This window comes from Sulfurimonas sp. NWX79 (assembly GCF_039667035.1).
Taxonomy (GTDB): domain Bacteria; phylum Campylobacterota; class Campylobacteria; order Campylobacterales; family Sulfurimonadaceae; genus Sulfurimonas; species Sulfurimonas indica.
The window spans coordinates 1-57,149 of record NZ_JALCZL010000007.1 but is presented as its reverse complement, the minus strand read 5'-3'; the positions used below and the strand labels follow the sequence as shown (position 1 = coordinate 57,149).

General features: G+C 36.9%; 62 protein-coding genes (1 of these 62 running past the window's edge). 22 read left to right on the top strand and 40 right to left on the bottom strand.

Going from position 1 to position 57,149, the window contains the following annotated elements:
- The 4 genes from MNY27_RS04760 to MNY27_RS04745 form a co-directional block, all read right to left on the bottom strand.
- Window positions 1-348, bottom strand: the start of a protein-coding gene (locus MNY27_RS04760) for an efflux RND transporter periplasmic adaptor subunit (protein ID WP_152183130.1). 738 nt of this gene lie to the left of the window's left edge; only the first 348 of its 1,086 coding nucleotides appear in the window; the start codon lies at window positions 346-348; the stop codon falls past the left edge of the window.
- Window positions 338-1,507, bottom strand: coding sequence for a TolC family protein (locus tag MNY27_RS04755; protein ID WP_152183129.1), 1,170 nt, complete (start codon window positions 1,505-1,507; stop codon window positions 338-340). The genes MNY27_RS04760 and MNY27_RS04755 overlap by 11 nt, the downstream gene beginning before the upstream one ends.
- Window positions 1,508-1,576: 69 nt before the next feature.
- Window positions 1,577-1,891, bottom strand: a complete 315-nt coding sequence (locus MNY27_RS04750) for a hypothetical protein (RefSeq protein ID WP_152183128.1) — start codon at window positions 1,889-1,891, stop codon at window positions 1,577-1,579.
- A gap of 13 nt (window positions 1,892-1,904) precedes the next feature.
- Window positions 1,905-2,975: an SO_0444 family Cu/Zn efflux transporter gene (locus MNY27_RS04745; RefSeq protein WP_152183127.1), complete on the bottom strand. Its 1,071-nt coding sequence runs from the start codon at window positions 2,973-2,975 to the stop codon at window positions 1,905-1,907.
- A gap of 69 nt (window positions 2,976-3,044) precedes the next feature.
- Between MNY27_RS04745 and MNY27_RS04740 the strand changes: the two genes are divergently transcribed.
- The 6 genes from MNY27_RS04740 to rpsU all read left to right on the top strand — a co-directional run bounded on the left by MNY27_RS04740 (window position 3,045) and on the right by rpsU (window position 5,274).
- Complete coding sequence (locus MNY27_RS04740; RefSeq protein WP_152183126.1) at window positions 3,045-3,347, top strand: metalloregulator ArsR/SmtB family transcription factor; 303 nt, start codon at window positions 3,045-3,047, stop codon at window positions 3,345-3,347.
- A gap of 3 nt (window positions 3,348-3,350) precedes the next feature.
- Window positions 3,351-3,950, top strand: coding sequence for a cyclic nucleotide-binding domain-containing protein (locus MNY27_RS04735; RefSeq protein WP_152183125.1), 600 nt, complete (start codon window positions 3,351-3,353; stop codon window positions 3,948-3,950).
- Complete coding sequence (locus tag MNY27_RS04730; RefSeq protein ID WP_152183124.1) at window positions 3,931-4,557, top strand: Crp/Fnr family transcriptional regulator; 627 nt, start codon at window positions 3,931-3,933, stop codon at window positions 4,555-4,557. Before MNY27_RS04735 ends, MNY27_RS04730 begins: the two co-directional genes overlap by 20 nt.
- A 70-nt stretch (window positions 4,558-4,627) precedes the next feature.
- Entirely contained in the window at window positions 4,628-4,819 is a 192-nt protein-coding gene (locus MNY27_RS04725) for a DUF2892 domain-containing protein (protein WP_152183123.1), read from the top strand.
- Between the two features lie 9 nt (window positions 4,820-4,828).
- Complete coding sequence (locus MNY27_RS04720) at window positions 4,829-5,017, top strand: hypothetical protein (RefSeq protein WP_152183122.1); 189 nt, start codon at window positions 4,829-4,831, stop codon at window positions 5,015-5,017.
- Window positions 5,018-5,061: 44 nt separating this feature from the next.
- Entirely contained in the window at window positions 5,062-5,274 is a 213-nt protein-coding gene (gene rpsU, locus MNY27_RS04715) for a 30S ribosomal protein S21 (RefSeq protein ID WP_152183121.1), read from the top strand.
- 107 nt (window positions 5,275-5,381) lie between these two features.
- On the opposite strand, the gene MNY27_RS04710 is transcribed toward rpsU, so the two are convergent.
- From MNY27_RS04710 to MNY27_RS04685, 6 genes are all read right to left on the bottom strand, one after another.
- Window positions 5,382-6,608 carry a DUF481 domain-containing protein gene (locus MNY27_RS04710; protein ID WP_188109414.1) on the bottom strand — a complete coding sequence of 409 codons (1,227 nt, stop codon included), beginning with the start codon at window positions 6,606-6,608 and terminating at the stop codon, window positions 5,382-5,384.
- On the bottom strand, window positions 6,595-7,662 hold the full coding sequence (gene dgt, locus MNY27_RS04705; protein ID WP_152183119.1) for a dGTP triphosphohydrolase: 1,068 nt from the start codon (window positions 7,660-7,662) through the stop codon (window positions 6,595-6,597). The genes MNY27_RS04710 and dgt overlap by 14 nt, the downstream gene beginning before the upstream one ends.
- Complete coding sequence (locus MNY27_RS04700) at window positions 7,662-8,192, bottom strand: alkylphosphonate utilization protein (protein ID WP_152183118.1); 531 nt, start codon at window positions 8,190-8,192, stop codon at window positions 7,662-7,664. Before MNY27_RS04700 ends, dgt begins: the two co-directional genes overlap by 1 nt.
- Window positions 8,193-8,343: 151 nt before the next feature.
- Window positions 8,344-8,571, bottom strand: a complete 228-nt coding sequence (locus MNY27_RS04695) for a hypothetical protein (protein ID WP_152183117.1) — start codon at window positions 8,569-8,571, stop codon at window positions 8,344-8,346.
- Window positions 8,572-8,579: 8 nt separating this feature from the next.
- Window positions 8,580-9,413, bottom strand: a complete 834-nt coding sequence (locus tag MNY27_RS04690) for an FAD-dependent thymidylate synthase (protein WP_152183116.1) — start codon at window positions 9,411-9,413, stop codon at window positions 8,580-8,582.
- Between the two features lie 48 nt (window positions 9,414-9,461).
- Window positions 9,462-10,100 carry a protein-L-isoaspartate(D-aspartate) O-methyltransferase gene (locus tag MNY27_RS04685; RefSeq protein WP_152183115.1) on the bottom strand — a complete coding sequence of 213 codons (639 nt, stop codon included), beginning with the start codon at window positions 10,098-10,100 and terminating at the stop codon, window positions 9,462-9,464.
- Window positions 10,101-10,478: 378 nt separating this feature from the next.
- Here MNY27_RS04685 and MNY27_RS04680 point away from each other — a divergent pair, with 378 nt between their 5' ends.
- On the top strand, window positions 10,479-11,855 hold the full coding sequence (locus tag MNY27_RS04680) for a DUF3373 family protein (RefSeq protein WP_346391927.1): 1,377 nt from the start codon (window positions 10,479-10,481) through the stop codon (window positions 11,853-11,855).
- 35 nt (window positions 11,856-11,890) lie between these two features.
- On the opposite strand, the gene MNY27_RS04675 is transcribed toward MNY27_RS04680, so the two are convergent.
- Window positions 11,891-12,634 (bottom strand): carbon-nitrogen hydrolase family protein, encoded by a 744-nt coding sequence (locus MNY27_RS04675; protein ID WP_346391926.1) that lies wholly within the window; start codon window positions 12,632-12,634, stop codon window positions 11,891-11,893.
- Window positions 12,621-13,643, bottom strand: a complete 1,023-nt coding sequence (locus MNY27_RS04670) for a ribonucleotide-diphosphate reductase subunit beta (protein WP_152183113.1) — start codon at window positions 13,641-13,643, stop codon at window positions 12,621-12,623. The genes MNY27_RS04675 and MNY27_RS04670 overlap by 14 nt, the downstream gene beginning before the upstream one ends.
- A 73-nt stretch (window positions 13,644-13,716) precedes the next feature.
- On the opposite strand from MNY27_RS04670, the gene MNY27_RS04665 reads away from it, so the two are divergent.
- Entirely contained in the window at window positions 13,717-14,733 is a 1,017-nt protein-coding gene (locus MNY27_RS04665) for a hydrolase (RefSeq protein ID WP_346391925.1), read from the top strand.
- Here MNY27_RS04665 and MNY27_RS04660 read toward each other — a convergent pair.
- Window positions 14,669-14,932, bottom strand: coding sequence for a hypothetical protein (locus tag MNY27_RS04660; RefSeq protein ID WP_152183111.1), 264 nt, complete (start codon window positions 14,930-14,932; stop codon window positions 14,669-14,671). The two genes, MNY27_RS04665 and MNY27_RS04660, sit on opposite strands and share 65 nt — an antisense overlap.
- Window positions 14,933-15,057: 125 nt before the next feature.
- Entirely contained in the window at window positions 15,058-16,866 is a 1,809-nt protein-coding gene (gene typA / locus MNY27_RS04655; RefSeq protein ID WP_152183110.1) for a translational GTPase TypA, read from the bottom strand.
- 152 nt (window positions 16,867-17,018) lie between these two features.
- Here typA and MNY27_RS04650 point away from each other — a divergent pair, with 152 nt between their 5' ends.
- The gene (locus MNY27_RS04650) at window positions 17,019-18,263 is read left to right on the top strand and encodes a CCA tRNA nucleotidyltransferase (protein WP_152183109.1); all 1,245 of its coding nucleotides are present in this window, start codon (window positions 17,019-17,021) and stop codon (window positions 18,261-18,263) included.
- On the opposite strand, the gene MNY27_RS04645 is transcribed toward MNY27_RS04650, so the two are convergent.
- The 6 genes from MNY27_RS04645 to dnaA form a co-directional block, all read right to left on the bottom strand.
- Window positions 18,237-18,725 carry a hypothetical protein gene (locus tag MNY27_RS04645; protein ID WP_152183108.1) on the bottom strand — a complete coding sequence of 163 codons (489 nt, stop codon included), beginning with the start codon at window positions 18,723-18,725 and terminating at the stop codon, window positions 18,237-18,239. The genes MNY27_RS04650 and MNY27_RS04645 overlap by 27 nt on opposite strands.
- A 10-nt stretch (window positions 18,726-18,735) precedes the next feature.
- On the bottom strand, window positions 18,736-19,122 hold the full coding sequence (gene queF / locus MNY27_RS04640; protein ID WP_152183107.1) for a preQ(1) synthase: 387 nt from the start codon (window positions 19,120-19,122) through the stop codon (window positions 18,736-18,738).
- Window positions 19,123-19,134: 12 nt separating this feature from the next.
- Window positions 19,135-20,517, bottom strand: coding sequence for a GGDEF domain-containing protein (locus MNY27_RS04635; protein WP_188109413.1), 1,383 nt, complete (start codon window positions 20,515-20,517; stop codon window positions 19,135-19,137).
- Window positions 20,518-22,839: a DNA topoisomerase (ATP-hydrolyzing) subunit B gene (gene gyrB, locus MNY27_RS04630; protein WP_152183106.1), complete on the bottom strand. Its 2,322-nt coding sequence runs from the start codon at window positions 22,837-22,839 to the stop codon at window positions 20,518-20,520.
- Between the two features lie 111 nt (window positions 22,840-22,950).
- On the bottom strand, window positions 22,951-24,018 hold the full coding sequence (gene dnaN, locus MNY27_RS04625) for a DNA polymerase III subunit beta (RefSeq protein ID WP_152183105.1): 1,068 nt from the start codon (window positions 24,016-24,018) through the stop codon (window positions 22,951-22,953).
- A gap of 183 nt (window positions 24,019-24,201) precedes the next feature.
- Window positions 24,202-25,509 carry a chromosomal replication initiator protein DnaA gene (gene dnaA, locus MNY27_RS04620; protein ID WP_152183104.1) on the bottom strand — a complete coding sequence of 436 codons (1,308 nt, stop codon included), beginning with the start codon at window positions 25,507-25,509 and terminating at the stop codon, window positions 24,202-24,204.
- A 120-nt stretch (window positions 25,510-25,629) separates the two neighbouring features.
- Between dnaA and ruvC the strand changes: the two genes are divergently transcribed.
- Window positions 25,630-26,106: a crossover junction endodeoxyribonuclease RuvC gene (gene ruvC, locus MNY27_RS04615; RefSeq protein ID WP_152183103.1), complete on the top strand. Its 477-nt coding sequence runs from the start codon at window positions 25,630-25,632 to the stop codon at window positions 26,104-26,106.
- 115 nt (window positions 26,107-26,221) lie between these two features.
- Window positions 26,222-26,533 (top strand): pyrimidine/purine nucleoside phosphorylase, encoded by a 312-nt coding sequence (locus MNY27_RS04610; protein ID WP_152183102.1) that lies wholly within the window; start codon window positions 26,222-26,224, stop codon window positions 26,531-26,533.
- 4 nt (window positions 26,534-26,537) lie between these two features.
- On the opposite strand, the gene trxC is transcribed toward MNY27_RS04610, so the two are convergent.
- The 8 genes from trxC to purB all read right to left on the bottom strand — a co-directional run bounded on the left by trxC (window position 26,538) and on the right by purB (window position 33,851).
- Window positions 26,538-26,963 (bottom strand): thioredoxin TrxC, encoded by a 426-nt coding sequence (gene trxC / locus MNY27_RS04605; protein ID WP_152183101.1) that lies wholly within the window; start codon window positions 26,961-26,963, stop codon window positions 26,538-26,540.
- A gap of 48 nt (window positions 26,964-27,011) precedes the next feature.
- Entirely contained in the window at window positions 27,012-28,217 is a 1,206-nt protein-coding gene (locus MNY27_RS04600; protein ID WP_152183100.1) for an ATP-binding protein, read from the bottom strand.
- On the bottom strand, window positions 28,172-28,771 hold the full coding sequence (locus MNY27_RS04595) for a chemotaxis protein CheX (protein ID WP_152183099.1): 600 nt from the start codon (window positions 28,769-28,771) through the stop codon (window positions 28,172-28,174). The genes MNY27_RS04600 and MNY27_RS04595 overlap by 46 nt, the downstream gene beginning before the upstream one ends.
- Before the next feature lies 1 nt (window position 28,772).
- On the bottom strand, window positions 28,773-29,126 hold the full coding sequence (locus MNY27_RS04590) for a response regulator (RefSeq protein ID WP_346391924.1): 354 nt from the start codon (window positions 29,124-29,126) through the stop codon (window positions 28,773-28,775).
- 1 nt (window position 29,127) lies between these two features.
- Window positions 29,128-29,514, bottom strand: coding sequence for a flagellar assembly protein FliW (gene fliW / locus MNY27_RS04585; protein WP_152183097.1), 387 nt, complete (start codon window positions 29,512-29,514; stop codon window positions 29,128-29,130).
- A gap of 11 nt (window positions 29,515-29,525) precedes the next feature.
- A complete protein-coding gene (locus MNY27_RS04580; RefSeq protein WP_152183096.1) occupies window positions 29,526-29,891 on the bottom strand; it encodes a hypothetical protein in 366 nt (121 codons plus the stop codon).
- Window position 29,892: 1 nt separating this feature from the next.
- Window positions 29,893-32,259 (bottom strand): ribonucleoside-diphosphate reductase subunit alpha, encoded by a 2,367-nt coding sequence (locus MNY27_RS04575; RefSeq protein ID WP_152183095.1) that lies wholly within the window; start codon window positions 32,257-32,259, stop codon window positions 29,893-29,895.
- Between the two features lie 263 nt (window positions 32,260-32,522).
- Entirely contained in the window at window positions 32,523-33,851 is a 1,329-nt protein-coding gene (gene purB, locus MNY27_RS04570) for an adenylosuccinate lyase (RefSeq protein ID WP_152183094.1), read from the bottom strand.
- Between the two features lie 110 nt (window positions 33,852-33,961).
- On the opposite strand from purB, the gene MNY27_RS04565 reads away from it, so the two are divergent.
- A complete protein-coding gene (locus MNY27_RS04565; protein ID WP_152183093.1) occupies window positions 33,962-34,879 on the top strand; it encodes an RluA family pseudouridine synthase in 918 nt (305 codons plus the stop codon).
- A gap of 412 nt (window positions 34,880-35,291) precedes the next feature.
- On the opposite strand, the gene MNY27_RS04560 is transcribed toward MNY27_RS04565, so the two are convergent.
- From MNY27_RS04560 to hisF, 4 genes are all read right to left on the bottom strand, one after another.
- The gene (locus tag MNY27_RS04560) at window positions 35,292-35,528 is read right to left on the bottom strand and encodes a hypothetical protein (protein WP_152183092.1); all 237 of its coding nucleotides are present in this window, start codon (window positions 35,526-35,528) and stop codon (window positions 35,292-35,294) included.
- Window positions 35,529-35,788: 260 nt separating this feature from the next.
- Window positions 35,789-36,862: a 23S rRNA (adenine(2503)-C(2))-methyltransferase RlmN gene (gene rlmN, locus MNY27_RS04555; RefSeq protein WP_152183091.1), complete on the bottom strand. Its 1,074-nt coding sequence runs from the start codon at window positions 36,860-36,862 to the stop codon at window positions 35,789-35,791.
- Window positions 36,859-37,401, bottom strand: coding sequence for a purine-nucleoside phosphorylase (locus tag MNY27_RS04550; protein WP_346391923.1), 543 nt, complete (start codon window positions 37,399-37,401; stop codon window positions 36,859-36,861). Before MNY27_RS04550 ends, rlmN begins: the two co-directional genes overlap by 4 nt.
- Before the next feature lie 3 nt (window positions 37,402-37,404).
- Window positions 37,405-38,169, bottom strand: a complete 765-nt coding sequence (gene hisF / locus MNY27_RS04545; RefSeq protein WP_152183089.1) for an imidazole glycerol phosphate synthase subunit HisF — start codon at window positions 38,167-38,169, stop codon at window positions 37,405-37,407.
- Between the two features lie 326 nt (window positions 38,170-38,495).
- On the opposite strand from hisF, the gene MNY27_RS04540 reads away from it, so the two are divergent.
- The 5 genes from MNY27_RS04540 (at window position 38,496) to fliI (ending at window position 43,772) form a co-directional block, all read left to right on the top strand.
- The gene (locus MNY27_RS04540) at window positions 38,496-38,972 is read left to right on the top strand and encodes a CZB domain-containing protein (protein ID WP_346391922.1); all 477 of its coding nucleotides are present in this window, start codon (window positions 38,496-38,498) and stop codon (window positions 38,970-38,972) included.
- A gap of 65 nt (window positions 38,973-39,037) precedes the next feature.
- A complete protein-coding gene (rsmA, locus tag MNY27_RS04535) occupies window positions 39,038-39,811 on the top strand; it encodes a 16S rRNA (adenine(1518)-N(6)/adenine(1519)-N(6))-dimethyltransferase RsmA (protein ID WP_152183087.1) in 774 nt (257 codons plus the stop codon).
- A 15-nt stretch (window positions 39,812-39,826) separates the two neighbouring features.
- Window positions 39,827-41,770, top strand: coding sequence for a ribonuclease J (locus MNY27_RS04530; protein ID WP_152183086.1), 1,944 nt, complete (start codon window positions 39,827-39,829; stop codon window positions 41,768-41,770).
- A gap of 100 nt (window positions 41,771-41,870) precedes the next feature.
- Window positions 41,871-42,452 carry a GTP cyclohydrolase I FolE gene (gene folE, locus MNY27_RS04525; protein ID WP_152183085.1) on the top strand — a complete coding sequence of 194 codons (582 nt, stop codon included), beginning with the start codon at window positions 41,871-41,873 and terminating at the stop codon, window positions 42,450-42,452.
- Window positions 42,453-43,772: a flagellar protein export ATPase FliI gene (gene fliI / locus MNY27_RS04520; protein ID WP_152183084.1), complete on the top strand. Its 1,320-nt coding sequence runs from the start codon at window positions 42,453-42,455 to the stop codon at window positions 43,770-43,772.
- Here fliI and MNY27_RS04515 read toward each other — a convergent pair.
- The 3 genes from MNY27_RS04515 to MNY27_RS04505 are packed head-to-tail and all read right to left on the bottom strand — an operon-like array spanning window position 43,762 to window position 49,079.
- The gene (locus MNY27_RS04515) at window positions 43,762-45,885 is read right to left on the bottom strand and encodes a hypothetical protein (protein ID WP_152183083.1); all 2,124 of its coding nucleotides are present in this window, start codon (window positions 45,883-45,885) and stop codon (window positions 43,762-43,764) included. The genes fliI and MNY27_RS04515 overlap by 11 nt on opposite strands.
- The gene (recJ, locus tag MNY27_RS04510) at window positions 45,872-47,470 is read right to left on the bottom strand and encodes a single-stranded-DNA-specific exonuclease RecJ (protein ID WP_152183082.1); all 1,599 of its coding nucleotides are present in this window, start codon (window positions 47,468-47,470) and stop codon (window positions 45,872-45,874) included. Before recJ ends, MNY27_RS04515 begins: the two co-directional genes overlap by 14 nt.
- The gene (locus MNY27_RS04505) at window positions 47,460-49,079 is read right to left on the bottom strand and encodes a CTP synthase (protein ID WP_152183081.1); all 1,620 of its coding nucleotides are present in this window, start codon (window positions 49,077-49,079) and stop codon (window positions 47,460-47,462) included. The genes recJ and MNY27_RS04505 overlap by 11 nt, the downstream gene beginning before the upstream one ends.
- A gap of 76 nt (window positions 49,080-49,155) precedes the next feature.
- Here MNY27_RS04505 and MNY27_RS04500 point away from each other — a divergent pair, with 76 nt between their 5' ends.
- A complete protein-coding gene (locus MNY27_RS04500) occupies window positions 49,156-50,778 on the top strand; it encodes a cation:proton antiporter (RefSeq protein ID WP_152183080.1) in 1,623 nt (540 codons plus the stop codon).
- 8 nt (window positions 50,779-50,786) lie between these two features.
- Here the strand turns inward: MNY27_RS04500 and pyrE are convergent, their stop codons facing one another.
- From pyrE to secG, 3 genes are read right to left on the bottom strand one after another with little or no spacing between them, the layout of a single operon-like run.
- Entirely contained in the window at window positions 50,787-51,395 is a 609-nt protein-coding gene (gene pyrE, locus MNY27_RS04495; RefSeq protein WP_152183079.1) for an orotate phosphoribosyltransferase, read from the bottom strand.
- A gap of 4 nt (window positions 51,396-51,399) precedes the next feature.
- Complete coding sequence (gene frr, locus MNY27_RS04490) at window positions 51,400-51,957, bottom strand: ribosome recycling factor (protein ID WP_152183078.1); 558 nt, start codon at window positions 51,955-51,957, stop codon at window positions 51,400-51,402.
- A gap of 13 nt (window positions 51,958-51,970) precedes the next feature.
- A complete protein-coding gene (gene secG, locus MNY27_RS04485; protein WP_152183077.1) occupies window positions 51,971-52,303 on the bottom strand; it encodes a preprotein translocase subunit SecG in 333 nt (110 codons plus the stop codon).
- A gap of 107 nt (window positions 52,304-52,410) precedes the next feature.
- On the opposite strand from secG, the gene MNY27_RS04480 reads away from it, so the two are divergent.
- The 4 genes from MNY27_RS04480 to MNY27_RS04465 are packed head-to-tail and all read left to right on the top strand — an operon-like array spanning window position 52,411 to window position 55,597.
- Window positions 52,411-53,346, top strand: a complete 936-nt coding sequence (locus MNY27_RS04480) for a metal ABC transporter substrate-binding protein (protein WP_152183076.1) — start codon at window positions 52,411-52,413, stop codon at window positions 53,344-53,346.
- Window positions 53,337-54,107 (top strand): metal ABC transporter ATP-binding protein, encoded by a 771-nt coding sequence (locus tag MNY27_RS04475; protein WP_152183075.1) that lies wholly within the window; start codon window positions 53,337-53,339, stop codon window positions 54,105-54,107. The genes MNY27_RS04480 and MNY27_RS04475 overlap by 10 nt, the downstream gene beginning before the upstream one ends.
- Window positions 54,108-54,116: 9 nt before the next feature.
- On the top strand, window positions 54,117-54,914 hold the full coding sequence (locus MNY27_RS04470; protein WP_152183074.1) for a metal ABC transporter permease: 798 nt from the start codon (window positions 54,117-54,119) through the stop codon (window positions 54,912-54,914).
- Window positions 54,911-55,597 carry a methyltransferase domain-containing protein gene (locus tag MNY27_RS04465; RefSeq protein ID WP_152183073.1) on the top strand — a complete coding sequence of 229 codons (687 nt, stop codon included), beginning with the start codon at window positions 54,911-54,913 and terminating at the stop codon, window positions 55,595-55,597. The genes MNY27_RS04470 and MNY27_RS04465 overlap by 4 nt, the downstream gene beginning before the upstream one ends.
- Here MNY27_RS04465 and MNY27_RS04460 read toward each other — a convergent pair.
- Window positions 55,584-55,994 (bottom strand): thiamine-phosphate pyrophosphorylase, encoded by a 411-nt coding sequence (locus MNY27_RS04460; RefSeq protein ID WP_188109412.1) that lies wholly within the window; start codon window positions 55,992-55,994, stop codon window positions 55,584-55,586. The two genes, MNY27_RS04465 and MNY27_RS04460, sit on opposite strands and share 14 nt — an antisense overlap.
- Window positions 55,984-56,682, bottom strand: coding sequence for a Bax inhibitor-1/YccA family protein (locus tag MNY27_RS04455; RefSeq protein WP_152183071.1), 699 nt, complete (start codon window positions 56,680-56,682; stop codon window positions 55,984-55,986). Before MNY27_RS04455 ends, MNY27_RS04460 begins: the two co-directional genes overlap by 11 nt.
- Window positions 56,683-57,149 lie beyond the last annotated feature (467 nt).

Here is a 57,149-nt window from a genome sequence, read left to right as displayed (position 1 = left end):
TTTTTCATAAAGCTTTTTAACGGACTCATAATTTTTTTCAGCTGATGCATACTGTTTTTTAAGTGCAATGTACTCTGCGCTCATCCGAGAGAGTTCAATAGACTCAATTAAAGCAATTTTGTCCCCTTTTTTCACATCTTCTGCCGGCTTGACAAAGTACTTCTCAAGATGTCCGCTGACAAGGGAGGTGATGGATTGCTGTGCGTTGGAGAGCTGGATTACTTTGGCATTGAGTGCGAGTGATTTTTTAAAGCTGTGCAGTGTTGCTTTTTGCGTTGGAAGGACTGCCTCATTTGCAAAGAGTACAGCACCAAATGTTAGTAAAACTGTTAGTATCTTATTTTTCATTATATGCTCCTGCATTATAGTTGTAATTGACTATGTTTGTATCTATTTGACTCTGCAATAAAATCGCTTTTTCTTTCGTCTCTATCATCTGAGATTTAAGGTTTTGCAGTTCAATAAGTTTGATATTTGCTATTTTGTACCCATCTTCATACATCGCAAGCATCTCTTTTTGCGCATTGTAAAGCTCTGTTGTTCTGCTTTTAAGTTTCTGAAGTTGTTGTAACTCTTGTTCCATTCGTTTTAGGGCAATAAAGAGCAGTCGTTTTTGGTTTTGTAAAAGGAGGCTGTTTTGTTTTGCTTGAACTCTTGCAAGCGCTTTTTCCTCTTTTTTTGTATTGAAAACAGCTAAGGGAATATCTAAACCAAGTCGTGTGATTTTTTGATCCGGCTCTTTTTCATACTCCATATAGAGATTCACCCACTCTATTTTATTGCCTTGCAGTTTTGCATCTGCCAATGCTTTTTGCTTCTGCGCTTCTTGGTAAGAGAGTTCGGCAGAGTTCTGAAATGAATCAGTTCGCAAAAGTTTAAACTCATACCTACTCTCCAAACTTGGCTCTTCTTCCACACCACTGAGTGCTAGCAGGTCATAATAGGCAGTAACTCTTTGCAGTGCTTTTTGTGCATAGCTATTATCTGCACGTTTTGTATCAAGTTTTGCCAAGAGATATTTTACCTTTGCACTACTGCCTGCTTGGTAGCGCTCTTTTGCAATTGACTCGATCTTTTTTGCAATACCCAGCTCCTCACGTGAGAGCTCTTCTAAGGCAACTGCTTGCTTATAGTCAATATAAAGCAAAGAGAGTCTTTGGATAAAACGTGCACGTTGCAGTGTGAAAAACTCTCTACTCTCTTGTTTCGTAGCAGAAGCTAACATCTCTCTGTCATCACCAACACCCCAAAGGCGCAAAGGTTGTGCTAGGGCTACTCTATAGCCGCCATCACTGCTTAACCCATCAGCTTCAAACCTTGAAGCCTCTAAAGAGAGTATCGGATTTTTATATCGTTGCAGCAGGCTAGCCTCTTCTTGTGCACGCTCAATCGTTAGTCTATTTGCTTGCAGGTAGGGTGATTGTTTTAGTGCTGTTTCTAAAAAATCTTCAAAAGTTTGTGCCTGCAGGCTTATAATCAGTAATAGGGTTATCCATAATTTTTTCATTTATTTCCTTTTTTTGCATACGAAATGCTTTATGCTGTTCATTTTTTACAGAACTATAGGTTGAGAAAATTATGAATTGATAGGTGGTTTTAAGAAGTTATCGTATGAGCTGTACTCATAGATTTTATTACGAGATAGAGGTTTTTGAGAAAAATTTTGATAGCAAAGCTCTATCTGTAACTCCGGAATGATGAATGAAATATGAAAGAAGTGATCTATATGACAGATATCTCCCTCTGAGAACTCCTCTGTTTGGTCACTCATATCATGAACATACTCACTTACTTGACATGCATGTGTATCAAGCGCTTCTATAACAAAAGCGTGTAGAACTGAAAAGCTCATAGAAAACAGCAGTAAAAGTATAAGGAGTTTTTTCTTCATGATTTATTATACCCTAGCTAGAGCAACAACTCCCGTCGCTACACTCTTTCTTTGTAAAAAAAGAGGCTTTGATGACATAATAGAGAATAAAACCCCATAACACTACGGTTGAAGACCACGCAAAGACTCCTGCTTCTTCATCCATATGAACAAGCTCTTTTACATCAACTCCTGCAAAAAGCCCGTCAAGCCCCAATCCAAAAAGAATGGAACCAACGATGATAGTCCCAAGATAGATAATCAGCGTACGAGAGCCTAACATCTTTTTAACAACCCCAATCGTTACTGTATTGGTCGCAGGTCCCGCACTTAAAAAGACAAAAGCAGCTCCCGGGCTCACCCCTGCAAGCATTAGTCCTGCTGCAATAGGAAGTGATGCCGTTGCACAGACATACATTGGCACTGCAATCATAATCACAATGATATACGAAAGCCAGCTGTAGGCAAGTAAAACATCACTCAAGTTCTCAGGAATGACAACAGTAATGAGCGCACCAAACATAAGTCCTAGCAAAAGAGGTGAAGCAATATCTTCTAAAAGCGTACCAAAGGCATAGATAAGTGCTGATTTTATCTTGGACTCTTTTTGTTCACTTTCACAAGAGCTCAAACAACAACTTTCACTCTCACAACTCGAGGCCTTTTCTTCCTCCTGCGTGAGATCTTGCACATTTTGTCCATAAAAATTTGCCAAAACTCCGGCAATAATAGAGATGATCATAGAGGTTACAACTCTGTAAAGTGTAAAAATCCAGCCAAAGATACCATAAGTTGCCAAGATGGAGTCTACTCCTGTAATAGGTGTAGAGATAAGAAAAGAGAGCGTTGCTCCATTGCTTGCCCCACTCTTTTTCATCCCTGCCGCTAAAGGAATCACACCACACGAACAGACCGGCAGAGGAATTCCAAAGAGTGTTGCTTTTATAACCGACCACAGAGAATCTTTCCCCAGATGATTTTTTACAATACTCTGGGGCACAAAAACATGGAGTATTCCGGCAAACAGAAGTCCAAACAAAATATAGGGTGCCATGGCATTGCTTAAATCAAACAGCGCTGTTAAAAAATTTGTGATTACATCCATGCTCTCTCTTTTCTATGCTATAATTCATATAACATAATTGTTATATAATAAAACTTCGAAAGAGATTAGATGGAAGAGTTAGTTCAAATAGGTAAAATAGTCTCGGATATCAATAGAGTAAAAATTTTAGGTCTGATGCACAGAGAGACAGAGCTCTGTGTCTGTGAGATATGCGATACACTCAAACTCTCACAGCCTTTGGTTTCACGTCATCTCAAGCAGATGCGTGAGGCTGGTATTGTCAAAACCAAACAGAGCGGGAAGTGGATGCTCTACTCCCTGCGTGAGAGCAGAATAATAAACTGCTTTTTAGATACAATTCAAGATGAAATTAAAACTTTACCAACAATTATTACATGTACCAAGGAGTAGCAGATGAGCTTAGAGAAATTCTCTTTTTATAAAAAACTAGAACCCCAAGCCATTGAATTTTTACAGCAACATTTAGAAGCTATCAAAGTGCCAAAAGACACCCTTTTATTTGCAGAGGGAGATGTTTGTGATTCGATTTTATTCTTAACATCGGGTGAGGTACAACTACTACAGGAGAAAGGACAAAAAGAACTCTACAGGCTCTATCCAGGTGATCAGTGCATCGTCAATACTGCTTCAATGCTCAGCCAGACACCGGCAATAGCAAGTGCAGTAACACAAACAGAAATAGAAGGGTATATCTTGGATATGTACAGTGTCAAAACCCTTGCACAAAACTCAGAACCTTATCTCTCCTACCTTTTTGAGATCTACTCGCTTAATGTAACAGGACTTGCAAACCTTAATTTTTCAGCACTTCATGATCTTGATGGCAAAATTATCGGACTTATTAGAAGTACAAAAGACAAAAGTATAAAAAATGATGTGAGTGCACTTGCAACGTCATTCAATGTATCAAAAGAGAGTGTTGAGATGATTTTAAAAAGTCTCCAAAACGATGAAATAATCACTATAGACGCAGATGAAATCAAACTCTTGTAATCTAGAAAATTTTTCATTTTATGAAAAGCTTGATACAGATATTTTAAACTTTTTAGATGCATGTCTAAAGCCTGTAAATCTAAAAAAAGGAGCAACACTCTTTTTTCAGGGTGATATTTGTGACTCTATTTTGTTTTTAACCCAGGGAGAAGTCCGTCTCTATATCTCATCAGAATCTGCCGATGAAATCACACTCTATCACTTAAAACCGGCAGAACAGTGTATTGTCAATACTGCTTCAGCACTGAGCCAAACAGAAGCCATTGCTTCTGCTGTTGCAGTCACAGACATACAAGGCTATATACTGCCGACAAAACATGTAAAAAAACTTGCGCAGCTAAGCAGTGCCTATCAGGACTATCTTTTCTCTATCTATACATTGAGAATGGAAAGTCTTGCTCGGCTTGTTAATGACATTAAGTTTAAAACACTTGATGAAAGAATTATGGATTGGCTCAACAGTAAACATACAAAAGAGATACAAACAACCCACGAAACCATCGCAAATGAACTTGGCAGCTCACGTGAAGTTATCTCGAAGGTTTTAAAAAGTCTTGAAAAGAGCGGAATCATTAAACTCTCTCGTGGTTCTATAATGCTTCTGTAACCTATGTTACAGACATGTTAATCGCTTTTAGCCTACAATACACCTGTAAATCAAATTAAAGGATACCGACATGTGTATTAATGTAGGAAAAGCTGATAGAATTATAAGAACAATCATAGGTGTAGGCTTAGTTGCCTATGGGGTCATGACACAAAGTTATATAGTTGCAGGTATAGGGATTATTCCAATTGCGACTGCTACTATTGGATTTTGCCCATTTTATCCTTTTTTCAAATTGAATACAGGGTGTAAGAAAGATTAAGGAATTTTAATGTGCCTGCTCATAACAGTTGTCATTCTACTTGCAGGATATAATTTCTACGACCATGGCCTGCTCACACAGGCCTATATGAGTTTTGGCTTTGCGCTTATCCCTTTTAGTTTCTTTGTTTATCGTCTTATCAAAAATCGTAAATGTATCTTTGGAAACAGTAAAGATTGCAATAAAAAAGATATTTAGCTATACTTCCATTCTAAATTTAAACAGAAAGTGGGTGATGTGATATGCCAGGTATTGTACTACGCCAAGATGATAATTTTGATGCAGCTTACAGACGTTTCAAGAAGCAGACTGACCGTAACTTAATCGTTACAGAAGCTCGTGCTCGCCGTTTCCACGAAACTGAAACTGAAAAGCGTAAGAAATTCAAAATTGCATCTCGTAAGAAAATGCTTAAACGTCTTTATATGATGAGACGTTACGAATCACGCCTGTAAACGAAAAGCCTTCGGGCTTTCGTTTTCTCTCTTGACACTTCAATCTTCAAAAAACATTTCAACATTACAACTATACTCTCAATAGGGGTACAATTAATAAAGAAAATCTAAAACTCTATACCAAGACCGATAAGGAGCTGATAGTCGTTCTTTTTCGGTATAACACCACTCACATCAGACTGTGGAGCATGTACATAGTCCCAAATTCCTGTTATATCAATATCAAGCCAACTTAAAAGTTTATTTTCAAACTTCAAAATCATATGGTGTTTGTAAATACCTGATTCTTTATTTGAGAGTGTTAGTTTGTAGTTATAGGTAAAGTCGGTAATGGATGTGAGCTGCTGCTCATATTTTGTACTGATTTCCAGTGCCGGAGAGTAATTTTCACTTTTTTTACCATCCTCGACCGTATAAAAGCGTGTATAGACAACAGCAGGACCACCTGAAAAATTCCAAAAGATATCTTTTGTGTCCACGACTGTATATCCAAGCCCCATACCTACTGTGATTTGCTCTCTGATATTTTTATATTTATCTGTGTAAAATTCACTAAAAACAGGTGTCCAGAAAAAATAACGTGTTATATATCTGTCATATTTCTCATTGACACGATGATCATTTGCTATCTCTTCATTATCTTTAAAAGAGATACGACCAAGATAATCAAGAGAGAGGCTAGAGACGGCTGTACGACGTTTTAAGTTTGCCTGTGCTGCATAATCAAACTGATCAGTATTACCGCTTCGTAGGTCAAAATTAAGTGTAATTTTTCCTGACCAGTAGTTTTTTTCCAGCTCGGCATCAGGAGCAAAAGAGACGATATCAGATTTTTTAAACTCATACTTCTCTTCCCCTTGAATGATGGTAACCTTATCTCCATTAAGACGTAATATACCTGTAATAGAGGCAAGGTTCTCTACGTTTACACTGATAAGTTGATAGCTTTTAATCATTATAATATCATCAAAGTCAAAGGTATGAAGCCCTATCTCATCACTGTCAAACTCTAGTTTATCATCATAAAGTGCTTTTATCTTACCGCAAAACCATTCACCTGATTTCGTTCGTATCCAGTCTCTCTTTATAGGTGTTGGAGAGAGCTCTTCCCATCGAACTTTTCTATGGAGTTTTTTCTGCTGTTCTTTTTTATCTATCTTTTTTGCAATTTGTCTGACCTCATCTTCTGAAAGACCCGAAGTGTCTTCTATCTCTATCAGCTCATTAGAATTTACAACAGTGGTGTTGGTATCCTCTGTTGTCTCAGCTGCCAAAAGAACAACATTTAAAAGTAATAAAGAGAAGAACAGTCGTAACAAGCTATAACTTCCCATACATTTCGTTATGAAAATTGAGTGCATATCTGTCACTCATACTTGCGATATAATCTGCAACAACACGATGCTTTGGACGAATATCTAACTGTTTATAATAAAAAGAAGGGAGCATCTTTTCTTCTTCCATCAGACCTTTATAGAGACCTTTTACAGCCTGTTTACCGGCATACATACGTCTAACAATATTTTTATGCTGGTACATTTTATGAAAGAGTAGTTTTTTGAGCTTTTTGATTTGTGTCTCTAAGGCCTTGTCAAAACCAATGGGCATCTCCTCTTTATCATCCACTCGCTCTTTGGAGTAGTCCAAAAGTGAATAAACGAGATGATTGATAAGGTGTGAACTAAAACGATAACGAAACATCTCATCATTTGCATCTGTTACACCTTCAGCTTCAACTTTTTGCAGTATCTCTACAGCCAACTCACTCTCACGCAGATCTTCAAATGTTATAAGTCCGGAGTGCACACCATCATCTATATCATGACTCATATAAGCTATCTCATCAGCACGGTCAACCACCATCGCTTCATATGTAGGATGTTTCTGTAAGTCAAACTGTTTGTCGATATTCTGAGGTAAAAATGCTTTTTTATAAGGATAAGAGTGCTTTAGAATGCCTTCTAGAGTGGCAAAAGTAAGATTTAAGCCGTCAAAACCGCTATAACGTTTTTCCAGTTTTGTTACAACACGAAAACTTTGAAAATTATGCTCAAACCCATTGCTATAACCATCAGCTTTGAGACACTCATCTAATGTATCACCACCAACATGCCCAAAAGGTGTATGTCCCAAGTCATGTGCCAAAGCAATTGCTTCTGCTAAAGATTCATTGAGCCCAAGCTGGTTGGTAATGGAGCGAGCGATTTGAGAAACCTCTATAGAGTGCGTAAGACGTGTTCTAAAGAAATCACCCTCATGGTTTAAAAAGACCTGTGTCTTATACTCCAGTTTTCGAAAACTTCCTGAGTGAATAATTCTGTCACGATCCCTTGCATAAGGGTTTCTAAAGTCATTGTCTATTTTATAAAAACGCTCGTATGGCTGCATTATGCTTTTTTAATAAATTCAGTTTTTATGAAGATTTTTGTTCCGTTAACACGACCTTCGACATGTGTCGGGTCATTTGGTGCTAAAGCGATACGCGTTACAGTGGTACCACGTTTTGCAGTAAAACCTGCACCCTTAACCTCTAAATCTTTGAGTATTACAATAGAATCACCTGCGTGAAGTTCAACACCGTTTGCATCTTTATAGACAAGTTTGTTAGCATCAGCATGAATTGCCTGCTCAGCAAGTTTCAACTCATCTTCTTCGAGATACATCATATCAAGCATATCTTGACGACCGAGCTTGTTCCATAAGATATAAGCCATTACCTTAACAGCAGGAACTTCCGACCACATTGCATCATTTAAACAGTTAAAATGTGTCTCATCAAGATCACCGCTCTCAATTTGAGCTTTACAGTTTGTACATACATAAACACTTTGATCTTCACTTCCATCACTTACCGGTAACTCCATTAAAGTTACATCTTCACTACTGCCACAAAGTTCACAAACTTCACTTCTTGCCATCTATTTCTCCTTTAATTTTTTCAACAATTTAAGGGAACCTCTTCCCTCTATCATAACGCCAAAGGAAGTAATTCCTTTGACTACGTTAACACTAGGTTCTCCTCGGCGGAGTGCCCTCACACCCTGGTGCTCTAAATTTTTTTGAATTATACTACTTTTCTCTACTGAATTCTATATCTTTATCAGATACTTTTTTCTCTTCAATTACTTTATTAAACGCTTTGTCTGCCTCTTCTTCATTGTAGTCTCTACACTCTTGCGGTATCTTCGGTGCAGTTGGGTCTGAAGCAATCTGGTCACACATGGTTGCATTTACTTCTATCTGTGAACAAGCACTAAAGGCAAAAAACGTAGCAAAAGCTAATAAAATTTTTATCATTATTTATCCTATTTCTGTTTAATAATCAAATCAAGATATTTTTTTGGAGTAACTTTCATCATCTCTTGAGCAAGCCAGCGAATCTGAAAATATGCTGCTCCACTCTCACGCAGATTAAAATAGTTTTTAAGACTTCTCAAGTTAAAAGTAACCACCATATCTACTTTGACATTATCTGTAATGATATGCTTGAACGCATCACCAACATTACGTTTTTTCTTTCCAGCCTGCAGTGCCTCGTAGAGCTCTTGTGGTCTACCATTAAACTCTTCTAAAAGAGGCAAGGAGCTTTTTGCAACTGCACTAGCATAAAAATCATCTACTTTTTGTTTTTGAAAAAGAAGTTTGTCATACATCGCTCCAATTTCCAAGCGGTTATAATCCCTGTCTGCTGTAACAAACATATCATACGACTCTACAATATCAATAAAGAACTCTCTATCTCCACCATGTTGTGCAGCAACAAAGGCATTGATAATCCCACTCATTGTATAACGGGTTGAACGAACAGAGATAGCTTGAATACGATGACGGGCATGCTCTTGAAGCACTCCACGTGAGGTACCACGAACTAAGTAAGAGAGGTTTGCATGTTCAAGTATGGAGTGATGAAAATAGGTCCATGCCAGATCTTCTAAAAGAGCAGAGTCCTCTATCTCATTGAGCATATCACACATACTTGCATCAGGCAGTTTATGCTCTAACTCTTTTATAACACCATTTTCACTGTTAGAAAAACTGTCATAACAGGTACGTGCTGCGGTCTCTGCTACACCGATTCCTGTATCTTGTAGTAAAACAACCTGTGGCCGGCTGTATTTTATACCGTACATCTCTTCCATCTCTATGCCCTCTTCTTAAGTGTTACTCTATTTTACTATAATGAAGCTTTATTTTACAACACCATCAAGAACCGGTACAAAATCACAATCTTCAAGCTCTTCTTCTATGATTCTCTCACCCTCTTTTAAAAAGCGAGTAATTACCTGCTTGCCATCTTTCTCTATCGGTGCTACAAGGATACCACCATCAGCCAACTGCTCAAAGAGTTTAGGAGGGATTGATTTGGCTGTTGCAGAAAAAAGAATCCTGTCATAAGGCGCATACTGAATCCACCCTTTTTGTCCGTCATCCGTGCGGGTATGAACATTGTTGATACCAAGCTGGCGAAAACGCTTTTTTGCTTCTAGTATTAGCGGCTCGATTCTCTCAATCGTAAACACACCACGAAAAAGATGGGAAAGTACTGCTGCCTGATACCCACTACCACAGCCTATCTCTAAAACTCTGTCTGCTCCACGAGGAAAAAGATACTCTGTCATCTTTGCTACTGTCAAAGGAGAGCTTATATATTGATCTGCTCCGATTGGCAATGCATCAAGTTTGTAAGCCTGATGACGAAACCCCATCGGTACAAACGCCTCTCTATCTGTCTTTGCTATCGCCTCTTTTATCTCTGGAGAGAGTGGAAACTGTGCATTACACTCCTCCGCCAAACGTGCCGTCTTTGTCGCTTTTAATCTATCCAAATTACTCTGTTCCTGTAGCCGTGTTTCATTTTATGATAGGGATTATACCATAGTGAAGGTGAAAAGCTTAATGCTCATCATTCCTCTTTTTCATAAATATAGTTATAGACTCCAAAAAAACTCAATAATAACAGATAAGAGACTCCAGTTAAGTGACAACGAATACAGAAGTATCAAAGAACTTATAATATTCATGTAAAAGTTTTGTTACTTATCTGTAAAGTATGATTTTCATCTAATTTGATAAAGGCTTCATCATCGCAAGTGCAAACCCACTTTTACACAGCTAAAAAAGTGATAAAAACATATTAACCAATTTAGTGTATTTAAAGTTATTTTAGATACTATTCGCGATTAAAAACAATAACAAGGATTAAATTGAAACAAAATACAATAAAAAAGATGTTCTTACTTCTTGCAACAACATCACTACTACAAGCTGAAATAACAGCCTCACTGGAAGAGAGAGTTTCAAAACTTGAACAAAACTCAGCGATTTGGGAGCATCTCAAACTTGGTGCCGATTATCGTTTTTCTTATGACAATATACGTTATAAAATGGCTAACGGAGATACAAAAAAGAATGATTCTCTACTAACAAACAGATTATGGCTCATTATGGATTACAAACCGGATACACATGTCCATTTTTATACAAAACTTGCATTTAACAAAGTATTTGGACAGTCAAATGTGTCAGAGAGTATAGCTTTTGATCAGTTTGACTGGTATGGTGCAACGACAAATACAGATAATCAGCTGCGTGTAAAAGAGGCTTATATTGATTATCAAGGATTTAATACTTTTGGTAGTGATATTCCATGGAATTTTGGAGTTGGAAGAAGACCTACATCATACAACAAACTAGCAAGCTTACGTGATGATGAGGCGGCTAGCTCTCCTTTGGGACATATTGTTGCAGCTGAGTTTGACGGAGGACATCTAAAGTTTGATTTCTCCCACATCACTTCTATTCCAGGCCTGGCTGTGAAATTTGCACTTGGTCGTGGTATGAGCAGTATCTCTTCATCAAAATCATCGCCTACACCTCTTGCAAAAAGCGGAGAAAATATCAATATGTATGGATTTAATTTCATTCCATACTCTACTAAAAAGCTTCATTTAGAGCTTCAGATTTTAAAAGCAACAAATCTTGTAGATATTACAAATGCCGGCTTTGACAATGTAGGAAACTACAATCCAAATAATTACGACCCAACACTGCAAGTTGTCGGAGATATGAACATGGCGAGTGCAATGGCAATGTATACGATGGAGTCTTGGAACAAAACAACACTGTTTGCTTCATATGCCTACACACAAACTGATCCAAATGCAAACAGCACAATGCTTGGCAGTCAGGATAAAAAAAGTGGTCAAGGATACTGGGTAGGCGTCCAAACTGCTTCACCTCTGTCTGAAAATGGAAAATGGGGTCTTGAGTTTAATCATGGAAGCAAATACTTCAGACCTTTTACTTATGGAGAAGACACTGCAGTCGGTTCTAAACTTGCAACACGCGGAAATGCATATGAGGCCTACTTTACAGAATATATCCAAAAAGGCCTAAGTGTTCAACTTCGTTATACTTATCTTGATTACAAGTACAGTGGAAGTAACGGCTTTTTCGGTTCACAAACAGGAACACCGATGGATATAGAAACCATCAAATCACAACTAGGATCAAGTGACCTAGCAACAAATGTTGCTGAAAGCGCACAAGACATCCGTCTCTATCTTCGCTACAGATTCTAGCTGCTTGCCTGCTTTTAGCAGGCATACCATAAAAATTACTCTATTCCAACATCCATATAGCGCCGCATCAAACGAATCTCTTTTTGACTATAAGGTAGACATAAACAATCTTTTTCTTCGTTACGCACTGCCTCACCCTGCGGGCTAATAATACCACTCATAGCTGTACACTCTTCATTTAAACTGTCACTTGCTACCACATAACACTGATTTGTAAGAGCTAAAGCTTGTGTGAAGATTTTAAAATGCTCACGCCGCAGTACTCCCCACCAAGAAGGAACGGCAATCACATCTGCTCCTTCACTCTTACACCACAGCTCTTTAAAACGAAGCTCAAAACAGATAAAAACTGCTATTTTGATACCATCAACTTCTACTATTTTAAAATCTTCAACACTTCCCTCTTGCATATACTTATGCTCATCACCAAAACGAAAGAGCTTGGCTTTTGCACGCTCATACACTAGCTCACCATTGTGAAAAACTTTTGCGAAGTTAAAAACCTCATCATTACGTCGTTCTAAAATTGTCAAAATAATTATTTTATTGTATGAAGCCTTTTTTATTGCTTCTATTGCGTGAGGAGCAAAGTCTAAAACAGCTTCAAAATTATCATAGTCATACGCCGTTAAACAAACTTCAGGAGCAACTATAAGAGAGTTTTCCTCTGCTTTATTTACAAGAAAAAGAAGTGTCTGAAGATTCTGTTCATAATCAGAAGTTGTTTCAAAAAGGAGTGAGCAGAGTGTATGCCCAGCTCTATTTTTAAAAGTCATCATCAAAAGAGAGAGAACCTTTTGAGTAGTTTGTTACTGTACCTTCAAAGAAGTTTGTCTTTTGATCATTGAATTTTGCGAAGTCATCAACCCATTTGATTGGATTGGAAACATTATACAACTTCTCAAATCCTACGGAAGTAAGTCTATCATCGGCTAAGTATTTGATATACTGTTCAACTATCTCATCGGTAAGACCTAAAATTTGTCCCTGTGTGATGTATTTACCCCACTGACTCTCAAGATCTACCGCTTTTTCAAACATCTTAATAACATCTGCTCTGAGTTGATCTGTAAAGAGGTCCGGACGCTCTTTTCTCAGGGTATTGATAAGATTTTGGAAAAGAACAAGGTGTGTTACCTCATCACGCTGAATAAAACGAATCATCTGTGCAGAACCAAGCATCTTTCCTGCACGTGCAAGTGTATAGATATATGTAAAGCCGCTGTAGAAGTAGATTCCTTCTAAAATCTGGTTAGCAAAACATGCTTTTAAAAAGTTCTCATCTGTCGGATTTTCAGCAAGTTCTTGATAGACTGCAGCAATAGCATCATTTTTGTGTTTAAGCATCATATCTCTACGCCACAAATCATAAATCTCTGCAGAGTTTGTAGAGATACTGTCAACCATAACAGCATATGATTGTGAGTGAAGTGCCTCTTCAAAAGATTGACGTACCAAGATAAGATTTATCTCCGGAGACGTGACATATGGATTGACATTGTCAATCAGGTTGTTAGTCTGAAGTGAATCCATAAAAATAAGTTGTGAAAGTGCTTTATCATAAGCAGTTTTTTCAGCTTCCGTGAGGTTTTTGTAGTCATTGACATCACGTGTCATATCAACCTCTTTTGGAAACCATGTATTGTTAAGCATCATCTCCCAAAGGTTGTATGCCCATTGATACTTGATGTTGTTAAGCTCAAAAATTCCTGTTGGATTACCACCAAAAACCTTCCTGTCATTGACATTTTCAGTTGAATCTGGATTATATATCTGTTTTCTGTTCATTGTGGCTCCATTTTGATTATAATTATTGCATGATTATAGCCATCTCTATATAAAACTTTGATAAGATTACTCTATGAAATTTCAACCATCTTTTGGACTCAAAAACAGACATATTCAAACTATTTATGCGTCCCTTTTTCGAAAGCTCCCTAAACTCGATATTACAACAGAAACCTTTACTCTTAGTGATGGTGATTTCATCGAAGCCTATTGGTATAAAATAACAAATCACACTAACACAACCCCAATTGTTATTCTCTTTCACGGACTTGCAGGCTCTTTTGAATCACCTTATATCCAAGGAGCTATGCAGGCACTTGATAAAGCTGGATTTTCTTCTGTTTTAATGCACTTTCGAGGATGCTCCGGCAGAGACAATCTCAAAGCCCGTTCCTATCATAGTGGAGATACTGGGGATGCATTGGAGTTTATCAATACTGTAAAAAAACGCTATCCTCAAGCCAAGCTTTTTGGAATCGGTTATTCTCTTGGAGCAAATATGCTGCTAAAACTTCTGGGAGAAACAAAAGAAAATGCTCCTTTTAATGCAGCTGTTGCCATATCAGCACCTATGCTTTTGGATGTTTGTGCAAATAAGATGAAGCAGGGTTTTTCAAAGTTTTATCAGAACATTCTCTTAAAAGATCTGCGTTTGGCACTGGATAAAAAATATGACAAGCACGATATGCAAAAACTATTAGGCCTTAAACGAGAAGATATAAAAAAGCTACAGGATTTCTGGCTCTTTGATGCAGCCTATACTGCAAAAATCAATAGCTTTGCATCAGCGCAGGATTACTACACCAAAAGCTCTTCAAAACAGTACCTTAAAAAAATCAAGATACCAACGCTCATCATTCATGCAAAAGATGACCCTTTTATGACACAAGAGGTCATTCCAAAGCAAAAAGATGTATCAAATACTATTATCTTGGAGATTTTAGAGCATGGTGGCCATGTCGGTTTTATTTCAGGCTCACTTTTCAAACCAAAATATTGGCTTGATAAAAGAGTGGTTACATTTTTTAATGCTCAACTTGCTCTTTCATTTTCTCAGGATCAAAACGTTCAATTCCCTTTCGCTCATTAAATCCCTCTGCTTCTTCATCAATAGAATTAACAACCTCATTTTTAAACTCTGTTGCAGTATGTCCTGTAGTATGTGAATAAACAATATAGATTCCAATGACAACTGTAATAAGAAGCAAACCTGTACTGTTATGCTGAAAAAACATATATGCCAAGCCTATAAGCAGTACCAACACTCCATAATATAACATTCCATCCATCATATACCTCTGTTATAAGTTTATGTCAAACAGTTTTGACATAGAAAATTATTATAATCATAGCATAAATCAGTCTTTAATTTTTGAGAGAGGGAAGAGAACGATACCCAAAAGGGTATCAGAAATTATTTTGCTTTACGAGAATGACGTTTACGCTCAGTCTCAGTAAGGAATTTTTTACGGATACGGATATTTTCAGGAGTTACTTCAAGAAGTTCATCATCTTCGATCCACTCTAAAGCACGCTCTAAAGACATCTCACGTGGTGGAACAAGTTTAATAGCCTCATCAGCTCCACTTGAACGTACGTTTGACTGTGCTTTTCCTTTGATAGGATTAACAACGAGGTCATTACTACGTGAGTGCTCACCAATAATCATACCTTCATATACTTTTGTCTGAACACCGATGAAAAGTACACCTCTATCCTGAATACCAAAGAGAGAGAATGCTAAAGTCTCACCGTCAGTCATAGAGATAAGTGCTCCATAAGAGCGTGACTCAACAGAACCAGTAAATGGTCTAAACTCTAAGAAAGAGTGGTTCATTACACCTTCACCTTTTGTATCTGTCAAGAACTGTCCACGGAAACCGATCAGTGCACGAGCAGGAATCTCAAACTCGATTCTCTGGAAACCCTGTCCCATTGGAAGCATAGATTTCATCTCAGCCTTACGTTTACCAAGACGCTCAATAACTGTACCGCTTAAATCTTCAGGCACATCGATTACAAGATGCTCAAACGGCTCACATTTTACACCTTCAATCTCTTTAACGATAACTTCTGGTCTTGAAATTGAGAATTCATAACCTTCACGACGCATATTCTCAGCAAGAACAGTGATCTGAAGCTCACCACGTCCACTAACTTTGAATTTACCCTCACCGATAGTCTCCAACTTCATCGCAACATTTGTACGCATTTCAGCTTCAAGTCTGTCTTTGAGTTTGTTTGATGTTACGTGTTTCCCTTCTTGACCAGCAAGTGGAGAGTCATTTACAGCAAAAACAACTGTTAAAGTCGGCTCTTCAATGTGCATAGGATCAAGTGCTACAGGGTTCTCAGGGTCTGCAATAGTATCACCAACGTCTACTGTTTCCATACCGGCAAATGCTACGATATCACCAGCTTCTGCTTCATCAATTTCCATACGGTTAAGACCATGGAAACCGATAAGTTTAGAGATTTTACCCTTCACCATCTCACCGTCAGATTTTGCAAGCATTACATTGTCGCCTTTTCTAACAGTACCGTTAAAGATACGGCTGATTCCGATTTTTCCTACGTAGTTGTCGTAGTCAAGTGTGAAAACCTGTGCTTGAAGTGGATTGCCTGCATCACCTTCTGGCTCTGGAACTTCATTGATGATAGTCTCGAAGATACATTGAAAATCTCCACCCTCTTCATCCATATCTAACTTTGCAATACCATCACGTGCTGCTGCATAGATAACCGGGAAGTCTTGCTGCTCATCCGTTGCACCCATATCTGCAAAAAGGTCAAACATCTCGTCAACTACACGATCAGGCTCAGCTGAAGGTTTATCAATTTTATTGATAACAACGATAGGCTTTTTACCAAGTGCCAACATCTTCTTAACAACGAACTTAGTTTGAGGCATAACACCCTCATAGGCATCAACAAGTACTAAAACACCATCAACCATTTTAAGTACACGCTCAACCTCTCCACCAAAATCAGCGTGACCCGGAGTGTCGATAATGTTAATTTTGTAATCTTTGTAACGAATAGCTGTATTTTTAGAAAGAATCGTAATTCCACGCTCTTTTTCTAAATCATTACTATCCATAGCTCTTTCGTCATGGTGCTCATGTGAACCAAAAGTACCAGACTGTTCTAGTAGTCCATCAACCAGTGTAGTTTTACCGTGGTCAACGTGTGCGATAACCGCAATGTTTCTAATCTTTTGCATTAGGGGTTTCCTTCTTGGGAAAATTTTTCGCGATTATACCCAAATAAATGTTATATCCTCGTAAAATAAGTGATATACTTATAGAGTAAGTTCTCATTGTTTCCATGTACTAGCACCTAAAAAGAGCTATTTATACTATAAAAAGTGATAAAATGTTTGAATATCCAAATAAATTAAATATTATCTTTGATAAATTAAATCAATACCATATAAGAGCAATTATTGTCGGTGGATATGTAAGAGACTACTTTTTAGGGATAGAATCCAAAGATATAGACATAGAACTTTATAATGTAGACTCTTTGGAAAAAGTAGAGAAAATATTGCGTGAATTCGGCAAAGTGAACAGTGTCGGAAAGAGCTTCGGTGTTGTCAAACTTCTTTACGGGAATTTGGATCTGGACTTTTCACTCCCGCGAAGTGACAGTAAAACCGCAGCTGGGCACAAAGGTTTTGAAGTAGCTATTTATACCGATCTTGATTTCAAGTCAGCTGCCAAACGAAGAGATTTTACAATGAATGCTATCGGCTATGATGTCATAGCTAATGAGATTCTTGACCCTTACAACGGCATCATCGATCTAAACAACAGGCTCTTAAGAGCTGTTGACCTACAAAAGTTTCCAGAGGACCCCTTGCGGGTTTTACGAGCTGTTACCTTTGCTACCCGGTTTAATTTGAAAGTTGAAGAAGAACTCTTTTTACTCTCAAAAAAGATGATAGAAGCAGGTATTTTAAAAGAACTTCCAAAAGAGCGGATTTTTGAGGAGATAAAAAAACTGCTTTTAAAATCAAAACAACCTTCCAAAGGTATCAAACTCTTAAAAGAGCTCTCCGGATTTAGATTTTTTGATGAACTACAAAGTCTGCATAAGAGTGTATTAAAATTTATTTATTCCTCACTGGACAGAGCAGCATCTTTTTCTCTAGAAAGTGAAAAAGAAAAACTGCTACTTATGCTGGCACTACTGACATCACAATTTTCAAAAGAGAAGCAACGCTCTTTTTTACAAAAACTGACTAACGAAAAAGAGGTTTTACAAAGAGTAGAAAAACTAACAGATATCTCTTTTGACCTAAGTAAGCAGACAAACTACTCTGTATACAAGTTAGCAACACAAACAGAGATAGCTTTTTTTTCATACTATCTTTTAGCACTCTATCCAAAAGAACAGACAAACATAACAAAGCTCACGCAAAGAGCCAAACAGCTTGGTGTTTATCATAAAGCACTACCACCACTTATAGAAGGAAAAGATCTTATAGCACTGGGGCTAAAGCCTTCAAAAGAGTTTTCTAAAATATTGAATGAAGCGTATGAAAAACAGATGCGTGAGGAGTTTCACACAAAAGAAGAAGCAATGCAGTACTTAGATGGAAGTGGTATTCTCTCCTAAAACATCCATCTTATTTTTTAATGCTGCTTTTTCATTTATATTTGCAAGAGCAAGATTAACAGCATCGATCAGACGTGAGCCATATATCTCTTTATGCTCTCTGTCATACTCTGTGATGATATCTTTATAAACCTCAAGAAACTTCTGCATCAGATCAACGACAGTAAAGTTTATCTTCTTACTCTCTGCAATCGCTAAAATCAGATCAAAAGCTTTTTTCTTTTTTGTGTCCATATCATCACTTTTGAGATAGTATGTTTTTGTCTTCTTATCTTCCATAGTAAGTCTCTGCATAACCTCTATGAGTCCATCTTCAGAGACTTCGAAATCTTTGATCTTGTTTTTGATATAAGAGCGCATTTCAGTAAGATTCATTTTCGATATTTTCTCAACCAGTGCTGCATGAACCTCATCTTTTTGGGAATTATCTTCTTTTTTTCTTCCTAAAATATTGCCAAACATATCAAACTCCTTATTTTTTTACTATCTTGGAGCTATCTATCTCTATAACAGTGTGTACATTCCCGCGTGGGTTAAAATCAGCAGTTATCTTCATATATTTTGGCTTGAGTTTTTCTTCTAAAACACCATAAATCTCATTTGCTGTATTTTCATGAGAGATATGTCTGTCACGAAAAGAGTTGATATAGAGCTTGATAGCTTTGAGCTCTACTACCCATTTATCAGGAGTATATTCCAGATAAATAGTTGCATAATCAGGATACCCGCTTCGTGGACATAAACAAGAGAACTCCGGAAGTGTCATCTTTATGAGATACTCTCTTTCATGCTCATTTGGCCATATTTCCAAATCTTTTTCCACATTAAATTCACTTACAATTTTTTCACCATATTTCATCTATTTTCTCCTCTATTTTATCTCTTCTAGTTCACTCAGGTATCTACCTTGTATATAGTCTATATTCAGATCATTAACAAGTGCAAAAGTTGCTTCATCTTCAATATTTTTTATCCAGGTTTTTATCCCTTTTTCATATGCTATAAGATTAAAACCCTCAATTATACTACGATTTTTCTCTATCTTCTCTTGACGGGAATAATAGGTATCAAATCGAATCAGATCAATATCAAGCTCACGCAGATATAAAAAACTCGTGTGAATAGATGCAACTCTATCTATACAAAACGTAACCCCATACTCTTTGAGAGCATTTATGATAGAGTTGTATCTGCTAATATGTGAATAGTATTCCATCTCAAACAAAACAAATATTACTTCTCTTTTGTTCTCTTTTAAAAGCTCTTTCGCACGTGATAAGAACTTTTCATTTCTCAGTGATGTCGGTAGTATATTTATAGCAAAACGTTTCTCTTTACAGCCTTGCAGTACCATCTCTAAAACAGCCAAATCAAACTCTATACCAAGACCCAGTTTATTGATAACTTTCAAATAAGTTTTCGGATAAATAACTTTACCATTTTGAGATTTCAACTTTACAAAACACTCATTAAAAACAACGCTCTCATGCTCATAAACATCCTGTGACATTATGATTAGCTCTCTGTTATGTATGGCATTAATAATTGCTGATTCCAATTCATTCGGGCTTAACTCTTCAACATTATCCTTTTGTCTTGAACTTTTATTTTTTTCTACTGTTTCAAAAAGGTTTTCTATCAAATAATCAAGTTCATGTGAATAACTTGTATCTGTGATAGCACCTGAAATTTTAACCTCTATATCACCGACCTTAAATTCACTCGACTTTAGACACATCAACTCTAAAATAGTCGTATATTTTGTTTTGAGGCCATTTAAGCCCAGAACAAAATCACCTCCTTTGATATGCCCCATCGGAAAGTTTTCAATTCCTTCAATTTTTAAATATTTACCTATCCAAAGAACAACCTCACGCAGGACCTTATCTCCATTTTTTATTCCGTAAAGGTTATTAATATCATTTAAATTGTCGATCGAAATAAGAATAAGAGTATACTCTTTTTTCTCCTGAATCTCTTTTTGAATATACTCATAGAGATACTCACGTGTAAAGGTTTTTGTTACATCATCTGTAATTTTTACGCTAAAACCGTTATAGATAAGATAGAAGATAAAATAGATACTTATTAAGATAATTAAAACAGCTTCAACATAAAAAGAGCTGTGCAAATTCTGATAGTTTGTTATAAAAGTGTGTGAAATAAAGGCAATAATAAGTGCAAAGATAGGAAGACCGATACGCAGTGCAAGCCTAAAACGGTACTCCCTCTCTTTGGTTTGTGGTAACAGCATCTAAACGTCTAAATGTTTTACATCTTTTGCATGTGTCTCAATATAGTTACGGCGAGGCTCAACCTCATCACCCATAAAGAGTGTAAATGCATCGGAAGCTGCTTCAGCATCTTCTATATTAATCTGTAAAAGTACACGGTTTTCAGGGTTCATTGTAGTTTCCCAAAGTTGTTCAGGGTTCATTTCACCAAGACCTTTGTAGCGTTGGATATATGCACCTTTTTTCGCATACTCTTTGACATCTTCAAGAACTTCAATGAAGTCTTTATCAAAAGAAACATCCCACTCTTCAATCTTTTTATAGACAAAACTTGCTTCTGCAAAGTGTGGTGCAGCAAAAAGTTCATCATTGATAAGCAGCTCTTCCATACCACCCTCAGTCTGAACAAACAGATGAATTTCGTTTGTCTCTTCATTGATAGTATATGTCAAAATATTGTTATTGATAGAATCTAAAAATTTCTTAATTTCTTCAAACATTGATGAAGCGTCAAGTGAAATAATGTCAGGATTCTCCACAAAGTGACGAATCAGTTTCACAAGTGAATAACGACGCTCCAAAGCTTCAAGTGAAGCAGCATAGTGGTCAACCATTCTAAAGTAAGCCACAAGGTCATCATGTCCAATGCCATCAACTTCCAAAAATTCTACACCGTTATCGATAAGATAGTCATTCATCGCTCTGTCATCTTTAAAATAGATCTCTTTTTTCTTACCCTTTGCATAACGGTAAAGAGGTGGTTGCGCAAGATAAAGATATCCTTTTTCTACGATATCACGGAAATAACGGAAGAAGAATGTGAGCAGAAGCGTTTGAATGTGGCTTCCATCAACATCGGCATCGGTCATAATGATGATTTTATGATAACGGAGTTTCTCTTCGTTATACTCTTCACCGATTCCACAGCCCATAGCTGTAATCATATTCGTAATTTCATCAGATTTTAAAATCTTCTCAAGACGTGCTTTTTCAACATTTAAAATCTTACCTTTCAGTGGTAGAATTGCTTGAAAAACACGATCTCGTCCCATTTTTGCAGAACCGCCCGCAGAGTCCCCTTCCACTAGGTAAAGTTCACAGATGGAAGCATCTTTACTTTGACAATCTGCAAGTTTACCAGGAAGCGTTCCTACTGTCATATTATCTTTTCTACGTGTTAGTTCACGTGCTTTTTTTGCAGCCTCACGACCTCGTGCAGCCATCAAAGCTTTTGCAACGATTGCTTTTGCTTCAATAGGGTTCTCTTCAAAGTATTTTGAAAGGATTTCATAGGTCTGTTTTTGTACCAAAGGACGTACATAAGTATTTCCTAGTTTTCCTTTCGTCTGACCCTCAAACTGTGGCTCAGGTACACGTGCTGAAACGATGGCAATAAGACCCTCACGCACATCATCACCGGAAATTTTTATATCTTTTTCTTTAGCAGCACCATTTTTAGCATTATAGTTAGAGATAACACGTGTTAGCCCTGCTCTAAAACCAGCTTCATGCGTACCACCATTTGGAGTTCGAATATTGTTAACAAACGATGCAAGTTTCTCTTCATAAGAGTCATTGTACATCAATGCAATATCAAACTCGATATCTTCAACTTTTGCAGAGAAGCTGTAAACATTTGCAACAACCTGCTTTTTATTCATATCAGTTACATACTGAGCGATTCCACCTTCAAAATGGTAAATTTCTTTTGTCCCTGTACGTTCATCATTGAATTTTATAGTAATAAATGGATTTAGATATGCAAGTTCTTTAAAACGACGTGCTAGATACTCAAACTCAAAGGTTACTGTTTCAGTAAAGATGGAAGGATCAGGAAAAAACTCGATTGTTGTTCCTGTTTTTCTCGTATTTCCTGTAATTTCAAGTGGACCTTGGGGAATACCCATTTTAAAAGATTGCTGATGAATTTTACCACTGCGATAAATTGTCATATTCAAATCAGCTGAGAGAGCATTTACAACAGATACACCAACCCCATGCAGTCCACCGGAAACTTTATAAGTATCTTTGTCAAACTTACCACCGGCATGAAGAACTGTTAAAACAACAGTTGCTGCACTCATATTTTCAGTCGGGTGCATATCTGTCGGAATACCACGACCGTTATCACTGACTATACACGAACCCTCTTTTGTCAATGTTACTGTGATTGTATCACAATGACCTGCCATTGCTTCATCGATTGAGTTGTCAATAACTTCATACACCAGGTGATGAAGACCACGATGTCCAGTATCTCCAATATACATACCAGGACGTTTACGAACTGCTTCTAAACCTTTAAGGACTTTAATATTACTTGCGCCGTAATTTTGTTCCATCAATAGACTCCATTTATTGCCATAATGGCATAATTAGAGATATTCTATCTAAATTAATATAAAAAGAAGTTTTGATATGTAAAATTGCTTTAAAAAAGAGTTACCAACAGTTTAAATAACTATTGGCATAACGACTGTAATGAAGTTTTCATCACGAAGAATAAATGGAAGATTTCCTTCATTTAAACCTATGGTAAATTCCGAAGTATTAATAGAATTTAAAAAGTCTAGCAAGTATCTGGAGTTGATTGCTATTGAAAAAGTCTCACTAAAATTTGTAGGATAGTTTACTTCTGTTTTTGCTTCAATATTATCATCACTCAAACTCTCAAATGTGATTGTATCATTTAAAAACGAGATTTTTACATCTGTTGAAATCGTTGTGATCTGCTTGAGTGCATCAATTATTATAGCTTTTGGAAGAAGCAGGTTATGTGCTATCTCTTTCGGAATGATACGTGAGTACTCTGGAAACTTACCATTGATGAGTTTTGTAAAGAATGTATATTGTTCAGAGTGGATTATAAGATTTGTCTCATCATAATAGAGTTCAATATTGTCAAAAAAGAGCTTTTGGATCTCAATGATAGCCTTTTTAGGAATGATAATAGAGAGTTCTTTGTCACTTTTGTTATTCACAGTTACAACAGCCAATCTTCTTGTATCTGTTGAAGCAAAATTAATAAGATCAGTTTTAATATCAATGAGTGCACCATTGAGTTCAAATTTAGGATTATTTGTGTCAATTGCCGGTGTGATTTTCTTGAGTGATTCTATAAGTGTATGCGATTCAATAGAGATACGTGCTTTATCTTCATAGCTAGGGAATTCAGGAAACTCATTGTAAGCAAATGTCGGTAGTTTGAAGTTTGAACTGCCTTGTGAGATATGAAGTGTGTCTTTAACAACTTCAAGATTGATATCCCCATCTTTTAAAATTCTGACAATATCAAGAAACTTTTTACCGTTAGCAGTAACAGTACCCTCTTCAATAGTTGAAATATTATCAGTAGACACACAAAATCCTATCTCATAATCAGTTGCTTTAACAGTTAGTTTTGAGTTACTAGCATTTAGATAGACATGAGAAGTAATTTGTGAAGTATCTTTTTTTTCTAAAAAAGGTCCTGCATGAATTAAGATATTTTCTATGACTGATTTAGCTATAGTAATCTTCATTTTTTAAATCCCTATTATATTTAATAATTTTAGTATGTAGTAGTAGGGGGGAGTGAATAGGTGAAAACTCTACTCAAACCCTTGATACAGCATACTTTTTGATGTGATGAAGCACTGAAGTAGCTTTCACATCTATTCACTTTTACAATTATATCTTTTTTTTTAAACTTTTTGCGACAAAACTTAAGAAGAAGCTGTTATTTTGTTTGTTAACTCTTCTATTTTTACTCTAAAGTCCTCATCATCTTTGATGAGATCATTGATTTTTTTGATGGTATGACTGATGGCAGTATGATCTTTCATACCAAAGTATTGTGCAAGTTGTGGCATAGTGTTTTGTGTCAGCTCACGGCAGATATAGATAGAGATGCGGCGTGCATAGACTATATTTTTACTACGCCCTTTGGAACGAATCTCACTTGGTTTGATATTTAAATCTTTTGCAACAACCTGTGTGATTTTATCCATTGTAAGATTTTCACGGTTTTCATTCATCTGATCTTTTAAGACATTTTTTGTAAATTCCAGATCGATATCAACATGCATCAGTTGTGAATAGGCATGGAGTTTTGATAAAATTCCCTCTATCTCACGTACATTACTCTCAATGACTGTTGCAATGTAATTAACGATATCTTCAGAGAGTTTTACTTTGTTTATCTCACATTTTTTCTTGATAATGGCAATTTTTGTCTCTAACTCCGGTGGTTGAATGTCAGCTACAAGTCCCCACTCAAAACGGCTCTGCAGTCTTGCTTCAAGGCCACCTATCTTTTTAGGATGTTTGTCTGCTGTGAGTATTATCTGTTTTCCTGCACCTTTGAGTGCTTCAAAAGTGTGAAAAAACTCCTCTTGGATTCCCTCTTTGTTCGAGAGAAACTGAATATCATCGATAAGCAGTACATCACACTTACGGTACTTCTCCTGAAAACGCTCCATTGTTTTGTTACGAACATGACGGATAAAGTCATTTAGAAATTGTTCTACCGTTGTATAGATAACAACTTTACCTGCATTTTGGAGTACATTCCCTGCTGCTTGCATCAGGTGGGTTTTTCCAAGGCCGACACCACCATAGATAAAGACAGGATTGTAAACTTTTCCAGGATTTTCACTGGCACTCTTTACTGCTGCATAGGCAAACTGATTAGACCCACCTACCATAAAGTTGTCAAAAGAGTGTGAAGGGTTTAGAAGTGAAGAACTTTGTTTAACTTCTGTTACTTTTTTACTCTTTCTCTTTTCAACAGAATTTTTCAGTGTAATTTGAACTGTAACCTTTGAGCCGTTTTTCACTTCAAAAAGGTGTGCTATTTTATCTTTGTATTTATTTTTGATCCAGTTTACAACAAGCGCGTTTGGTGCATAAAAAATTGCCAAATCACCTGTAGATTTTTTACTGTCATATGTAAGATGTTTGATATAACGGTTATATTCTATCTCTGTTATCTCATCTTTGAGAGCTTCTAAAACTTCTTGACCTATATTCACATAAAAACCTTGTTTCTTCATTTATATGTGAATAATACTCTACAAATCCATAATTTTGGGTTAAAAAGATGTGAATAGTAGAGAATTCTCATAAGTGAATATCTTTGCTATAATGCGATTATGACAATTTTAGGAATAGATCCGGGAACAAGAAATCTCGGATATGCACTGATATCACTACAAAATGGAAAAATAGCTCTTATTGAGGCTGGACTCATTAAGATGAAAGCTGAAAATCTGCAGTTTCAAATACCGCAGATGGTAGAAGGAATAGAGATGCTTTTTTCAAAACATACAATAGATGAAGTGGCAATGGAAGATATCTTTTACGCACATAATCCGGCAACTACGATAAAACTAGCACAGTTTCGAGGAGCAATTATGCTAAAGCTGCTCCAAGAATTTGGGCAGTTTCATGAATATACTGCTTTGCAGGTGAAAAAAGCACTCACAGGCAAAGCAAAAGCACAAAAAGAGCAGGTTGCCTTTATGGTCAAGCGACTGTTAGGCATAAAAAAAGAGATAAAACCGTTTGATATTACAGATGCTATGGCTGTGGCCATTACACATTCACAAAGAGTGAAATTAAAAAAGTAGAGTGAAATTTTTAAGAGATGATTTTATCTAATTGTTTTAGAGGACAAGTCCTCCCATTTGGTATGAGCTTCCAAAACAATTAGATAAAATCATAAAAATATTAAGGAAAAAATCTATGACAAAATTTGACAACGTAACAGTAGTAAAAGAGGCAAACATCTATTATGATGGAAAAGTAACAAGCAGAACAGTAGAGTTTAGTGATGGGAGTGTGAAATCTTTAGGGATTATGCTTCCGGGTGAGTACACTTTTAACACAGCAGATAAAGAGATAATGGAGATGATGAGCGGTGAGCTTGAAATCAGACTCCCAGGAGAGGAGTGGAAAACACTTTCTACTCCTGAGACTTTTGAAGTACCTGCAAACAGCTCGTTTGATCTAAAGATTAAAACACCTACAGACTACTGCTGCTCTTACATTAAGTAGTCTGTTAGTTAGCGTATCTTGCAGCAAGTGATGCGAGAGCGTTAATATCCAGTGCACCGCTAACACGATCCACTTCACGTCCCTCTTTAAAGACGATAATAGTCGGAATAGAACGGATTCCAAAACGTGCTCCTAAATTTTGTTCGTTTTCTGTATTTACTTTGGCAAATCTTGCTTTGAGTGGAAACTGCTCTGCAGCACGTTCAAAATTAGGTGCCATCATCTGACATGGTCCACACCACGGAGCCCAAAAATCTACAATAACAGGAATGTCGCTGTTAGCGACAACTTCATCAAAACTTCTTTCATTTAATTCCATCGGTTTTGTATCCAATAGGGAATTTTTACATTTTCCACAGTTGGCTTTTTTGTAGGAATCTTTTTTCGGTACATTATTAACTGCCAAACAGTGGGGACATACAACTCTCATAATTTCTCCTTTTTCAATAAATAATTATGTTAAAAATCTAATAGTATTCTATATCTTTTTTGGTAATTTTATTGCTACTTTAGTTCCATTGTTCTCGGAGGTGATACTGATTTCTCCATGAAGATGTTCATAAATGATGACTTTACACATATAAAGACCAAGACCTGTTCCGTTTTTATTTTTTGTAGAGAAGTAAGGTTCAAATATTTTTTCTAAAATGCTTTCATCTATACCACCAGCATTATCTTCGATAATGATTGAGATATGATAAGTAAATTCTTGGATGGATACTTCTATTTTTTTATCTTCAATGTCACTGTTTTTAAATGCATCAATAGAGTTTTTTATAATATTGATAATAGATTGTAAAAGTTCATTTTTATAGGTTTTTATTGAGAGTTGTTTGTCAATATTGATTGTATATTCTATATTGTACTGATTCATCTCATCTTTGAGAAAAAAGATAGATTTGTTAAAAAGTTCACTCAGTTTCAGATCAGATTTTACTTTGTTTGGTTTGAAATAATCTCTAAAATCATTAATAGTGTCAGAGAGATATTTAACAGTATTTTCAATTTTTCCCAAAGAACTCTCCATGTTTGCTTCATCAAGGGTTTGCAACTCTTTTTTTATCTTTATGTTTGTAAGCAGTGTTGTTATGAGTGAAAGTGGTTGTCTCCATTGATGCGCTATCATACTTATCATCTCACCCATAGCAGCACTTCTTGAGTTTGCAAGTAGCTGTTTATGTTGCATCTCTGTGAGCTCTTTCTCACGCATAAGCTGTTCGTTCAGTTCTTTGATCTTTGCTACATGAGCATTAAGCAGTGCATTGATATTTGCCATATTTGTTTGGTCTGTTAGTATGAGAACAACGAGCTGGTTTTGAGCGTCAAAAGGGACAATACTGACATCTTGTTGCATATAGGAAAAAAAAGAGTTTTTAATCTGGTTTGTTTTAATAGGGATAAGATAGTGAGAGGTAGTAGCTGTATAAAATGTTGGTGTTTGCATTCGCAATGCTGTTTTGACTTTACGGAGTAGAGTTTTTTCTTTAATAGTATCAAAAAGCTCTGTTAGTTTTTTTCCAAGAGCATCTTTTTCTTTTATGTGTGTGTGAATTTCCATCCACTTGTTATAGTGGTGAATAACTAGGTCACTGTCTAAGATTATGATGCCATTGTCAATGGCTGAAACAATTTTTTTCTCTAAAGAAGTTGTTCTAAAATTGTGTTGAGCTTCGTTTTGAGCCATGAGATTGATTCATCTTTTGTAAGTATAAATATTTTACCATTAATTTTTTGATCTTCAAAATTAAGGTCTGTATCAATAACAATTACCTGTGAATAGAGTTGAAAGGTTACTACATCTTCTATCTCTTCAAGTGGAACTTTGAGGATATTTGGCAGTGAAAAACTTACTTCTGTCTCCATCTCCTGAGCAAGTTTTGTTGTGAGTGAGGATGTAAGTACGTTTGTTAGCTCCAAGATAGCATCATCAAGATCATCTCTACTCTCTAACTCTAAATGTTTTGCAAGGTTATTTGCGCTCTCTTCATTGATAAAAAAGGCGCTCTCCCCGTTAAATTCGCCACTAAAAGCTTGAGTTGAGAAAAAATAGCTTGAGTTTTTAAGTGCAGCAAATGTTTTAAAAAGCTCTTCTGTAGTCATTATTTTTATATTTGGAATGCTCAGTGATGCAAATGCTTCAAGCATATCAGCAACAACTGCTGTCGCACTGCCGTAAGCAATGTTCATTAACTCTTGAAGAACATCCTTTTCATCTTCTGTAAGTACTAGGTTATTCATTTTAGAGAGCTTCCAAAATTTCTTTCATTTTGACAGGATTGATAGGCTTTTCTATGTGTAGCATTGCACCAAGAGAGAGAACTTTCTCTTTTGCTTTTTCCTGAACATCAGCCGATACTACTATGATTTTTGTTTCTGGATTGATATCAAGAATTTTTGGTATTGTCTCATACCCATCCATTACAGGCATTGTCAGGTCTAAAAAAACAATATCTGCTTTTTCTTTGAGGAGAATTTTAAGTGCTTCAAGTCCATTGCATGCTTCAAAGATATATTGTTCATCAACATACTCACAAAGAGACTTTTTTAAAACCTTACGTGCCAGTTTTGAATCATCTGTAACAAGATATTTCATTCTATTTTTCTTTAAATGATTCTATGGTCTCTGCCATACCATAATCAGGGTGCTTTTTAGGGTCAAGTATAACCTGTGCTAAAACTTTTTTATCAAGGTTTATAACGATTGGAGCTAAAAAGTTGATCACTGATTTTTCTAAAGGTTTTTGAATGATTAAAATATTGTAAACACCTAGTTGAGAATCTTCATCAATCTCAAGTAGTTCTTTTACATCAAGAGGTATATCAATACTGTAATCTCTCAATAGAAAAGGATTGATCAAAGTGAAAGAGATATTTTCATTTTTACTATCTAACATTGTTGAAAAAAGAGGATCTATTTCATTGATTTCCACCTCTTTTGTATCTTGAAATCCTAAGATCTCACCTTTTACTTTGTAACTCATTGTTTTTCCTTTTAAAATGCACCTTCATTATACTTGATATTTTGACTTATGATGTAGAGTTGCGCATCTTTTAATGAAGAAATATTCTGATAACGCCCCAAAGCAAAAGCAAAATTGTTTCCTTCTTTTATAATGCTCACTCCATCATCTAGATCAATATAGGCAAGTTTACTCTCATCTATCAGTTTAGCATCATTGACACCACTAAAGAGTATGCTCAGTGTTAACCAATCATATGCACGTGCTTTGTCCTGTGCTGTAAGTGTTATTTCTATTTCTGTCGGTGATATAATTTTTAAAGAGTGTATTTCACTCTCTTTAAAATCGTCAAATCGTTCTAAAAATTTAGTTATTTCTGAATTATGAAGAGGTTTCATTCTATTGACAACCTACACACTCCATTGATCTGTCTTCAACATCATTTGCCATCTCCGGAGATTGACTTCTGAGATAGTAGGTAGATTTAAGACCGAGTTTCCATGCAAGCATATAGATTTCATTTAAATAGCGTCCACTTGCTTTATCAAGTGTGATAAAGATGTTGAGCGATTGTCCTTGGTCTATCCATTTTTGACGAATTGCTGCAGCTTTGATAAGTACAGTCTGGTTTAAATCATACGCAGGCGTATAGTAGCTCCATGTCTCAGGAGAGAGTTTAGGAACAACAACAGGGATAAGACCAGATAAGTTCTCTTCAAACCATTTACGTTTAAATACTGGCTCAATCGCCTGTGTCGTACCTGTAAGAATTGAGATAGACGAAGTTGGTGCAACGGCCATTAAATAACCGTTTCTCATACCCTGTTTTTTCACACGTGCGCGAAGTTCATCCCACTCATAGGTTGAAGCAAATAGACCACCACGGTCAACAAGATTGATAACATCTGCATTTGCATGGTCTTGAGGGAAGATTCCTCGACTCCACTTACTTCCTTCAAACTCAGGATAGCTACCTTTTTCAACTGCCAAATCAGAGGAAGCTTTGATAGCGTTATAACAAACAGACTCCATCACTTCATCTATCTTGTCAAAGTGCTCTTGGCTCCCCCATGAAATACCGGCTTCTGCTAACATTTGTGCTTCACCCATAACACCAAGTCCGATTGAACGGCTTCGCATGTTAGTACGTTTTACTTTCTCAACAGGGTAGAAGTTAAGATCAATCACATTGTCCAAACATCTAATAGCTGTTGGAACAATACGGTCGATATCCTCTTTTGTATTGATACGTGAGAGATTAATAGAAGCGAGATTACAAACAGCAGTAGCTCCGTCAATTTTCTCTTTCTCAACAACAAAGATTGGCATACCGCCAAGAGAATCAAGTGCAGTAACCTTTTTAGCCGGTTTTGTTATACCACTGTCAACAGTTACCATCTCATCTTCTTCATAGCTGATGCTATCACCGTTTTCAAAGATAAACTTGATACGATAATGGTTAGGCTCTGTGTTTTGGAAGATCTCTGTACAGAGGTTAGAACTGCGAATAACACCAAAGTGATCATTTGGGTTTGCACGGTTTGCATTATCTTTAAAACATAAGAATGGCGAACCTGTCTCAAAATAAGATGTAAGAATCTTTTTCCAAAGATCTTTTGCTTTGACACGCTCTTTTATAAGTGTCTCATCCTGTTCTAATTCCAAATAACGTTTGTTAAATTCTTCTCCATAAAGGTTCGTAAGTTCACGTACATCATAAGGATCAAAGAGTGTCCAGATGCCATCTTCTTGAACTCTTTGCATAAATATATCATTGAGCCACATTGCAGGAAAGAGGTCATGCGCACGACGACGCTCTTCACCGGAGTTTTTCTTCAGGTCCAAAAAGTCATTGATATCTATATGCCATGGTTCAAGGTAAACCGCGATGGCACCCTTGCGTGTTCCAAGCTGGTCAACAGCAATGGCGATGTCATTTGTTATCTTTAAGAACGGAATCGTTCCACCTGCTGCATTTTTATGCCCATCAATAAAGCTTCCCATTGAGCGAACCTGCGTCCAGTCCCAACCGATTCCTCCACCAAATTTAGAGAGCATTGCCATCTCTTTGTAAGCATCAAAGATCCCTTCGATATTATCCGGAGTTGAACCGATGTAACAAGAGCTTAGCTGGTGTCTTGCTGTTCTTGCATTTGAGAGTGTTGGAGTAGCGAGCATCACTTCAAATTTACTTATCATGTTATAGAACTTGATAGCCCATTCTTCTTTTTTCTCTTCACGTTGTGCTAAGAACATTGCGATTGCCATAAACATATGCTGAGGCAGTTCTATCGGATCACCATTTCTGTCTTTGATAAGATAACGGTCATAAAGTGTTTTAATGCCAAGATAGTTAAACTGCAAGTCACGTTCAGGTTTGATGTGCTTCTCAAGCTCTTCAAGGTCGTACATATCACGAAGTCCTAAAAGGATACGTCCCTCTTTCTCACCTCGCTCAAAATACTTCTCCAATGAGCAATACCCTGTAAAACCGTTTACTTGATGATAAAGATTGAAGAGGAAAAGACGTGATGCAACAAAGGTCCAGTTAGGCGCATCAATATCGATCTTGTCAACAGCAGTTTTAATGAGTGTCTCTTGAATCTCTTTGGATGTTATACCGTCACGGAAGTGAATCTGTGCGTCAACTTCAAGTTCACTTTGACTAACGTTTGTTAAGTCTTTTACTGCTGCAGAGGTATATTTTTGTATTTTGGAGATATCTAGGGGCTCTGTTCTACCGTTTCTTTTAATCACTGTAATCATAAATTTTCTTCCTGACCATATAAAGAATTTTTTACATAAATATTTTAAAAAACAGTTATATAAAAAATTACAAAATATTGTTTATTTAGGTAGTTGATTTTAACTAATGTTTGTAGTGAGAATTATTAAAGTTACAAAATAATTTGGAAAGTTTTAACGATTTGTTACGTCTTGAAAAGTATAAGAAAAACTAATAGTTAAAATAAGGGAAAAGTTTGGGAAACTAGGAGTTTTTACATCTGTAAAAACTCACTAATTCCTTACTATTTAAAAACTCTTTTGAAGATGGCATCTACATTTTTCGTATAGTAGTCATAGTTGAAACATTCACGAATCTGTTCTTCAGAGAGTTTACTGCGAAGCTCTTCATCTGCTAAAAGATGGTTAAGGTAGAGTGACTCTCCTTTTTCATTTGTAGTTGGACGACCCTGTTGAATCTCTTCCCAAACTTTCATAGCATTTCTTTGTACGATTTTATATGCATCCTCACGTGAGACACCCTGTAGTGGAAGTTCAAGAAGTACACGTTGAGAGAAGACAAGTCCACCTGTGAGGTTAAGGTTTTTCATCATATTTTCAGGATAGACTGTGAGATTTGCTATAACATTGTTCATACGGTGGAGCATAAAGTCTGATGTTACAAATGCATCCGGTAACCAGAAACGCTCAGTTGATGAGTGAGAGATATCACGTTCATGCCAAAGTGCAACATTTTCCATTGCAGGATTTGCATAAGCACGAATCATACGAGCAAGACCTGTAATGTTCTCTGTAAGAATAGGATTACGTTTGTGTGGCATTGCAGAAGAACCTTTTTGCCCTTTTGCAAAATACTCTTCACACTCATAAACTTCTGTTCTTTGCCAATGACGAACCTGAACAGCAAACTTCTCAATTGAACTTGCCATTAAAGCCAGTGCAGTTGCTAGATGAGCATATCTATCACGTTGGATTACCTGATTTGATGCAGGTGCTGGTTTAAGACCCAGTTCTTCACAAGTATACTCTTCAAGCTCTAGTGGAGCGTGAGCAAAATTTCCCATAGCACCACTTACTTGACCAACAGCGATAACATCCATAGTTTGCTCTAAATTCTCTAAGTGACGAGCCATCTCATCATACCAAACAGCAAGTACAAGTCCAAATGTAATCGGCTCACCATGAATACCGTGAGAACGTCCAACCATAAGAGTCATCTTATGCTCCATTGCACGTTTTTTGATTGACTCCATCAACATCTTTACATCTTCAATGATTAATGCAAGAGAATCTTTCATCTGAAGTGCAACTGCTGTGTCAATTGTATCAGAACTTGTCATACCATAGTGAAACCATCTGCTCTCTTCACCAAGACTCTCTGCAACTGAAGTTGTAAATGCAATCAAATCATGACGTGTTACTGCTTCGATCTCATCAATACGCTTGATATCAAACTTTGCATTCTTAACAATTTTGTCTGCATCTTCCTGTGGAATCTTTCCAAGTTTTGCCCAAGCTTTTACTACTGCTTTTTCTACATCCAGCCAAGCTTGATATTTTGCTTGGTATGTCCACTTTGAAGCCATCTCTTCACGTGCATATCTATCTACCATTATTACCCTTTTTCATTAAGCACTGTATTGTGCTAAAATTCGCTTTAATATAAGTATGACATTTTACTCAAATATTCATAATATAGTAATTAAATCTATAAGGACCCCTTTTGCCGTTTGTAAAAAGAAAATTTTATGTAGAAAAAAAACAGAGAGCTTTTCTCTATTTAATGAGAGAACTGGGCTATACACAAAAAGAAGCACAACGATTAATTGCAAAAGGAAGATTACTGATAAATGGTGAACCGCTTACAAAAGCTGGAGCTGATATAGAAGGTGCATTTGAGTTTATCTATTTTGAACCAATTACAAAAGGACTCAAACCTACTTATGAAGAAGAGTATTTTGTTGTTTTTGATAAACCAAGTGGTGTACTTATTCACCCACAAAATAGAAATACTCCCTACTCTCTTATTGATGAATTAAAATATCAGTTTGGTAAAGATGCAAATATTGCACACAGAATCGATCAAGAGACGAGTGGCTTGGTTTTATGTGCAAAAAATAAAGAGAGTGAACGTGATATAAAGATGATGTTTCAAGAACGAGATATGCAAAAAACATATCTGGCTTTAGTACATGGAAAGTTTGAGAAGGAGTTGTGTGTAGAGGCTCCACTTCTAAGAGCTGTTGATGAGAGTGCTATTGTTCGCATGGTTGTTAAAGTTCATGAAAGTGGTAAACCCTCCATGACTGATTTTCAACCCATAGAGTATTTTCCTGAATATAACGTAACTTTAGTAGCATGTAAACCACATACAGGTAGACAACATCAAATAAGGGTCCATCTGTTTCACGTGAAACATCCGATTGTTGGTGATCCAATTTACGGACAAAAAGAAGAGGATATTGTACGGTTTTTAGATAGAGAGCTATCTATAAAGGAGAGAGTAGACAATACTGGTTCACAAAGACTGCTTCTGCATGCCAGCGAATTGGAGTTTGAGCTTTATGGTAAGAAGTATCATATAAAAAGCAATATTGATTTTAAAGAAATAGCTCTAAATAATATCTATATGCGTGACTAATTGCTCAGTTTTTAGGCATCAATGTGAATAACTTTTTATATAAATAATAAAAATTATGCTCTTTATGAGTGATTTTTTTTCACTGAATTAAGAATCCCTAAAAATAGGGCTTTAGAGAGTTCTGAAGAAATTTGTAATGTTACTTTCAGTTATTATTTATATAAATAATTTCTTAAAAAAGAAAAAAATTTAGTAATTTATTTGAAAAAATACAATATGATATTCACAAGTTAGAACACTGTGTGAATAATACACATTTTAGAAAAATTTTGTAATTTTTTTAGCATTATAATTTTATTTAAGAGAATAAAATTAAGTTTTTAGTAATTCATAGAAAGGATGGATTTTTTTAAGATTAGTAGGGTATTATTACACTCATAGACGACCTCCCTGGTGTGTTGGTCGTCACTTTTTATACTGCATTATATCTTTTAATGATCTTCTTTACACGATTTCTTAATTTTTTAAGTGCTTCAGTACTTGTTGTACCATCAGCCGTAAGATTTTCAAAGCTGTCACCCAACTGTGCTTTTGCTATCCAACCGATTTTATTATGATATTTGACACCAACAAATTGTACATCACCAAAGTGGCCTTTTGTCAGTTTATAAATCTCTTTTATTCTATCTGCATCTGTTTTTTGAGACATTACATACCTTTGATTTGAATTTGATTGAAATCATAGATAGATTATAGCATGACTCTGTTGCAAAATGATTACGCTACTTCTATATGCGAAAAACTGTTAGTCTTCTTTTGTCGCTGCCCAGATAAATCCACCTACGCCAACGGCAAACACAACAACAAGTAAAATAATTTCACTAATATCTACACCACTCATAATTTTCCTTGATAATTTTGGGAAATTATACTCCTCAAATTGTTTGCCATCTGTTTATTGGTCTTTATTTATAGTTCACCTTCAGTTTTCTCTTTGAGTTGACCACATGCTGCTGAGATATCTATGCCTTTTGAATCACGAATCGTAGCTAAAAGACCATGTTTGACCAGATACTCTTGAAATGCAAACATATCTTCATAACTTGGACGCTCATACGGCGTTCCAGGATAAGGGTTAAAGTAGATAAGGTTTACTTTTGCTTTGATACCTGAGAGGAGCTTTACAAGCTTCTTCGCACTTCCTAGGTCATCATTTTTGTTTTTAATAACAAGATATTCAAACATCACACGTTTACGTGTGTCAATCGGAAAGCGTTTTACAGCTTCTATGATAGAGTCAATGTTATGAGCTTTGTTCATTGGAATAAGCTCTGTTCGGAGTTCATCATCAACTGCATGAAGTGATATGGCAATGTGAACGCCTAAATCCATTGCACCGAGCTGATCTATTTTATTGCTCAGTCCACTTGTACTAACGGTTTGTCTTTTTCCTGAGATGGCAAGACCCTCTTCTTTTTTAAAAATCTCTATAGCCTTTGCGAGATTTTCAAGATTATCAAGTGGTTCACCCATTCCCATATAGACAATGTTGATTTTACGATTGTGTTTGTGTTTGTTATCACGTTTGAGAGCTACTACCTGCCCTACAATCTCTCCAGCACTCAAGTCTCTGGTAAAACCACCCTTTGCTGTTAGACAAAATGAACAACCTACTTTACACCCTACTTGTGTAGAGACACAGATGGTATATTTTGCTTCTTGGACAAGTTTTCCATCTTCATGGATTTCATCTTTCATTTTTAACCAAACTGCTTCTACTGTTTTACCATCCTGGAGTTCAAAAAGATACTTTATTGTTCCATCACTTGCTACTTCTTTTCGAATGATTTTCATAGGGTTGACAAGATACTTTTGACTCAATTCTTCTTTCATAGCTTTTGGAATATTTTTCATTGCATCATAACTATCGGTATATTGATGATAGAGCCAACCATAGATCTGTTTTGCACGAAAAGATGGTTTTACAAGTTGTGTTAGCTCCTTGAGTGTAAAGTCAAGCAGGGAAGGTTTGAGTTGGTTCATCGTGATGTAAGTTCCTTGATTCTTCTTTTGACATGCTTTTCTAATAACTCTTTTGCCTTGTCATGGTTTTTGAGAAAGTCTGTATGTGCATCTTGGTTTGTATAATTTGTTATACAAAAAACGCCACCGGCTGGAATGTCAAACTCTTTGGCAACTGCTAGAACAGAGAAAAATTCCATATTTTCAATACCTACTCCAAAGTTCAAAAACTTTTTTGTTAGCGATTCATTTGTCGAGATATAATTAGAAGAGTTAACAATAATATCCTTTTTATCTGTTAGATTTGTAGAGATAACGTTTTCCAAAGGTGTGTATGCATCTTTATTTAAAAATGCAAGTTCGATGTTTGTAGCAGTTTTACTCTCGATGATGTCAAATATCTTAGCTTCTCCATACGAACCGGCTGTACCTACAAAGAGTAAAAACTCCGGTTTGTCAAACAAACAGAGCCTTGTGAGGTTCATGGCAGTCTCAATAAGTCCCACTCCCATAGGTGTTGCAAAAGAGAAGTTTTCAGAATTTCCCGCACAGATTATCATCTTTTACAGCCTTACTGGAATATGGTTGTCATGCAGATAGTGTTTGAGATCCATAATATCTATCTCTTTATAGTGAAAGATCGAAGCAGCAAGTGCAGCATCTGCACCATGTTCAAAAGCCTCTTTTATATGCTCCATAGTCCCTGCTCCGCCACTCGCTATTACAGGTACATTGACAGCTTTGGAAATTTGTTCAGTGATATTTAGCTCGAAACCAGCCTTAGTACCGTCTGCATCCATAGAGGTAAGGAGTATTTCACCACTGCCACGTTCTACTACTTCTTTCGCCCACTCTAGTGCATCAATACCGGTGTCAACTCGTCCACCGTTAAGGTAGACATTGTAAGAACCTTTTTCATTACGTTTTACATCAATAGCAGTGACAATACACTGAGAGCCAAAACGTTTTGCTCCTTCATCTATGAGCTCTGGGCGTTTGATAGCCGCTGAGTTTACACTGACTTTGTCACAACCTACATTTAAAAGCTTGTAGATATCCTCAAGTTTGCGAATACCACCACCAACAGTAAGAGGAATGAATATCTCACGTGCTACTCGTGCGACAATATCTACAATAGTATCGCGATTGTCAGATGAAGCAGTGATATCTAAAAAAGTAAGTTCATCAGCGCCCTCTTCATTATATCGGCGCGCAACTTCAACAGGATCACCTGCATCTTTCAGTCCAACAAAATTCACACCTTTTACAACGCGCCCATCTTTTACATCTAAACAAGGGATTATTCTTTTAGCAAAGTAGTTTTTCATATCTTTCTCTATCTTTATAATATAGTGCAATTATACTTAAAGTTGCTGTAGCTGGGTTTAATGGTTTGTCTTTAGATGTTATTTTGTACTCTTACTCCTTTGAAATAGTCTTTAGCGATCTTTCAGAGATCATCTGTGGTTTTTTCCTTTCATGTTCAGACAGTCCTCAGCGGTCCTTTGGACATCGTCTGTGGTTCCAACCCTAAAAACGATAAGAAATTATTGTTTTCTTAACGGGTTTCACGTGAAACATTTTTTTTTGAGTTTATAGTTGTTTAATATAGTACATACTATAATGTATAATAATTTTTAATGAAATGAATGAAATGAAAAAAGAAGAAATTATTGAGAAATTACAAAAAGCGAAGCTTTCTGATTTACAATGGATTGACAGGGTAAAAAATCTAATTGCCGGAACCAAAAATGACACCGGGATACCTCCTGTAAAAGCAAAAGAGAGCGAATTTGGCAAATGGTTTTATAATGAGGGTCAGAAGCTCAAAAGATTATCAAACAATCCGTTGGAGTGCATGAAAAATATTGAAGTGCTCCATGAGCAGCTACATAAGAAATATCTTGGGATTTATCATATCTATTTTGCAGAAGAGAAAAAAGCAGGTTTCTTTTCTAAGCTCTTAGGTGCGAAGCGACAAGAGTTAAGTGAAGAAGAGAAAAACGCAGTAGATAATCTTTTGCGATCTATGGAAAATGATGCCAAAGAGTTTGTTAGAGAGGTAGAGCGTTTAGAGAGACGACTAGAAGCTGTCGCACAAGAAAAGATAGATTCTGTCATGAAAATGTAAAGAAATTATGCAATTTCTTTGCTTTGTTACCTTTTTATAAGTATTTTTAGTATAGACTAGCTTTTATGAATAGAGAAAGTGTTGTAGCAAAGAAGAAGTTTGGACAAAACTTTCTAAAAGATGAGTCCGTTTTAAGAAAAATCGTCGAAGCGATGCCCAAGAATGACAATAAAGTCGTAGAGATTGGACCTGGCTTAGGTGATTTAACTAAATTTTTAGTTGATGTCAAAAGTGTAGAAGCTTTTGAGGTAGATACCGATTTATGTAAACTGTTACAAAATACATTTGAAGAAGAGATCATTACCAAGCGACTCCACTTACATTGTGGGGATGTTTTAGAAGCTTGGAAGAATACTTTGATAGATGAGCCGTATGACTTAGTGGCAAACCTGCCTTACTATATAGCTACGAACATCATACTCAAAGCACTCGCAGATCCAATGTGTAAAAATATACTTGTAATGGTACAGCTTGAAGTAGCAGAGAAGTTTTGTGCGACAAGTGGAGAGAAAGTATTTGGTTCTTTGGGCATTATTGCTCAAAGTGTGGGAGAGGCAAAAATTGTCACAAAAGTTCCACCAACTGCATTTGATCCACAGCCTAAAATAGACTCTGCTGTTTTTCTCATACAAAAGAGTAGAGATAGAAGTGATAAAGCGTTCGAGGATATGCTTAGAGTTGCATTTACGCAGCCTCGAAAAACTTTAATGAAAAATCTCTCTTCTAAGTATGAGAAGGCAAAGCTGCAAGAGGCTTTTAAAGAGCTAGATCTTACATTGACGATTCGCCCTCATCAAGTTAGCACGAAGGACTATCACCAACTCTATAAAATGATATAAATAAAAGGAGTTTGGATGGCAGAAGAGAAACAAGAGGTAGCTCAGCAGAGCAAACCTCAAACAGACCGCAAACCAAATAACAGAAGAAACAACAATCGCAGACCAAATAATCAAAACAGAAACTCTGGCGATAAGAACAATGCAAACAGCAATCAAAACAAATCCAACAATCGTAACAAAAACCGTAATCGTCACAAAAGAGGTCCTGCCCCTATTGATGAGCAGTTAAAATCATTTGTTGTTAAAAATCAAGAAGCTCATAAGCAAAGACTTAACCCACATTATAAACTAGATCTGAATTCTAAAGCAAAAGTACGTATTACACCACTCGGTGGACTCGGTGAAATCGGTGGAAATATTGCTGTATTTGAGACAGAAAAAGAGGCAATCCTTATCGATGTAGGAATGAGTTTTCCAGATGATGAGATGCACGGTGTAGATATTTTAATCCCTGATTTTTCATATATCCGTGAGATTAAAGATAAAATCGTCGGTATTATCATTACGCATGCTCACGAAGACCACATCGGTGCAGTACCATACCTCTTTAGAGAGATGCAGTTTCCGATCTATGGAACACCGCTTCCACTTGCAATGATAGGCAATAAGTTTGATGAGCATCATCTAAAAGAGCATAGAAAATATTTCTGCCCGGTACAAAAACGTGAAATTTATAAAATAGGAAATGATTTTGAAATTGAGTGGATGCATATGACACACTCTATTTTAGATTCGTCATCTATTGCCATTACAACAGAAGCAGGAACGATCATTCATACAGGTGATTTCAAAATAGACCATACACCAGTTGATGGCTATACGGCAGATTTGCATCGTTTGGCATATTATGGAGATAAAGGAGTACTTTGTTTACTGAGTGATTCTACAAACTCACACAACCCGAACCCTACTCCATCAGAGTTAAGTGTTGCTCCTGCACTTGATCGTGTATTTTCTAAGGCTGAAGGGCGAGTAATCCTTTCAACGTTCAGTTCAAATATTCACCGTGTTTATCAGGCTATTCAGTATGGTATTAAATATGGACGTAAAGTATGTGTCATTGGTCGTTCAATGGAGAGAAACATTGAAGTTGCACTGCAGTATGACTATATCCGTTTTCCAAAAAATATCTTTATTGATGCGGATGAAGTCTCACGTATGAATGACAAAGAGATTCTTATTGTTACAACAGGTTCACAGGGTGAAGCAAACTCGGCACTTTTTAGAATGAGTATAGGCGAGCATAGACATGTAAAAATCAAGCCAAATGACTTGGTTGTTCTTTCCTCTCGTGCTATTCCGGGGAACGAAGGAAGTATATCTCAAATGCTGAACCACTTACAAAAATGTGGTGCAAAAATAGCAATGGATAAAGATATTCATGTTTCAGGTCACGCTTCAATCGAAGAACAAAAGTTAATGCTTCGTCTTGTAAATCCTAAGTTCTTCTTACCAGTTCACGGTGAATACAACCATGTTATGAAGCATAAAGAGACTGCCATGATGTGCGGTGTTCCAGAGAGAAATATTCTGCTCATGACAGATGGTGAGCAGATAGAAGTTGCACCAAAATATATGCGAAAAGTAAAAACTGTTAAGACCGGCAAAACATATATTGATAATCAAAACAATTATGAAATTGAAGATGATATCATTCTTGACCGTCAAAAACTTGCAAATGACGGTATCGTTATGATTGTTGCTCAAGTGAGTGAACAGACTGCTAAAATGATGGATAAGCCAAAGGTAACAACATTTGGTATCGTCGCAGATAAACGAGATAAAGCTTTTGCAAAAGAGATGGAAGATATCATTGAAAACTTCCTTATTAATATGAAGCCGGGACTTATCGGCAATCCAAAAACTTTAGAGGGAGACCTACGTCAGGTAGTGAGAAAACATATCTACCGTAAGATGAAAAAATATCCTCTTATCGTTCCACATATCTTTATCCACTAAAAAGTTCTCACCTCTTGGGTGAGCTACTTCTTCTTACAAATCATTTTCTCAGCAAACTCTTGATATCCTATCATCAATAAAATCACAAAAGGCAAAAAACTTGTCAAATAATAATGAAGCATTTGAAAATGCAGTAAAAACTATGATGGAACACGTTGGAGAAGACCCCTCACGTGAGGGATTGCTAGATACTCCAGAGCGTGTACGTAAGTCATATGAGTTTATCTATGGTGGATATAAAGAGGACCCCGAAGCGATTTTAAAAAAGGCACTTTTTACGACTAGTAATGATGAGATGGTGCTCGTTAAAGATATAGAGTTCTACTCAACTTGTGAGCATCATCTACTACCAATTATAGGGCGTGTACATGTTGCCTATATTCCAGATGGAAAAGTAGTAGGGCTTTCAAAGATTCCCCGTGTAGTTAATGTTTTTGCACGCCGTATGCAGATTCAAGAGCAACTCACTGAGCAGATTGCCGATGCTATCATGGATACTATCACACCAAAAGGTGTGGCAGTTGTTATTCAGGCACGTCATATGTGTATGGAGATGCGTGGAGTTGAAAAGATAAACTCTACAACAACATCTTCTGCGCTTCGAGGTCTTTTTAAAAGTGATGAAAAGACGCGCGCAGAGTTCTTTTCTCTCATTAACTCTCCAACAGGAAGCAGATACTAAATGCCACTCTCTTCTCTAAAAGAAAAACTCTCACACAAGAACTATTCAGTGGCTTTTGGAGAAGTAGTAAAAATTAATGCAACTGTTATTACGGCAAAGGGCCTAAATGTAAGCATCGGTGATATGGTGAAAATTGTCTCAAATGAGACGGATTTAGAGACTGTTGGCATGGTGACAGAAATCGACGGTGCAGTCTTTTATATCACACCCTTTTCATTTGTAGAAGGATTTCGTTCAGGGGACAGAGTCTTTTTGGACTCTACGGGACTCAATATTCCAGTAGGAGATTCACTCTTAGGTCGTGTGGTTGATCCTTTTATGCGCCCTATTGACGGTAAAGGTCCGTTGAAGTCTTCAAAACTTACTCCTATTATAAAAGCACCGATTGCTGCGATGAAGCGGGGTATGATAGATGAAGTTTTTTCTGTTGGTGTTAAGAGTATAGATGGACTCTTAACCTGTGGAAAAGGGCAAAAGTTAGGTATTTTTGCCGGAAGTGGTGTTGGTAAATCAACGTTGATGGGGATGATAGTACGCGGTGCTGATGCACCTATCAAAGTTGTAGCACTTATTGGTGAACGCGGACGTGAAGTTCCGGAGTTTATCGAGAAAAATCTTGGTGGCGATTTGACAAATACCGTCATTATTGTAGCAACATCCGATGATTCTCCCTTAATGCGTAAGTATGGAGCCTTTGCTGCAATGAGCGTGGCAGAGCACTTTAAAGATAAAAATCAGGATGTGCTCTTTATTATGGACTCTGTAACACGTTTTGCAATGGCGCAGCGTGAGATTGGACTTGCTCTTGGTGAACCGCCAACCTCTAAAGGATATCCACCATCTTCATTGACACTTTTACCACAACTGATGGAGCGTGCAGGAAAAGAGGATGGTAAAGGGAGCATTACTGCCTTTTTTACGGTTTTAATCGAGGGCGATGATATGAGTGATCCTATTGCCGATCAATCCCGCTCGATTTTAGATGGACATATTGTTCTCTCACGTGAGATGACAGACTTTGGAATCTATCCACCTGTACATATTTTAAACTCAGCCTCACGTGTGATGAATGATATAATTTCTCAGGAACATTTTCAAGCGGTTATGAAATTTCGCCGTCTCTATACACTGCTCAAAGAAAACGAAACACTTATTCGCATTGGTGCTTATGTACAGGGAAGTGATGCCGAACTTGATGAAGCGATAGAGAAAAAAGATGCAATGATGCGATTTATTGCCCAAGGAGCAACATATATTGTCCACTTTAATGAGGCAGTTAAGGAGCTCATTGCCATTATGGGTATAGAAACTAATTCATAATATCTGAAAGAGTCCAAGCATTTCGGTCTTTATGTTTTTTTTGCATAAATGTAATGGCGAGTTTTGTGTGTGAAGTCTTCTCAAAACTTCTCATCAACTGTTTTACCTCACTGTCCATTCCAAAGATATCGATGTAGGAGTAGATTATATTTTCTGCACTTTTGTAGTTAGGGCGGTCTAACTCTTTTTTTATCTTTGCATGGAAACTAACGCGAAGCAGATCACCGATTTTCTCTCTACGAGTGTTTATGTGAATAAGCTCTCCAAGTGTCTCTTTTACTGCTTTAAAATTGCCTTCTAGTGCAAAGAGTTCACACTTCTTTATACGCTTTTTCCAGTGATCCTCAAGCAGTTGTGCCAGTTGCATAGACTCAAGCTCACTGTTGTCATCCAGTGTTTCATAGCATTTGACAAAATTGTTCTTTTCATAATAGTTGAGTAGTTTTTTTGCCTCTTGCGTGAGGTTATAAAGCTTGTAGAGATTCTCTTTGAGCACAGAGATATGCTGGAGTTTCTTTATCATCTCTACTGCTTCAGTGAGCTTTGCATCTGCAATCAGTTTATAGATATCTTCTATATGCTTATCAGTCTCCTCAAGAAGTGCTTTATAGGAGGGTATTTCTTGAAATACCGGGCTTGTTTTAACAAGTCTATCCACCTCTTCATAGTTTTTATCGCCAATAGCTTTTATAAATGCCAAAAACTCTTTGTTTTGTCGTAAAAGAAGCTGTGTCATAGCTCGTTTTGAGCTGATGGTCGCAAAGGGTTCAAGGAGTGCCTTTGCTTGGCCTGGTCTTTGCAGGAGTAGCTGTTTTTGAGCCAAAGTAAAACTTTTTGTATAGGTACTTTCCATTTTTTTATACGGAGGAGTGAGTTGCAGTGCAGGAAATTTTTCACAAAGTGCATAAGCAAGGGCATATTTATGCTCGCTATAAAAGCTTTGCAGTTTTGGATAGTTTTCATAGGCAAGTAGCAGATTTTTGATACTCTCTTTTTTTGATTTCACTACTTCAAAGGGTTTTAGTCTATCTAAAAGTTCCTCTTTTTTTGATGTTATCAATTCCAAAAGCACTTTACTATATAGCTTTTTATATAGTTTTTCAGCTTCTTGTGCTTCAGGAGTTTTTTCAAGCATAGGATTGGACTCTACCAGCTTGAAAATCTCAAGAAGTTCTCTTTTTTCTAAAAGTTCACGCAGCACTTTCTGTGAGCCAAGATATATCTTGTGAACACTGTTGTCTGCAAGAGTAACGAGCAGTATATCTTTACTTAAAAGCAGAGCAGTGCGAACATTTGCATCAAAACTTAAAAAGTTTCTTTTAATGATTTTTTTTGCTCTTATATCAAAGAGCATAATATTGCTAGACTTCGCAATAATCAAAAGATAATTACTTTGAGGCACTTTCAGCAGTTGCAGAATATCTCGCGTATGTGTATTTACTTGCGTAATATGAGCATTTTTCCTTATTTTTGCCATAAAGAGCATGCCATCGACATTGGCAAAGATTATATGTTTATCTTCTGTAAAAGTGATGGCATTGACTTTTGTTTTGGAACTCTCAAAGCTGAACTTTCTTGTCTGGGAATGAAATTTTACAAGAGTAACAGCACCGCCATAGCCGCTTGCCGCAATATACTCAGCATTATAGGCTATAGCACTGACATAATTGTTGTTTAGACTCTTCTTATAAGTAACGGAAGTATAGGGAAAAGAGCAGAGTCTTGCGATGTGAATTTTGTCTTCATATCGGTATTGTATGACTCTGCCGTTTTGTGTTCCACTGATGAGATAAGGTTCATTTTGCATAAATGAGAGTTTTTCAATCACGCCATCATGGGTAATGATGGTTTGTAGAATATTTCGCTTGTTGATATCTAAGATATAGAGTATTTCACCATTTGCTATTGCCATAAGTGGTAGTGAGGGATGAAAGGTCAGTGCAGTTGTTTTTGCCTCTAAAAGCTCAAAATAGATATTTTGTTCTATTTTTAAAGGCTCAATGGAAGCTATTTTTATATTTTTGAGATGGCTGGCAATAGCAATGAACTCTTTATTTACTTTTTCAAGCACAAAAATATCTGTATGAAGTTTCAGTGCTTCAAGATACTGCATTATAGATCTTTTTGACTAAAAGCTGAGGGGATACTCTGCCATTAAATTCATTTTTTGTAACTGTATAGGAACAGCTTATTTTTCTATTTGCAGGCATCTCAAAAACGGTTCGAAAAGCAATGAGTTCAACTGTTTTTCTTTGGTGTGGATATTGCCTTACTTCGATGCGTGAGTGTGATTTGTCAGCTCCCATAAGTTTAATGCTGACAACTTCAGCTTCATGTAGTAGAAAGCTAGGCTTTGTGTTGGCCTCCCCATAAGGCTCAAAACGCTCCAAAAGCTTCAACAGCTCTAAATCAATATCATCCGTTGCCAAGATACCGGTAAGTGATTCCACAGGTAAAAAATCTTCAGGGGCTATCTTTTGCGCACTTTTGTTGATAGCCTCTCTAAAAGGCTCAATATCTATCGTCTTAAGCCCTAGTCCGGCAGCCATTTTATGCCCGCCAAACTTAGTTAACAAGTGTTCATTTTCTTTTATAAGCTCGTAAATACTGATATCTCCAATACTTCTAGCACTCCCTTTTGCACTCTGACCATTTATACTCAGCACAATGGCAGGCTTTTCAAATCTGTCAACCAAACGTGAAGCAGCAATACCGACAACACCTTCATGCCAATCTTCTCCTGCTACAACAATAATGCTGTCTTCTTCTCTCACGCATGCTATCGCCTCTTTTGTTGTTTGAGCCTCTGTCTCTTTTCTCAGCTCATTGAGTTGCCCTAAGAGTTCAAACTGTTTGTAGGCACTGTGTGTATCTTGCGCGGTAAAAAAATCAAGTGCAATGGAAGCATCTTCAAGACGCCCAGCGGAATTGATGCGAGGTGCTATCTGAAAGGCTATATCTTCACTGCTGATAGTTGATTTATTGAGAAAATCCCGAATGATGACAGAAGCAGGCCGTGAAGAGTTTTGTATCAGTTTTAAACCCTCTTTTACAAGCGTTCTGTTGATATCAATAAGCGGCATAATATCTGCAATAATAGCAATCGAGAGTATGTCTAAGAATTGGCGCATATCAATGCTGAGTGAGAGCTCTTGTTTGAGTAGTGCTAAAAGCAGCCATGCAACCTCTGCTCCGCATATCTCCTCAAAAGGATAGTTACACTCTGAGAGTTTTGGATCAACAATCGCATAGGCATCAGGAAGCTTATCTCCTGGCGTGTGATGATCTGTAATGATAAGATCAATGCCTCTTTGTTTGCAAATTTCTGCTGCTTCAACAGCGGTAATGCCATTGTCAACTGTAATGATAAGATTAGCTTCAATACGCTCTAGTACAGTTGGACTCACTCCATAGCCATCACTAAATCTATTTGGGATGATAGCATCAAGCGGGTAAGGGATACGCTTGAAAAAATCAACCATAATGGCTGTGGAGCTGACACCATCAACATCATAGTCCCCTACAAGTGTAATACGTTCATTCTTTTGTATTGCGTGAGCAATACGTTTTGCAGCTTTACTTGCATCATGTAAGAGAGATGGATTTGGAATTTGGGAGAGCTTTTTATCACTCTCAAACCTCGAAGAGAGAATCTCAAAGAGATCTGATTTTGTTATAAGAGGAAGTTTACTCAGCATTCAAACTAGCGTTTACAAACGCAAGTATAGATGGGTTTGGAGTTTGCAGGCGTGAAGTAAACTCAGGGTGAAACTGTACGCCTAGGAACCATGGGTGGTCTTTCACCTCTACTGTTTCAATGAGCCCGTTAGATTCTCCCGTTACAATCATTCCTGCTTTTTCAAGTGCTTCACGGTAAGCAGGATTTGCTTCATAGCGGTGACGGTGACGCTCATAGATTGTTTTGGCACCGTTGTATGCCTCACGCAGGATTGAACCCTCTTTCGTATCACACGGATACTCTCCAAGACGGAGTGTTCCACCCATTGGAGATTGATGTGTACGAAGCTGCATTCCACCGCTTTGATCTAAGAAATTATCGATAAGATAGATCATAGGGTGTGGTGTATTTTCATCAAACTCTACAGAGTTTGCACCCTCAAGACCAAGTACATTTCTTGCATACTCTACAAGCGTGAGTTGCATTCCAAGACAGATACCAAGGTAAGGGATTTTATTTGTACGAGCATATTCAATTGCTTTGATTTTACCCTCAACACCGCGGCTTCCAAAACCACCGGCAACAAGAATCCCGTCACAGTCACGAAGCAGTTCTTCTGCTCCACGCTCCTCTATCTCCTCAGAATCCACCCAGCAGATCTCAACACGACTGTCAAGGTGTGCACCTGCATGAATAAGTGCTTCTGTAAGTGACTTATAAGACTCTTTGAGGGCAAGATATTTTCCAACAAAACCGATAACAACACGCCCTTTTGGTTGTACGATTTTCTTAACAAGATTATCCCACTCCTCCATGTCTGGAGTGAGCTCACCGAGTTCGAGCTCTTTGGCAATAGGCTTTAAGATATTCTGGCGTAAAAAACTCATAGGAACATCATAGATACTTGCAGCATCAAGTGCTTCAATAACACTATCATTTGGTACATCACAACTCATTGCAAGTTTTTTCTTAAAAGTTTTAGGAAGTGCATTTTCGCTTCTTGCAATGATCATTTGTGGCGTAATTCCAATACGGCGAAGTTCTTGAACAGAATGTTGTGTTGGCTTAGATTTCATCTCTCCAGCTGCTTTGATGTAAGGAATAAGTGTTACATGGATGAAAAATGTGCCTGCTACTTCATCATCATGTTTCATCTGGCGAATTGCTTCCATAAACGGGAGCCCTTCGATATCACCAACTGTTCCACCAAGCTCAACAACTAAGATATCATGTCCCTCACCCGCTTTTTTAATACGTGAGACAATCTCACCAACAATATGAGGAATAACTTGAATCGTTTGACCTAAATAACCACCTGCACGTTCACGCTCTATTACAGAAGAGTAGACCTGCCCTGTTGTAAAGTTAGAGCTTTTTAAAAATGAGGTATCAAGAAATCTCTCATAGTTTCCGATATCAAGATCAGTCTCAGCTCCATCTTTGGTAACAAAGACCTCTCCATGCTCTAAGGGACTCATCGTTCCAGGGTCGACATTGATATATGGATCGATTTTTAACATCCCAACATTTTTACCAGAGTGTTTGAGTAGTGTACCAACACTGGCCGCTGTAATCCCTTTTCCAAGAGAGCTTAGAACGCCTCCGGTAACAAAAATGTATTTCGTCATATAAAAATCTCCATAAATCGTAATTATTATCGCGATTATAGTATATAATGACTTATTAAATTATGAAAGCTTTTAAATGGAACATATTTTATTCTATATTATTGTCGCATTAGGGCTCTCTATCATTATCAATATTTTTCTCAAAAAGATAGGGATCTCACAGATCATCGGCTATATTATCACAGGTACTATTATTGTTTATGCTTTTGATCTGCGTGAGGCTGGACACTCTCATGAGCTAGAGATGATAGCTGATTTTGGAATCGTTTTTTTGATGTTTACGATAGGGCTTGAGATATCACTTGCCAAGATGGGAAATATGAAAAAAGATATCTTTGGGAATGGCTTGATGCAGGTTGGTTTTACCTCTTTGGTCGTTTATGTTGTAGCACATTACTTCTTTGAGTTGCCAAGTCAATCTTCTTTGATTATTGCACTTGCATTTTCTCTCTCATCAACGGCAGTTGTTCTCTCCTATCTTAAAGCTTCCAAAGAGATATATACGACATATGGGCAGAGTGCGACAGGTATTTTGATATTTCAAGATATTGCCGTTATCCCTATTCTCATTCTGATCGGTTTTTTAACGACAGAGGGAAATGAGAGTGTCAGTACAATTTTATGGCATACGCTCAGTTCTGCAATTATAGTTGTAGGAGTGCTCTTAACAGTGGGAAAAAGAGTAGTCGCATGGTTACTGCATTTTTCCGCCTCTTCGGATGTCGATGAACTTTTTATGGGCTCTGTTTTGTTTATCGTCATTGGAGCCTCTCTTTTTGCTTCTTCTATGGGGTTTACCCACTCTTTGGGTGCTTTTGTAGCAGGGATGATTATTGCAGAGACGAAGTACCACCATAAAGTTGAAGCCGACATTGCTCCTTTTAAAGATATTTTACTTGGTACCTTCTTTGTTGTTGTGGGGATGAAGATTGATGTCTCTCTTTTTCTAGAGCATGCTGATGAAGTCATAGGCTTTTTCTTTTTGGTTTTGGTTGTCAAGATGCTGATTATGTTTTTACTCCTCCGACTTACATCCAAGAGCACTGACTCTTTAAAAACCGCTATGTTTCTCTCTCAGGTCGGTGAGTTCTCTTTTGTTATCTTTGCTCTTGCAGAATCAGGAGGTATAATTGCAAAAGACCTGGCCTCTTTGTTAGTGTTAATAGTTATATTTTCTATGATTGTTACTCCGTTTTTTATCGCTCGCATTAGTCCTATGGTTGACAAATGGATAAAAGAGAAAGATGTTGTAACAGATTTCTCCGGACTTGCAGGCAGAGAAAATCATGTTGTAGTCTGTGGGTATAGTGTTGTTGGTAAGTTTGTGACAAAATATCTTGAAGATATGGATGCTCCGTTTGTAGTTATAGACAACTCAAACAAGCATGTAAGAGAGGCTTTAAATGATGGGATAGAGTGCTATCTTGGAGATGCTTCAAAATCTTCTATCGTTGAGGCTCTGCATGTAGAAAAAGCTTCTGCTATCATCGTCACACTGGATAATATTACCAAAAAGAGACTTATTTGTGAAGCTGTACTAAAAGTTGCAAAAAATGCGAACTTGATTGTAAAAGTAGTTTCACTTGAAGAGAAAGAACAGTTAAATGATTTGGATATTACAACGATTGTTGATGGAAAAGTAGAGGTTGCACGAGTTCTTGTTGAGCGCATGATATCATGCCAGCTCAACTATAAGTAAAGAGGTTTTTAGTTTCCGCGTGAGCCCGGTTTGATAGCTTCGCTGCCATCTTTACAAAGAGGACACGCATCTGGAGCGTACATTTCAAATGTAAAGTCAGCAAGTGCAAAAAACGGAATATCTTGAGGAAGTTTACAGTTTACTTTTGTCTCGATATCACTGCCTTCTCTGTGACAAAAACCACGATTTGCCAGTGCTGCCACACCAACAATCTCACCACCGAGCTCTTTTACAACAGCTGCTGCTTCCATAGCGCTCCCACCTGTTGTAATGATATCTTCACACATAAGCACTTTTTCACCCGGTTTTATCTCAAAACCTCGACGAATAGTCATCTTACCATCAACACGTTCGGCAAAGATAGAACGAACATCAAGAGCAGTTGCTAGTGCAAAACCGGCAATGAGCCCACCGAGCGCAGGAGCACATACAGTGTCAATCTCCAGTCCGCTTGCTTTTATCTGTGTTGCTAGTTCATCAGCCAAAAGCTTTGCAGTTTTTGGGTCTTCTAAGACTTTTGCAGATTGAAGATAAAACTGTGAGTGATTTCCAGAACTAAGCTTGAAATGCCCTTCCAAAAGAGCATCTGCATCCATATATATCTGTTTAATATCCATTAGATTATACTTTTAAGATTTCAGCTTCTTTGTCTTTTAAGATGCTGTCCACTTTTGCAATATATTTATCTGTGATTTTTTGGATGTTGTCTTGAGCAGATTTAGACTCATCTTGTGTGATCTCTTTCTCTTTCTCAAGTTTTTTCACTTTGTCATTTGCATCACGTCTGTCATTTCTGATAGAGACTTTTGCTTTTTCACCCATTCCCTTCATCTGCTTTACAGCTTCTTGACGCTGCTCAACTGTCATTGGAGGGAAGAAAAGTTTAATTTGATCACCATCATTATTTGGATTCACACCAATATTTGCAGCTTGAATTGCCGCTTCAATATCTCCAAGAAGATTTTTTTCCCACGGGTTGATAACGATAGTTGTTGCATCTGTTGCAATAACAGAACCAACCTGATCAAGTGGTGTTGGAGTTCCATAGTAGTCGATTTTTACATTATCTAAAACAGAAGTGGTAACTTTTCCAGTTCTCAGTGTTTTGAACTCTCTTTGCATGTGCTCGATAGCACCTTGCATCTTTGTTTCACATTCGTTAAATATCTCTTCTAGCATACTCTATTTCTCCCTATTTTGAACTATTTTCTTCTTTAGCAGCAGGTGCTGCGATTGGTAGTGCAGGTGCAGCAATATTTGTATCTTCTACAACCTCATCTACAACTGAAGATTGTGCAGCTTGTGAGTACATGTAGCCTAAAGTAATTGTATTGATAACAAATAAAAATCCAATCGTAAAAGTAGCTTTGGCAAGAAAGCTGTTTGGACCTTTTGCACCAAAAACAGATTCATTAGAGCCACTGTACGCGCCAAGACCGATGCTTGAGCTTTTTTGTAAAAGTACAGCGATTACCAAGATGATAACGAGTACGATTTGAACAATAAGTAAAAGACTTGTAGTCATATATATTTCCTATAATAAAGTGGCGAATTATATCTAAAAAAACTTATATTATCAAACCGATGCAATTCTAGGGTATAATTGCATTATTAATATGAGTTGGAGAAAAAATGAAAAATTTAAAAATAATAGTATCTGTTTTAATAGCAGCAATGGTGATTTTATTCTTTTTCATCTCCAATAATGATACAAAGCCGATCCTTAAAAAACCAATAGTCGCAGTTAGCACTTTTGCGCTTTATGATATTGTCAAGCATATTGCCGGAGATACAGTAGAGAGTGTAAATATCTTGCCTTTTGGTGTTGATTCGCACAGTTTTGAACCGACACCACAACTCATGGCCAAGATTGAAAAGAGTGCTTTGGTTATTTATAGTGGAGCAGGGCTTGAGCCATGGGTGCAAGGGTACCATTTTAATGCCAAAGCGATAGATATCAGTAAGCATGTAAGACTTCGCAAGCTTGATGCTGATGAACATGAACTTCATAATCATCATGATGAACATGGCACACATAATACTATAGACCCACACTATTGGCTTGATTTTTCAAATATGAAGATAGCTGCTGATGTTATTACAAAAACCCTTGTAGAGTTGTTACCGCAAAATAGAGCATTGTATGAGCTAAATCAAAAAAGATATAACACGATGCTAGAAAAACTTGATAGTGCATATAAAGAAAGACTCTCCTCTTGCAAAGCTGACACTGTAGTAGTAAGCCATAATGCACTTGGGTATCTCTCACGCAACTATGGGTTTCATGTAGAAGCGTTGACAGGACTCTCTCCTGAAGCTGAGCCAAGTGCAAAAGATGTAGCAAGAATTATGGATGATATAAAGAAAGAGGGAGTAACGACGATCTTTTTTGAACATTTTGTTAATGACAAAGTGATTAAGCGAATAGCAAAAGATACACATATCAATATTGATGTTTTTCAAGCACTTGGCAATATTACAAAAGATGAGGCCCAACAACATCTTACATATGAAGATATTATGCAACAAAATTTAGAAAAACTCTCTAAGGCTCTTGTGTGCAACTAAAGTTCAAAGTTCCTATCTTTGATATAAAAAATCTCAGTTTTATTGTACGTGGACAGACAATCTTACAACATATTACATTTCAGATTTTTCATGGTGAATATATCGCTATTATCGGACCAAACGGTGGTGGTAAGACAACACTTATTCGTATGCTTTTAGGACTTGAAAAGCCAACAAGCGGAGAGATTCGTATCTTTGGAAAGAGACTCAAGGATTTTAAGGAGTGGCATAAAATTGGTTATGTGCCACAACGTGCATCTCATGTTGATGCAAACTTTCCGGCAACAGTTGAAGATATTGTTAAGATGGGACGTATTGCTAAAAGAAACCTCTTTGCCGTAATGAGTCAAGAAGATAAAGCAATGGTTCATGATGCAATGGTGAAGATGGACATTCTTGATTTGAAAGACAAAATGGTCGGTACACTCTCCGGTGGTCAGCGTCAGCGGGTAATGATAGCACGTGCTTTGGCATCATCACCGGAGATTTTGATTCTGGATGAGCCAAATACAGGAGTGGATGTAAAATCACAACAGCGATTTTATAAGCTCCTTGCAAAACTAAATAAAGAAGAGGGTATCACTATTTTATTTATTACACATGATATCGGAGTGATTGCAGATGATATTGGCAGACTCTTTACTATCAATCAAAAAGCAACTATCTGTAACAATCCTAAAGAGGTGCTCTCCTGTGAAGAGATGTCAGAGCTTTATGGAATTGAAGCACATCTTATCCATAATCACAGACACGAGCATTAGGATGGTTTTATGCTAGAGATGTTTGAATATGAGTTTATGCAACGAGCCTTTATCGCAGGTATCTTTATCGCTATCTTAGCATCACTGAGCGGTACCTTTATTGTTCTACGCAGATATTCACTTATCAGTGAGACACTTGCACACTCTGCACTTGTCGGTGTGGCAGTAGGTTTGGTTGCTGGGTATAATCCTCTTTGGATGGCTGTTATTGTTGCTATTGCTTCTGCATGGCTTATAGAGTATTTACGGAGTTCCTTTGCTCTTTATTCTGATGCGATTTTAGCTATTTTACTCTCAGGTTCCCTTGCTGTTGCAGTTATTATTGTCTCACTGGGCGGAGCATTTAACAACTCACTCTTTTCCTATCTCTTTGGTTCCATTTTATCTGTCAGTGACAGTGATGTGATGACGATTATTATTTTTGGCTCTCTATCTTTGCTCTTTTTACTACTTTTTTCAAAGGAGCTCTATTTTATAGCCTATGATGAAGAGGTGGCAAAGACAAGCGGTGTGAAGGTCAAGTTTTTAAACTTCTTACTGGTTACAGTTGTAGCTATCATCATTGCTCTCTCTATCCGTGTTGTAGGTTCATTGCTTATTGGTGCACTGATGGTGATTCCGACTGTTGCGGCACTGCAGTATAGAGTAGGCTTTCGTGCTACGATGTTGATATCGCTCTTTTTTGCTCTTTTTAGTGTTGTGTTTGGTATGATGCTCTCATACTACTTTTCACTACCTTCTGGAGCAACTATCGTGCTTGCTGTTATTACTATCTTTATTATTTCACTCTTTATCAACAATAAATGAAAGTAAGTTCAGAGTTTTCGAAGTACGCCGCACACTATGGCTTTTATAATGTGATTCAAAATAGAGTTGTGGAAAAACTACTCTCTTTTGTTCAAGGAAAACCAAAAAATGTTTTAGATTTAGGCTGTGGCAGTGGTGCGGTTTTAAAAAAGATAGAGTGGAAACTACAGCATTTTGTAGGTGTTGATTTTGCTCCGGGAATGCTTGAGTTGCATCCAAAAGGCAAACATATAGAGTGTGTTTATGGAAATTTCAATGATGCGATGCTTTTTGAACATCTCCAAACCTACAGTTTTGATTACATTATCTCTGCTTCTGCGCTGCAATGGGCTGATAATTTGGAGCGTGTATTTCAGCATATTGCAGCTTTAAACGCTCCTGTGGCACTTGCTATCTTTACATCAGGCACCTTTAAAACACTCAATGAAACAGCAGGACTTGAACCGCTTCTATGCTCACGTGAAAGAGTAGAAGCTCTGCAGAAACAATATTTTCCTGATGCAAGATTTGAGGTTATTACTTATAAATTAGAGTTTGAGAGTGTCAGAGATATGTTTCGTTATATTAAAAAGAGTGGGGTAAGTGGCTCACGCAGAGTACTTTCATATAAAGATACGAAAAAACTGATGCATGCATATCCTGTGAACTATTTAGAGTTTGAAGTGGCTTTTATTGCTCACTGAGAACTATCTCTTTTTCCAGATTATAAAGCTCATAACGGATAGTTTTAAAATTTTCACTCTGCTCTATATCTTCGAGTTTAAATATCTCTTCTAAAACTCTGGCAGACTCCTCTGCCCTTTTAAAATTGGCTGTTAGAATGCTTGTAATGTCAGAACGTTTTTGCTCGCTTTTTGTAGAGCTGCGTAATACATCATTGATACTGTCACGATTTTTTAGGAGTTCTAGAGTTTTGTTGATTTTTGCTTTGTGGCGAAGTGATTTTAATTTTGATGAGAGTTCTTTGTTATTGTCTCGATAACGCATAATGTCTTCGACAACACGAATACCTTCTTTAAGACGGTTGAGATTGGCATCAATCACCCGATAGATTTCGGGTGATAGAGAGCTACTCTTCATTTCCGAAGATGCCAAAAAGCTGGAGCAGTGCTATAAAGATATTTAGAAAGTCTAAATAAAGAGCGATTGCACCATCGATTGGAGTTTCATACGCTCCATTCATAATGTTCTGTGTATCATAGATAACCAAGATGCTAAAAAGAATTACCACTGCACCTGCAATGATAATTTGAAACATCGGGTTACCAAGAAACATATTAAGAATTGAAAAGCCGATGATTACAAGAAGAGCGATCAATAACGGTTTTCCATATCCTGTAAAGTCTTTTGTGCTCTTAATAGCAAAGAAGCTCATAGCACCAAAGACAACTGCGGTCATTGCAAAGGCATTACCAACGATGACCCCGCCACCTACCATACCTAATGTATATGCAAGAAGTGGTGCAGTAGTGAGCCCTGTCATAAAAACAAAAGCAAACATAACCACAAGATTAATGCCTGGCTTGTTCTTAGCAAACTGTAGACCGATCAAAAGACCTATCTCCAAGAAGAAGAGAGGCCATATCATTGATGATATACTAGCAGCAAGTGGTACACCCACATATGCTCCCACAGCACCTGCCATCATAGAAGCAGCAAAAAGTTTGTAAGTCTCTTTTACAAAAGATACAATCTGTGCTTCAGAACGATGTGCTGTTTCGTAAGCATAAGAGTTGCCTCTTGCATAGTCACGATCATAAAGTCCCATATTTTTTCCTTTTTCAAATAATCTTATTAGATATTTTTTATTTACTGAATTTTATACATAAAGAGTTAATGGATAGCAACGTTTGGTAAACAGAAAAAATGCTTACATAATAATATAAGAACAAAAAAGAGATATTAAAATAAGAAAAACAAATTCCAAAGTAAACATTTCATAAAAAAATGTAAAATTTCTCCTAAAAACTATTGACATTAAAGATGAAATCTCCTATAATTCCCATCCACAAACGGAGACACTTCGAGTTGAAGAGTCAAGAGTCGAGAGATTCAGAAGTTTGAGATCATTGAAAACTAAGCAAGTAAGAGACTGAGAAATAACGAATCAGTTGTCTTATTTAGAAATAACTAATATAACAACAAAAACAACCGTCTATTCTATTTGAGACCATAGCAATATGGTTTCCCAATAGTAATAGATAACTATACAAAGCCAATGATTTTTAAATCTTG

Bases quoted from the DNA above. Each gene is read 5' to 3' on its own strand.
- dgt (WP_152183119.1), bottom strand. From the start codon at position 7,662: ATGCAGCCATACGAGCGTTTTTATAAAATAGACAATGACTTTAGAAAC.
- MNY27_RS04465 (WP_152183073.1), top strand. From the start codon at position 54,911: ATGAAAGTAAGTTCAGAGTTTTCGAAGTACGCCGCACACTATGGCTTT.
- MNY27_RS04750 (WP_152183128.1), bottom strand. From the start codon at position 1,891: ATGAAGAAAAAACTCCTTATACTTTTACTGCTGTTTTCTATGAGCTTT.
- MNY27_RS04645 (WP_152183108.1), bottom strand. From the start codon at position 18,725: ATGTTTGGCAATATTTTAGGAAGAAAAAAAGAAGATAATTCCCAAAAA.
- rsmA (WP_152183087.1), top strand. From the start codon at position 39,038: ATGAATAGAGAAAGTGTTGTAGCAAAGAAGAAGTTTGGACAAAACTTT.
- MNY27_RS04665 (WP_346391925.1), top strand. From the start codon at position 13,717: ATGAAATTTCAACCATCTTTTGGACTCAAAAACAGACATATTCAAACT.
- MNY27_RS04460 (WP_188109412.1), bottom strand. From the start codon at position 55,994: ATGAAGAGTAGCTCTCTATCACCCGAAATCTATCGGGTGATTGATGCC.
- MNY27_RS04480 (WP_152183076.1), top strand. From the start codon at position 52,411: ATGAAAAATTTAAAAATAATAGTATCTGTTTTAATAGCAGCAATGGTG.
- recJ (WP_152183082.1), bottom strand. From the start codon at position 47,470: ATGCTGAGTAAACTTCCTCTTATAACAAAATCAGATCTCTTTGAGATT.
- MNY27_RS04755 (WP_152183129.1), bottom strand. From the start codon at position 1,507: ATGAAAAAATTATGGATAACCCTATTACTGATTATAAGCCTGCAGGCA.
- MNY27_RS04505 (WP_152183081.1), bottom strand. From the start codon at position 49,079: ATGACGAAATACATTTTTGTTACCGGAGGCGTTCTAAGCTCTCTTGGA.
- MNY27_RS04730 (WP_152183124.1), top strand. From the start codon at position 3,931: ATGAAATCAAACTCTTGTAATCTAGAAAATTTTTCATTTTATGAAAAG.
- rlmN (WP_152183091.1), bottom strand. From the start codon at position 36,862: ATGAACCAACTCAAACCTTCCCTGCTTGACTTTACACTCAAGGAGCTA.
- secG (WP_152183077.1), bottom strand. From the start codon at position 52,303: ATGACTACAAGTCTTTTACTTATTGTTCAAATCGTACTCGTTATCATC.
- MNY27_RS04740 (WP_152183126.1), top strand. From the start codon at position 3,045: ATGGAAGAGTTAGTTCAAATAGGTAAAATAGTCTCGGATATCAATAGA.
- MNY27_RS04610 (WP_152183102.1), top strand. From the start codon at position 26,222: ATGACAAAATTTGACAACGTAACAGTAGTAAAAGAGGCAAACATCTAT.
- MNY27_RS04470 (WP_152183074.1), top strand. From the start codon at position 54,117: ATGCTAGAGATGTTTGAATATGAGTTTATGCAACGAGCCTTTATCGCA.
- queF (WP_152183107.1), bottom strand. From the start codon at position 19,122: ATGAAATATGGTGAAAAAATTGTAAGTGAATTTAATGTGGAAAAAGAT.
- ruvC (WP_152183103.1), top strand. From the start codon at position 25,630: ATGACAATTTTAGGAATAGATCCGGGAACAAGAAATCTCGGATATGCA.
- MNY27_RS04515 (WP_152183083.1), bottom strand. From the start codon at position 45,885: ATGCAGTATCTTGAAGCACTGAAACTTCATACAGATATTTTTGTGCTT.
- MNY27_RS04710 (WP_188109414.1), bottom strand. From the start codon at position 6,608: ATGGGAAGTTATAGCTTGTTACGACTGTTCTTCTCTTTATTACTTTTA.
- purB (WP_152183094.1), bottom strand. From the start codon at position 33,851: ATGGTAGATAGATATGCACGTGAAGAGATGGCTTCAAAGTGGACATAC.
- MNY27_RS04550 (WP_346391923.1), bottom strand. From the start codon at position 37,401: ATGATAATCTGTGCGGGAAATTCTGAAAACTTCTCTTTTGCAACACCT.
- MNY27_RS04745 (WP_152183127.1), bottom strand. From the start codon at position 2,975: ATGGATGTAATCACAAATTTTTTAACAGCGCTGTTTGATTTAAGCAAT.
- MNY27_RS04725 (WP_152183123.1), top strand. From the start codon at position 4,628: ATGTGTATTAATGTAGGAAAAGCTGATAGAATTATAAGAACAATCATA.
- fliW (WP_152183097.1), bottom strand. From the start codon at position 29,514: ATGAGTTACAAAGTAAAAGGTGAGATCTTAGGATTTCAAGATACAAAA.
- MNY27_RS04500 (WP_152183080.1), top strand. From the start codon at position 49,156: ATGGAACATATTTTATTCTATATTATTGTCGCATTAGGGCTCTCTATC.
- MNY27_RS04720 (WP_152183122.1), top strand. From the start codon at position 4,829: ATGTGCCTGCTCATAACAGTTGTCATTCTACTTGCAGGATATAATTTC.
- MNY27_RS04575 (WP_152183095.1), bottom strand. From the start codon at position 32,259: ATGATTACAGTGATTAAAAGAAACGGTAGAACAGAGCCCCTAGATATC.
- MNY27_RS04695 (WP_152183117.1), bottom strand. From the start codon at position 8,571: ATGATAAAAATTTTATTAGCTTTTGCTACGTTTTTTGCCTTTAGTGCT.
- fliI (WP_152183084.1), top strand. From the start codon at position 42,453: ATGCCACTCTCTTCTCTAAAAGAAAAACTCTCACACAAGAACTATTCA.
- MNY27_RS04690 (WP_152183116.1), bottom strand. From the start codon at position 9,413: ATGGAAGAGATGTACGGTATAAAATACAGCCGGCCACAGGTTGTTTTA.
- gyrB (WP_152183106.1), bottom strand. From the start codon at position 22,839: ATGGAACAAAATTACGGCGCAAGTAATATTAAAGTCCTTAAAGGTTTA.
- MNY27_RS04675 (WP_346391926.1), bottom strand. From the start codon at position 12,634: ATGATGACTTTTAAAAATAGAGCTGGGCATACACTCTGCTCACTCCTT.
- MNY27_RS04560 (WP_152183092.1), bottom strand. From the start codon at position 35,528: ATGTCTCAAAAAACAGATGCAGATAGAATAAAAGAGATTTATAAACTG.
- MNY27_RS04635 (WP_188109413.1), bottom strand. From the start codon at position 20,517: ATGCTGTTACCACAAACCAAAGAGAGGGAGTACCGTTTTAGGCTTGCA.
- MNY27_RS04455 (WP_152183071.1), bottom strand. From the start codon at position 56,682: ATGGGACTTTATGATCGTGACTATGCAAGAGGCAACTCTTATGCTTAC.
- MNY27_RS04700 (WP_152183118.1), bottom strand. From the start codon at position 8,192: ATGGCAAGAAGTGAAGTTTGTGAACTTTGTGGCAGTAGTGAAGATGTA.
- dnaN (WP_152183105.1), bottom strand. From the start codon at position 24,018: ATGAAGATTACTATAGCTAAATCAGTCATAGAAAATATCTTAATTCAT.
- MNY27_RS04660 (WP_152183111.1), bottom strand. From the start codon at position 14,932: ATGGATGGAATGTTATATTATGGAGTGTTGGTACTGCTTATAGGCTTG.
- rpsU (WP_152183121.1), top strand. From the start codon at position 5,062: ATGCCAGGTATTGTACTACGCCAAGATGATAATTTTGATGCAGCTTAC.
- trxC (WP_152183101.1), bottom strand. From the start codon at position 26,963: ATGAGAGTTGTATGTCCCCACTGTTTGGCAGTTAATAATGTACCGAAA.
- MNY27_RS04735 (WP_152183125.1), top strand. From the start codon at position 3,351: ATGAGCTTAGAGAAATTCTCTTTTTATAAAAAACTAGAACCCCAAGCC.
- pyrE (WP_152183079.1), bottom strand. From the start codon at position 51,395: ATGGATATTAAACAGATATATATGGATGCAGATGCTCTTTTGGAAGGG.
- MNY27_RS04600 (WP_152183100.1), bottom strand. From the start codon at position 28,217: ATGGCTCAAAACGAAGCTCAACACAATTTTAGAACAACTTCTTTAGAG.
- hisF (WP_152183089.1), bottom strand. From the start codon at position 38,169: ATGAAAAACTACTTTGCTAAAAGAATAATCCCTTGTTTAGATGTAAAA.
- MNY27_RS04595 (WP_152183099.1), bottom strand. From the start codon at position 28,771: ATGAATAACCTAGTACTTACAGAAGATGAAAAGGATGTTCTTCAAGAG.
- MNY27_RS04530 (WP_152183086.1), top strand. From the start codon at position 39,827: ATGGCAGAAGAGAAACAAGAGGTAGCTCAGCAGAGCAAACCTCAAACA.
- typA (WP_152183110.1), bottom strand. From the start codon at position 16,866: ATGCAAAAGATTAGAAACATTGCGGTTATCGCACACGTTGACCACGGT.
- MNY27_RS04590 (WP_346391924.1), bottom strand. From the start codon at position 29,126: ATGAAATATCTTGTTACAGATGATTCAAAACTGGCACGTAAGGTTTTA.
- MNY27_RS04540 (WP_346391922.1), top strand. From the start codon at position 38,496: ATGAAAAAAGAAGAAATTATTGAGAAATTACAAAAAGCGAAGCTTTCT.
- frr (WP_152183078.1), bottom strand. From the start codon at position 51,957: ATGCTAGAAGAGATATTTAACGAATGTGAAACAAAGATGCAAGGTGCT.
- MNY27_RS04670 (WP_152183113.1), bottom strand. From the start codon at position 13,643: ATGAACAGAAAACAGATATATAATCCAGATTCAACTGAAAATGTCAAT.
- MNY27_RS04580 (WP_152183096.1), bottom strand. From the start codon at position 29,891: ATGAAACCTCTTCATAATTCAGAAATAACTAAATTTTTAGAACGATTT.
- MNY27_RS04650 (WP_152183109.1), top strand. From the start codon at position 17,019: ATGTTTGAATATCCAAATAAATTAAATATTATCTTTGATAAATTAAAT.